At 63.4% G+C, this 45,924-nt stretch carries 46 protein-coding genes, 1 tRNA gene and 1 pseudogene; 39 read left to right on the top strand and 9 right to left on the bottom strand.

Annotated features, from left to right (window positions below):
- Positions 1-333 (top strand): annotated as a pseudogene (locus tag A9Z00_RS15905) (hypothetical protein); the annotation flags it as partial.
- Here A9Z00_RS15905 and gyrB read toward each other — a convergent pair.
- The 6 genes from gyrB to dnaA form a co-directional block, all read right to left on the bottom strand.
- A complete protein-coding gene (gyrB, locus tag A9Z00_RS15505) occupies positions 231-2,141 on the bottom strand; it encodes a DNA topoisomerase (ATP-hydrolyzing) subunit B (RefSeq protein ID WP_296979325.1) in 1,911 nt (636 codons plus the stop codon). The pseudogene A9Z00_RS15905 and the gene gyrB sit on opposite strands and share 103 nt — an antisense overlap.
- Before the next feature lie 47 nt (positions 2,142-2,188).
- On the bottom strand, positions 2,189-2,437 hold the full coding sequence (gene remB / locus A9Z00_RS15500; protein ID WP_296979323.1) for an extracellular matrix regulator RemB: 249 nt from the start codon (positions 2,435-2,437) through the stop codon (positions 2,189-2,191).
- A 28-nt stretch (positions 2,438-2,465) separates the two neighbouring features.
- Positions 2,466-3,575 carry a DNA replication/repair protein RecF gene (gene recF / locus A9Z00_RS15495; RefSeq protein ID WP_296979321.1) on the bottom strand — a complete coding sequence of 370 codons (1,110 nt, stop codon included), beginning with the start codon at positions 3,573-3,575 and terminating at the stop codon, positions 2,466-2,468.
- Positions 3,572-3,793: a S4 domain-containing protein YaaA gene (yaaA, locus tag A9Z00_RS15490; RefSeq protein ID WP_296979319.1), complete on the bottom strand. Its 222-nt coding sequence runs from the start codon at positions 3,791-3,793 to the stop codon at positions 3,572-3,574. The genes recF and yaaA overlap by 4 nt, the downstream gene beginning before the upstream one ends.
- A 13-nt stretch (positions 3,794-3,806) precedes the next feature.
- A complete protein-coding gene (gene dnaN, locus A9Z00_RS15485; RefSeq protein WP_296979317.1) occupies positions 3,807-4,952 on the bottom strand; it encodes a DNA polymerase III subunit beta in 1,146 nt (381 codons plus the stop codon).
- A gap of 170 nt (positions 4,953-5,122) precedes the next feature.
- Positions 5,123-6,475, bottom strand: coding sequence for a chromosomal replication initiator protein DnaA (gene dnaA / locus A9Z00_RS15480; protein ID WP_296979315.1), 1,353 nt, complete (start codon positions 6,473-6,475; stop codon positions 5,123-5,125).
- Positions 6,476-7,191: 716 nt separating this feature from the next.
- On the opposite strand from dnaA, the gene rpmH reads away from it, so the two are divergent.
- From rpmH to A9Z00_RS15420, 12 genes are all read left to right on the top strand, one after another.
- The gene (gene rpmH, locus A9Z00_RS15475; RefSeq protein ID WP_296979313.1) at positions 7,192-7,326 is read left to right on the top strand and encodes a 50S ribosomal protein L34; all 135 of its coding nucleotides are present in this window, start codon (positions 7,192-7,194) and stop codon (positions 7,324-7,326) included.
- A gap of 78 nt (positions 7,327-7,404) precedes the next feature.
- Positions 7,405-7,833, top strand: a complete 429-nt coding sequence (gene rnpA / locus A9Z00_RS15470) for a ribonuclease P protein component (protein ID WP_367189646.1) — start codon at positions 7,405-7,407, stop codon at positions 7,831-7,833.
- A gap of 44 nt (positions 7,834-7,877) precedes the next feature.
- The gene (locus A9Z00_RS15465; protein WP_483316332.1) at positions 7,878-8,690 is read left to right on the top strand and encodes a YidC/Oxa1 family membrane protein insertase; all 813 of its coding nucleotides are present in this window, start codon (positions 7,878-7,880) and stop codon (positions 8,688-8,690) included.
- Positions 8,687-9,493: an RNA-binding cell elongation regulator Jag/EloR gene (gene jag / locus A9Z00_RS15460; RefSeq protein WP_296979310.1), complete on the top strand. Its 807-nt coding sequence runs from the start codon at positions 8,687-8,689 to the stop codon at positions 9,491-9,493. The genes A9Z00_RS15465 and jag overlap by 4 nt, the downstream gene beginning before the upstream one ends.
- An 88-nt stretch (positions 9,494-9,581) precedes the next feature.
- Positions 9,582-10,961 (top strand): tRNA uridine-5-carboxymethylaminomethyl(34) synthesis GTPase MnmE, encoded by a 1,380-nt coding sequence (mnmE, locus tag A9Z00_RS15455; RefSeq protein WP_296979308.1) that lies wholly within the window; start codon positions 9,582-9,584, stop codon positions 10,959-10,961.
- A gap of 49 nt (positions 10,962-11,010) precedes the next feature.
- Entirely contained in the window at positions 11,011-12,900 is a 1,890-nt protein-coding gene (mnmG, locus tag A9Z00_RS15450) for a tRNA uridine-5-carboxymethylaminomethyl(34) synthesis enzyme MnmG (RefSeq protein ID WP_296979307.1), read from the top strand.
- Between the two features lie 3 nt (positions 12,901-12,903).
- Positions 12,904-13,623, top strand: a complete 720-nt coding sequence (rsmG, locus tag A9Z00_RS15445) for a 16S rRNA (guanine(527)-N(7))-methyltransferase RsmG (protein ID WP_483316331.1) — start codon at positions 12,904-12,906, stop codon at positions 13,621-13,623.
- A 437-nt stretch (positions 13,624-14,060) separates the two neighbouring features.
- Complete coding sequence (noc, locus tag A9Z00_RS15440) at positions 14,061-14,885, top strand: nucleoid occlusion protein (RefSeq protein WP_296979305.1); 825 nt, start codon at positions 14,061-14,063, stop codon at positions 14,883-14,885.
- Positions 14,886-14,998: 113 nt separating this feature from the next.
- On the top strand, positions 14,999-15,781 hold the full coding sequence (locus tag A9Z00_RS15435) for a ParA family protein (RefSeq protein WP_296979303.1): 783 nt from the start codon (positions 14,999-15,001) through the stop codon (positions 15,779-15,781).
- Positions 15,753-16,607, top strand: a complete 855-nt coding sequence (locus tag A9Z00_RS15430) for a ParB/RepB/Spo0J family partition protein (RefSeq protein WP_296979300.1) — start codon at positions 15,753-15,755, stop codon at positions 16,605-16,607. The genes A9Z00_RS15435 and A9Z00_RS15430 overlap by 29 nt, the downstream gene beginning before the upstream one ends.
- Positions 16,608-16,969: 362 nt before the next feature.
- A complete protein-coding gene (locus A9Z00_RS15425; protein ID WP_296979299.1) occupies positions 16,970-18,136 on the top strand; it encodes an aminotransferase class V-fold PLP-dependent enzyme in 1,167 nt (388 codons plus the stop codon).
- 79 nt (positions 18,137-18,215) lie between these two features.
- Positions 18,216-18,740 carry a DUF4446 family protein gene (locus tag A9Z00_RS15420; RefSeq protein WP_296979297.1) on the top strand — a complete coding sequence of 175 codons (525 nt, stop codon included), beginning with the start codon at positions 18,216-18,218 and terminating at the stop codon, positions 18,738-18,740.
- Here A9Z00_RS15420 and yyaC read toward each other — a convergent pair.
- Positions 18,658-19,275 (bottom strand): spore protease YyaC, encoded by a 618-nt coding sequence (yyaC, locus tag A9Z00_RS15415; RefSeq protein ID WP_296979295.1) that lies wholly within the window; start codon positions 19,273-19,275, stop codon positions 18,658-18,660. The genes A9Z00_RS15420 and yyaC overlap by 83 nt on opposite strands.
- Positions 19,276-19,408: 133 nt before the next feature.
- Here yyaC and A9Z00_RS15410 point away from each other — a divergent pair, with 133 nt between their 5' ends.
- The 4 genes from A9Z00_RS15410 to A9Z00_RS15395 all read left to right on the top strand — a co-directional run bounded on the left by A9Z00_RS15410 (position 19,409) and on the right by A9Z00_RS15395 (position 21,008).
- Positions 19,409-19,681, top strand: a complete 273-nt coding sequence (locus A9Z00_RS15410; protein WP_296979293.1) for a putative Se/S carrier protein — start codon at positions 19,409-19,411, stop codon at positions 19,679-19,681.
- Positions 19,678-20,493, top strand: a complete 816-nt coding sequence (locus tag A9Z00_RS15405) for a mechanosensitive ion channel family protein (protein WP_296979292.1) — start codon at positions 19,678-19,680, stop codon at positions 20,491-20,493. The genes A9Z00_RS15410 and A9Z00_RS15405 overlap by 4 nt, the downstream gene beginning before the upstream one ends.
- 59 nt (positions 20,494-20,552) lie before the next feature.
- Positions 20,553-20,786 (top strand): DUF951 domain-containing protein, encoded by a 234-nt coding sequence (locus tag A9Z00_RS15400; RefSeq protein ID WP_296979290.1) that lies wholly within the window; start codon positions 20,553-20,555, stop codon positions 20,784-20,786.
- A gap of 131 nt (positions 20,787-20,917) precedes the next feature.
- A tRNA-Ser gene (locus tag A9Z00_RS15395) sits at positions 20,918-21,008 on the top strand.
- 73 nt (positions 21,009-21,081) lie between these two features.
- Here the strand turns inward: A9Z00_RS15395 and A9Z00_RS15390 are convergent.
- Positions 21,082-21,264 (bottom strand): YjzC family protein, encoded by a 183-nt coding sequence (locus tag A9Z00_RS15390; protein ID WP_296979288.1) that lies wholly within the window; start codon positions 21,262-21,264, stop codon positions 21,082-21,084.
- Positions 21,265-21,578: 314 nt separating this feature from the next.
- Here A9Z00_RS15390 and rpsF point away from each other — a divergent pair, with 314 nt between their 5' ends.
- The 3 genes from rpsF to rpsR are packed head-to-tail and all read left to right on the top strand — an operon-like array spanning position 21,579 to position 22,795.
- Positions 21,579-21,875 carry a 30S ribosomal protein S6 gene (gene rpsF / locus A9Z00_RS15385; protein WP_296979286.1) on the top strand — a complete coding sequence of 99 codons (297 nt, stop codon included), beginning with the start codon at positions 21,579-21,581 and terminating at the stop codon, positions 21,873-21,875.
- A gap of 46 nt (positions 21,876-21,921) precedes the next feature.
- The gene (ssb, locus tag A9Z00_RS15380; protein WP_296979285.1) at positions 21,922-22,422 is read left to right on the top strand and encodes a single-stranded DNA-binding protein; all 501 of its coding nucleotides are present in this window, start codon (positions 21,922-21,924) and stop codon (positions 22,420-22,422) included.
- A gap of 46 nt (positions 22,423-22,468) precedes the next feature.
- Positions 22,469-22,795 (top strand): 30S ribosomal protein S18, encoded by a 327-nt coding sequence (rpsR, locus tag A9Z00_RS15375; RefSeq protein WP_296979283.1) that lies wholly within the window; start codon positions 22,469-22,471, stop codon positions 22,793-22,795.
- Between the two features lie 237 nt (positions 22,796-23,032).
- Here the strand turns inward: rpsR and A9Z00_RS15370 are convergent, their stop codons facing one another.
- Positions 23,033-23,377 carry a DUF4870 domain-containing protein gene (locus A9Z00_RS15370; RefSeq protein ID WP_367189640.1) on the bottom strand — a complete coding sequence of 115 codons (345 nt, stop codon included), beginning with the start codon at positions 23,375-23,377 and terminating at the stop codon, positions 23,033-23,035.
- A 120-nt stretch (positions 23,378-23,497) separates the two neighbouring features.
- Here A9Z00_RS15370 and A9Z00_RS15365 point away from each other — a divergent pair, with 120 nt between their 5' ends.
- The 19 genes from A9Z00_RS15365 to A9Z00_RS15275 all read left to right on the top strand — a co-directional run.
- Positions 23,498-24,532 (top strand): LCP family protein, encoded by a 1,035-nt coding sequence (locus A9Z00_RS15365; protein ID WP_296979279.1) that lies wholly within the window; start codon positions 23,498-23,500, stop codon positions 24,530-24,532.
- Between the two features lie 39 nt (positions 24,533-24,571).
- Positions 24,572-25,045 carry a CBS domain-containing protein gene (locus tag A9Z00_RS15360; protein ID WP_296979277.1) on the top strand — a complete coding sequence of 158 codons (474 nt, stop codon included), beginning with the start codon at positions 24,572-24,574 and terminating at the stop codon, positions 25,043-25,045.
- The gene (locus A9Z00_RS15355) at positions 25,042-27,093 is read left to right on the top strand and encodes an amidohydrolase family protein (protein ID WP_296979275.1); all 2,052 of its coding nucleotides are present in this window, start codon (positions 25,042-25,044) and stop codon (positions 27,091-27,093) included. The genes A9Z00_RS15360 and A9Z00_RS15355 overlap by 4 nt, the downstream gene beginning before the upstream one ends.
- Positions 27,094-27,234: 141 nt before the next feature.
- Complete coding sequence (locus A9Z00_RS15350; RefSeq protein WP_296979274.1) at positions 27,235-28,149, top strand: DUF2232 domain-containing protein; 915 nt, start codon at positions 27,235-27,237, stop codon at positions 28,147-28,149.
- A gap of 16 nt (positions 28,150-28,165) precedes the next feature.
- A complete protein-coding gene (locus tag A9Z00_RS15345; RefSeq protein WP_296979272.1) occupies positions 28,166-30,130 on the top strand; it encodes a DHH family phosphoesterase in 1,965 nt (654 codons plus the stop codon).
- Complete coding sequence (rplI, locus tag A9Z00_RS15340) at positions 30,127-30,570, top strand: 50S ribosomal protein L9 (protein ID WP_296979270.1); 444 nt, start codon at positions 30,127-30,129, stop codon at positions 30,568-30,570. Before A9Z00_RS15345 ends, rplI begins: the two co-directional genes overlap by 4 nt.
- Positions 30,571-30,634: 64 nt before the next feature.
- Positions 30,635-31,999, top strand: coding sequence for a replicative DNA helicase (gene dnaB / locus A9Z00_RS15335; RefSeq protein ID WP_296979268.1), 1,365 nt, complete (start codon positions 30,635-30,637; stop codon positions 31,997-31,999).
- Positions 32,000-32,284: 285 nt separating this feature from the next.
- Positions 32,285-33,568, top strand: coding sequence for an adenylosuccinate synthase (locus tag A9Z00_RS15330; RefSeq protein ID WP_296979267.1), 1,284 nt, complete (start codon positions 32,285-32,287; stop codon positions 33,566-33,568).
- 322 nt (positions 33,569-33,890) lie between these two features.
- Entirely contained in the window at positions 33,891-34,769 is an 879-nt protein-coding gene (locus A9Z00_RS15325; RefSeq protein ID WP_296979265.1) for a hypothetical protein, read from the top strand.
- A gap of 185 nt (positions 34,770-34,954) precedes the next feature.
- The gene (locus A9Z00_RS15320; protein ID WP_296979264.1) at positions 34,955-36,508 is read left to right on the top strand and encodes a M23 family metallopeptidase; all 1,554 of its coding nucleotides are present in this window, start codon (positions 34,955-34,957) and stop codon (positions 36,506-36,508) included.
- Positions 36,509-36,669: 161 nt separating this feature from the next.
- Positions 36,670-37,416 carry a response regulator YycF gene (gene yycF / locus A9Z00_RS15315; protein WP_296979262.1) on the top strand — a complete coding sequence of 249 codons (747 nt, stop codon included), beginning with the start codon at positions 36,670-36,672 and terminating at the stop codon, positions 37,414-37,416.
- On the top strand, positions 37,413-39,257 hold the full coding sequence (gene walK / locus A9Z00_RS15310; RefSeq protein ID WP_296979260.1) for a cell wall metabolism sensor histidine kinase WalK: 1,845 nt from the start codon (positions 37,413-37,415) through the stop codon (positions 39,255-39,257). The genes yycF and walK overlap by 4 nt, the downstream gene beginning before the upstream one ends.
- On the top strand, positions 39,254-40,900 hold the full coding sequence (locus A9Z00_RS15305) for a YycH family regulatory protein (RefSeq protein ID WP_296979258.1): 1,647 nt from the start codon (positions 39,254-39,256) through the stop codon (positions 40,898-40,900). Before walK ends, A9Z00_RS15305 begins: the two co-directional genes overlap by 4 nt.
- 129 nt (positions 40,901-41,029) lie before the next feature.
- A complete protein-coding gene (gene yycI / locus A9Z00_RS15300; RefSeq protein ID WP_296979257.1) occupies positions 41,030-41,785 on the top strand; it encodes a two-component system regulatory protein YycI in 756 nt (251 codons plus the stop codon).
- Between the two features lie 94 nt (positions 41,786-41,879).
- Positions 41,880-42,695 (top strand): MBL fold metallo-hydrolase, encoded by an 816-nt coding sequence (locus A9Z00_RS15295; RefSeq protein WP_296979255.1) that lies wholly within the window; start codon positions 41,880-41,882, stop codon positions 42,693-42,695.
- Between the two features lie 157 nt (positions 42,696-42,852).
- Positions 42,853-44,208: a S1C family serine protease gene (locus A9Z00_RS15290; protein WP_296979253.1), complete on the top strand. Its 1,356-nt coding sequence runs from the start codon at positions 42,853-42,855 to the stop codon at positions 44,206-44,208.
- A 68-nt stretch (positions 44,209-44,276) separates the two neighbouring features.
- Positions 44,277-44,444, top strand: a complete 168-nt coding sequence (locus A9Z00_RS15285) for a CxxH/CxxC protein (RefSeq protein ID WP_296979327.1) — start codon at positions 44,277-44,279, stop codon at positions 44,442-44,444.
- 135 nt (positions 44,445-44,579) lie between these two features.
- Positions 44,580-45,059, top strand: coding sequence for a 23S rRNA (pseudouridine(1915)-N(3))-methyltransferase RlmH (rlmH, locus tag A9Z00_RS15280; RefSeq protein WP_296979251.1), 480 nt, complete (start codon positions 44,580-44,582; stop codon positions 45,057-45,059).
- A 508-nt stretch (positions 45,060-45,567) separates the two neighbouring features.
- On the top strand, positions 45,568-45,924 hold a 357-nt coding region (locus A9Z00_RS15275), incomplete at its 3' end, for a transposase (protein ID WP_278343358.1).

Genomic DNA, 45,924 nt, shown 5'->3' with positions numbered 1-45,924 from the left:
ACGACCTTGAGGGGACTGGAGAAGGTCACCATGCAGGCGATGCTTGTTTTTGCTGCCATGAATCTGAAGAAGATGGCGACCTGGCTTTGGAAGTCAGGTCCCCATCTAAAGCAAGTTGGCTTTTTGCTGGTGATTTTGGCCAACACCATAAAACAAACTCCCACGTTCCACCTGAAACATGGGAGTTTGTCTTCAGTCTGGAGCCGCCCGGTAAATCCGGACGGCTTCGTTCAGACGTCGAGGTTCTTGACGAATTTCGCATTGGCCTGGATGAATTCGCGCCTCGGTTCGACATTGTCGCCCATGAGGATGTCGAAAATGGCATCCGCCTGAATCGCATCCTGAATCGTCACCTGCAGCATCGTGCGATTCTCGGGGTCCATCGTCGTCTCCCACAGCTGCTCGGCGTCCATCTCGCCGAGGCCCTTGTAACGCTGGATGTTGACCTTCGCGCCCTCGCCGAATTCGGCCAGAATCTGGTCGCGCTCCTTGTCGTTCAGCGCATAGCGGACGACCTTGTTCCGCTCGATCTTGTAAAGCGGCGGCTGCGCGATGTACACGTAACCCGCCTCGATGATCTGGCGCATGTACCGGTAGAAGAACGTGAGGAGCAGCGTCCGGATGTGGGCGCCGTCGACGTCCGCGTCGGTCATGATGATGATCTTGTGGTAACGCGCCTTCGACAGGTCGAAGTCCTCGCCGATTCCGGTGCCGATCGCCGTGATGATGGCGCGGATCTCCTCGTTGTTGAGAATCTTGTCCAGCCGCGCCTTCTCGACGTTCAGAATCTTGCCGCGGAGCGGCAGGATCGCCTGGAAGTGGCGGTCGCGGCCCTGCTTCGCCGAACCGCCCGCGGAATCGCCCTCGACGATGTAGAGTTCGCAGATCGAGGCGTCCTTGGATGAGCAGTCGGCCAGCTTGCCGGGCAGCGCGCTCACCTCGAGCGCGTTCTTGCGGCGCGTCAGCTCGCGGGCCTTGCGCGCCGCTTCCCGGGCCCGCGCGGCCTGCACGCTCTTCTCCGCGATGCGGCGCGCGACGGACGGGTTCTCGTCGAGGAATTCCTGGAACTTCTCGGCAAACATCGATTCGACGATGCCGCGCACCTCGCTGTTGCCGAGCTTCGTCTTCGTCTGCCCTTCGAACTGCGGCTCCGGAATCTTCACGGAGATGATCGCCGTGAGCCCTTCCCGTACGTCCTCGCCCGTCAGGTTCGAATCGCTGTCCTTGAGCAGGCCGATCCTGCGGGTGTATTCGTTGATGATGCGCGTCAGCGCGCTCTTGAACCCGGCTTCGTGCGAGCCGCCTTCGTGCGTGTGGATGTTGTTCGCGAACGAATAGATGTTCTCCGTGTAGCCGTCGTTGTACTGCAGCGCGATCTCGACCTGGATGTTGTCCTTCATGCCCTCGATGTAGATCGGCCGCTCGTGCAGCAGCTCGCGGTTGCGGTTCAGATATTGCACAAACTCGATGATGCCGCCCTCGTACCTGTAGATGTCCTCCACACCGGTCCGCTCGTCGCGCAGCACGATCTCGATGCCCTTGTTCAGGAACGCGAGCTCGCGGATCCGCGTCTGCAGCGTCTCGTAATCGAACTCGGTCGTCTCGGTGAAGATTTCCGGGTCGGGCTTGAATGTGACCGTCGTGCCCGTCTCTTCGGTCTCGCCGACGACGCGCACATCGTAAAGCGGAACGCCGCGCCTGTACTCCTGCCGATGGATGCGGCCGTCCCGCTTGACCTCGACGATGAGATGCTCGGAAAGCGCGTTTACGACGGAAACGCCGACGCCGTGCAGACCGCCGGACACCTTGTAGCCCTCGCCGCCGAACTTCCCGCCCGCGTGCAGCACCGTCAGCACGACTTCGAGCGTGGGCCGCTTCATCTTCGGATGCTCGCCGACCGGGATGCCCCGGCCGTTGTCAATCACCGTGATGGATCCGTCCTTCCGGATGATCACCTCGATGCGCGTGCAGAAGCCGGCGAGCGCCTCGTCAATGCTGTTGTCGACGACTTCCCAGACGAGATGGTGAAGCCCTCTCGAGCTGGTCGAACCGATGTACATGCCGGGCCGCTTGCGTACGGCCTCAAGCCCCTCCAGCACCTGGATCTGGCTTTCATCATAAACATGCCGGCTGTCGGTCATGCCCTGTTCACTGCTCCTCTCGACTGCTGCCTCCGATCCGCGACGGATCACGCGTCCGGCAGCTGATGCGTCCGCTTCTTCAGCGTGGAGGAAGAAATCGGAGAATAATAGATTTTCCGGGTGGTCACGACGATCGATTTCGGCTCTTCTTCGCCGATCACTTCCACGTTCTTGCTCTTCGAAGCCCAGGCGGTGAACTGTCGGGTAACCCGCGAAGACTGCTCGATCGAAATATCCAGAATCGCCACAAGCTCGCTGGCCCGTACGATCCGGTCTCCGCCCAGATGGACATACATCGTCGCTCGTGCTCCTTCCGCATCGGCTCTACGCTTTCTCCACGCGGCCGTCCTTCACCTGGAACAGGCAGGCGTCGCGCAGCTTCTCCCGATCGACGCCGTCCAGACTGGTCGTCGTAATGAACGTCTGCACCTTGTGCTGGAACGTGTCGATGAGCATCGTCTGACGGCTCCGGTCGAGCTCCGACAATACATCGTCCAGCAACAGCATCGGATATTCGCCGGTCTCCTCGCGAATCAGCTCGATCTCGGCCAGCTTGAGCGACAGCGCCGCCGTCCGCTGCTGGCCCTGCGAACCGTAGGTCTGCGCCTCCATGCCGTTGATGCGCAGCACGAGGTCGTCCCGGTGCGGACCGACCAGCGTCATGCCGCGGCGCAGCTCCTGTTCCCTCGCCTGTGATAACTTTACCATAAAACGATCGGCCAGGACAGCTTCTTCTTCCCCTTCCTCCATCTCGAACGAAGGCCGGTACTCCACCGCGAGCTCTTCCCTTCCGCCCGTGATGCCGGCATGGATCGAAGCCGCCCACCGCTGAAGGGTTACGATAAAGTGTTGCCTTTTCTTCATCAATTTAACACCCCAAGCGGCGAGCTGCTCGTCCCACACCTCGAGCAAACCGGATCTTGCGCCGGGGCCGGCGGTCTTCAGATAGCGGTTGCGCTGCATCAGCACTTTGCCGTACTGCTGCATCGCATGAAGGTAGCCGGGATGGATCTGGCCGATCTCCATATCGAGGAACCTTCTGCGCACGCCCGGAGCGCCCTTGACGATCTCGAGATCCTCGGGCGCGAACATGACGACGTTCAGCGTGCCGACGAATTCGCTGAGCCGGCGCTGCTCCAGGCCGTTCACCTTCGCGCGCTTTCCCTGCTCGGTGAACACGATCTCGAGCGTGACGCGGCCATGGCGGCGCTCCGCCTCTCCGTACGCGCGCGCCGTCGCGCTGTTCCAGCGGATCAGTTCCCGGTCCCTCGACGTCCGGTGCGAGCGCGCGAGCGCCAGCACGAAGATCGCCTCGAGCAGGTTCGTCTTGCCCTGGGCGTTCGGCCCGATGAAGATGTTGACCATGTGATCCGTCTCGAGCCGGAGCGATTCGTAATTCCGGTATTGCGACAATTCGATTTTCTTCAGCTTCACTTCTTCACGACCTCGATCGCAAACGCGCCGCATCCTTCGACCTCGATCCGGTCGCCCGCGTACAGCTTCCGCCCGCGGCGCGTTTCCGGCTCGCCGTTGACGCGCACCGCGCCTTCGGCCAGCAGGGCTTTCACCTGGCCGCCGGTGTCAACGCAGCCGGCCAGCTTCAACAATTGGCCGAGCGTGATCGGCTCGGTTGTGATCGCGATCGTTCTCATGCGGATGTTCCTTTCAGCCGGTCGTGCGGTACGGCAGGATGATGTGGAGCTGACGGTCGCTTTGGTCGGTCGGACGGATCACGATCGGGCTCATCGATCCGTTGAAGCCGATGAAGATCCGTTCGCTGTCGATGACCCGAAGCGCGTCGAGCATGTACTTCGAGTTGAACGCAATGCGCAGCTCGTCGCCTTCGAGCCGCATCGCGCGCATCCGTTCGGTGACGCGGCCGAGTTCCGTCGAACTGGACGAGATCTCGATGTCGCCTCCGTCGAGCGTCACGATGCGCACGATGTTCGTCTTTTCCTCGCGCGACATCAAATAGGCCCGCTCGATCGCGTCCGTCAGCCTCCGCGTTTCGATCTCCATTTCCGTCTTGAATTCCTGCGGGATGATCCGCGACGTGTCCGGATAGGAGCCGTCAAGCACGCGGGAGTAGAACAACACCCGGCCGATCCGGAACAGCACCTGGTTGTCGGCCGCCGCGATCTCGACGGGATCCGGCGCGTCGGGAACGATGCGGGACAGCTCGTTCAGGGTCCGCGCCGCGATGACGATGCTGTCGATGCGCTCGTCCTCCGCCGCATCGACCGCCGCGGTGCAGGTGGACAGGCGGTGCCGGTCGGTTGCCGTGAACTTCAGCTCGCCGCCTGCAAGCCGCCACTGGACGCCGGTCAGGATCGGCGTCTGCTCGTTCGTCGAAGCGGCGAAGATCGTCTGCCGGATCATGTTCTTGAGCCGGTCACCCGGTATCGTGACGGTCTTGAGGCTGCCGAGATCCGGCAGCACCGGAAATTCCTCGGCGTCCAGGCCGATCATCTGGATGTCCGTCGCGCCCGAGCGGATCGTGACGTTGAAGCTTCCCTGCTGTTCAAACTCGATTTCGTCTTCCGGCAGTTTTTTGACGATTTCCGCCATGAAACGGGCGGACAGCACGATGCTTCCCGGCCGTTCGACGCGGACGACGGGCTCGTCGCCGATGTTCGCCGGTACGAAGGTCTGGATCGAAATTTCGGTGTCGCTGGCGGTCAGCGTGAGACCGTTCGCGTCCGCTTCAAACTTGATTCCGGACAGAATCGGAATGGCCGGCTTCGAAGAGACGGCCTTCGCGGCCTGCTGGACGGCTTCGTTCAATTCGTTTTTGCGGATGGTCAGTTTCATGCGTTCCTCCCGTCGGCGGTCGTCGTAGTCTGTTCCTTAATGAAGAATATCATAACATTAATTGGCCGTATCCGTAGTAGTGCGGCTGAATTTGTGGATAAGCGCGCAGCCTTCGACAAAAACGGCCTATTCACATGTGAATAAGCCTGTGCACGGGCCTGACGGGTTGTTCACGGTTGTCCGCTGCGGATCCGTTCGGTCAGCGTCCGGATGATCTGCTGCAGCTCGCGGTCCGTCTCGAGCTGTTTCGATATTTTGTCGTGGGCGTGGATGACCGTCGTGTGGTCGCGGCCGCCGAACGCGTCGCCGATCTTCGGCAGCGAATGGTCGGTCAGCTCGCGCGCGAGATACATCGCGACCTGTCGCGGGAACGCGACGGCCTTCGTCCGCTTGCGCGCCTTGAAGTCTTCGATCCGGAGGCCGAAATATTCGCCGACCTTGGCCTGGATGTCCTGGATCGTGATCATCTTCGGGCGGTTCGAGGAGATGATGTCCTTGAGCGCTTCCGCCGCGAGATGGGTCGTGATGTCCTGGTTGGTCAGCGACGAATAGGCGACGACGCGGATGAGCGCGCCTTCGAGCTCCCGGATGTTCGTGTCGATCATGTTCGCGATGTAGACCATCGCCTCGTTCGGAATGTCGAGGTTCTCGGCCTTCGCCTTCTTGCGCAGGATCGCGATCCGGGTCTCGAGGTCGGGCGGTTGGATGTCGGTGATGAGCCCCCATTCGAACCGCGAACGGAGCCGCTCCTCCAGCGTCGGAATCTCCTTCGGCGGGCGGTCGCTCGAGATGACGATCTGTTTCCGCTCTTCGTGCAGCGCGTTGAAGGTGTGGAAAAATTCTTCCTGCGTCTGCTCCTTGCCGGCGAGGAACTGGATGTCGTCGATCAGCAGCACGTCGATGTTGCGGTATTTGTTGCGGAAGCTTTCGCCCCGGTTGTCGCGGATCGCGTTGATGAATTCGTTCGTAAACTTCTCGGACGAGATGTACAGCACCCGCATGCCCGGATTGTGTTCCAATATATAATGGCCGATCGCGTGCATGAGATGGGTCTTGCCGAGCCCGACGCCGCCGTAAATGAACAGCGGGTTGTACGCCTTCGCCGGCGCCTCGGCCACCGCGAGCGAGGCGGCGTGGGCGAACCGGTTGTTGGCGCCGATGACGAACGTTTCGAATTTGTATTTCGGATTGAGCATGCTGCCGGCGGACTCTTCATGAACGACCACGGGACGGCGCACGACCGGCGGTTCGGCCTGCGGTTCCGCCGCTTTCTGCTCTTCGAGCGCGAATTTCACGTCGACGGGATAGCCGAGGCATTCCTCGAGCGCTTCCCTGATGTACCGCGTATAGCGGCTCTCGAGCCATTCGACCGCGAACGGCTGCGGCGTGGTGATGAGCACGAGCCGGTCCGAGAGGAAGCGCATGTTCGTCTCCTTGAACCACGTGTCGAAGCTTGGCTTGCTGACCCGGGTCTGGATGATGGAAAGCGCCTGCTGCCAGATGTCACGGGGTTGGCTGTCCAATGCCTGTCACTCCTTACCGACTGTTCGTCCGCCCATTGGGGATAATCGCCCGTTCTCCAACGCGATCGCAACCGTATCCGGAAAAAAGAGCAAAAAGGAACAAGCCTCTCCTTCGGCTTGCGCATGCGTAGGCATTAACTTATGTAAGTCCGTTCACCGGATGCGGCCTGCGCCGTCCGATGCGGTTTGTGCGCCGCATCATGTCGAAAAGAAGCGAGCGCGGGACAAATTATCCACAAAATGAACGAAATCCCGCTGTGAGTCATCCAGAGGGGAGTGAATTGCTCACAAAGTTGTACACAGTCTGTTGATAAATTCGAGGATTCACGAGAGATGTCCACAGCTTGAAGCAAATCTATCATAGCAGACCGAGCCCCTGATTTCAACGCTTGTGCCGAAACTATCCACAATTCCCGCATCTGTGCACAAAATTTATGAACAACCCTCGAAATTGTTGAAAAGTTGTCGACAACCCGGGGATTTTCGACGGCGTTCGGCAATCGGTTATCAACAACCCCCGGCAACCGATACCCGGCGGACGTCCGATTGCGTCCCGCGCGCTTTGGCATGCGGGGGCAAGCTTGACTTTGAAAGAACGGTGTGGTTTAATTGTAGGGGCGTTTTTCCGGACGTATCGCAGCCGGTTCGCCGGCTTTCGGTATGGATGGATGGAAGCGTTGTTGGAACTGAATTTCGGAATCGGGAGGTGTCCGGCGATGAAACCGACGTTCAGGCCGAACGTGAGCAAACGGAAGAAAGTGCACGGCTTCCGCAAGCGGATGAGCACGAAGAACGGCCGCAAGGTGCTGAAGGCTCGCCGCAAGAAGGGCAGAAAAGTGCTGAGCGCTTGATCCGGAGGACCACGAAGCGTGGTCTTTTTTTATTCGCTCCGTCCGGTGCCGGGCGTCTTCCGGACGGAAGGTTCGGTGATGGTGATGCAGAGAAAGCTTCGCCTGCGCAGCCGCAGCGATTTCACCCGCGTATACAAGACGGGCAGCTCGTTCGCGAACAGCCAGTTCGTCGTCTATTGGCTCAAGCGTCCCGAGACCGAACGGTTCCGCGCGGGCGTGTCGGTGAGCCGGAAGCTCGGCGGCGCCGTCGTCCGCAACCGGATCCGCCGGGTCGTGAAGGAGCTGATCCGCCTGAACGCGGACAAGATCGCGGACCGGACGGATTTCATCGTGATCGTACGGCGGCCGGCGCTCGGCATGAAGACGAGGGATTTGGAGAGAAGCCTTCTGCATGTGCTGCGCAAGGCCGGTCTCCTGAAGGGGGGAAAGCCCGCCGGCGGGTCCGGACGACGGAACGGATCCGGATCCGGGGCCGGGCCGGAAACGCAGCCCCGGCGGGAGGTTTAAGCAAGTTTTCTTCGGATCATAAATTGTGATATAGTGTAAGGGGAATGTTTGTCTTCTCAAGAGGGGAGTTTTGCCCGTTGTCTCGACCAGGGAAACGATTTCTTCTTCCGGCGGCGACGGCGGCGCTTTTGCTGCTCGCGGGCTGCTCGCCGGTTGACCATACGGCCAGCACGGAGGATCTGCTCCACGGGAATTTCTGGGAGCGAAACTTCGTCTATTATTTTGCGGTCATGCTGGACACCTTCGCCGAATGGCTGGGCGGCAATTACGGACTCTCCATTCTCCTGCTGACGGTCATCGTCCGCACGCTGATCCTGCCGCTCACGCTGAAACAGTACAAGAGCTCGAAGGCGATGCAGGCGATCCAGCCGGAGATCCGGAAGCTGCAGGAGAAGTACAAGAACAACCAGCAGAAGCTCAACGAAGAGATGATGAAGCTGTTCATGCAGCACCAGATCAACCCGATGGCGGGTTGTCTGCCGCTGTTCGTCCAGATGCCGATCTTCATCGCGCTGTACAATGCGATCTACTGGAATCCGGACATCCGGGAGTATTCGTTCCTCGGCATCCAGCTCGGCCTCGCGCCGCAGGAGCAGGGCATCATCGCCTGGCTGCTGCCGATCATCGCCGCGACCACGACGTACATCCAGTCGAAGATGATGCCGCAGCAGGCGACCGGACCGATGAAGGCGATCCTGATGATCTTCCCGGTCATGATCTTCGTCATGGCGCTGTCGTTCCCGGCGGCCCTGCCGCTCTACTGGGTGTACAGCAACATTTATACGATCATCCAGAACTATTTCCTGTACGTGCGCTCGTCTGACAAGGGCAAACCGAAGGAGGCCCCCGCGAAATGAAGAAGGTCACGGCATCCGGCAAGACGATCGAGGCTGCGGTGAACAGCGGACTAGCCGAACTCGGAACGACGATCGACCGCGTGAAGGTGAACGTGCTCCAGCATCCCACGCGCGGTCTGTTCGGCCTGTTCGGCGCAAGGTCCGCCCGGGTGGAGCTCGTGCTCATCGAGGAACCGGAGGCGGAAACATTCGCCGCGCCCGAAGCGGAACCGCCCGCGGAAGAAGCAGCCGATGAAGACGCGGTCGTCTCGACGGATGCCGGCGGTTCCGGAGACGGGGAACCGTACTTTTTCGACGACGGGGAAGATTCGGAAACGGAAGAAGGGGATGTGCGCTCGGAACCGGGCAACATCGACGAAGCCGCGGAGGCGGCGGAGCGGTTCCTGCGCGAAGTCGCGGAAGCGATGGGCGTCACGGTCGAAATCCGCCGGAACATGACGCGTGACGGCCTGCTGCTGTCAATGTCGGGAGGCGATGACATGGGCCTCATCATCGGCCGCAGGGGGCAGACGCTCGACGCGCTGCAATATCTGGCGAACATTGTCGCCAGCCGCCGTACGCGCGGACGCGTGCGCATCCTGCTGGATGCGGAGAATTTCCGCGAGCGGCGCCGCAAGACGCTGGAGGAGCTGTCCGAGCGGCTTGCGCGGCGGGTGGTCAAGACCGGCAAGGAGGTCGTCCTCGAGCCGATGACCCCGCAGGAGCGCAAGGTGATCCATATGGCGTTGCAGCATCATCCGGAGGTGAAGACGTTCAGCAAGGGCGAAGAACCGAACCGGTGCGTCGTCATCACGCTCAAATAGAGCTTCCGTTCAAGCGATCATGCGACTTTACCGCGGCAATGGCTCGTCACGCGAGGCATTGCCTTTTTTTGAAGGAAGGAAGGAAGACATGCAGGACGACACGATCGCCGCGATCGCGACGGCCGTCGGCGAGAGCGGAATCGCCGTCATCCGGATCAGCGGACCCGACGCGATCGGAGCGGCGGCGCCCTACGTCCGCGCGAAGGTCGGCCTCGCGGACGCGGCTACCCATACGGTGCAATACGCGAAGATCATCGATCCGTCGACCGGCGAGACGGTCGACGAGGCGCTCGTCACGGTGATGCGGGCGCCGAAGTCGTTCACGGCCGAGGATGTCGTCGAGATCAGCGTCCACGGCGGCGTCGTGCCGGTGCGGCGGGTGCTCGATCTGCTGCTGGCCGGCGGCCGCATCCGCCTCGCGGAGCCGGGTGAATTTACGCGGCGCGCATTTCTCAACGGCCGCATCGACCTGGCGCAGGCGGAGGCGGTCATGGATCTGATCCGCTCGAAGTCGGAGCGGGCGATGAAGGTGGCGCTGAAGCAGGTCGAGGGGAAGCTCTCGCGGAAGATCCGCGAGATCCGGCAGCGGCTCGTCGAGCTGCTCGCGCATCTCGAGGTGAACATCGATTATCCCGAGCACGATGTCCCGGAGTTGACGAGCGCTTTTCTCCGCGAACGGTGCGGGGAAGCGCTGGAGGAGATCCGGCGGCTGCTAAAATCGGCGAACGAAGGCAGAATATTGCGCGAAGGGATCACGACCGCGATCGTCGGGCGTCCGAACGTTGGCAAGTCCTCGCTGCTCAATCTGCTGGCGGGCGCCGAGCGGGCGATCGTGACCGACATTCCCGGCACGACGCGCGACGTCATCGAAGAGTATGTGACGGTGAACGGCATCCCGCTCCGGCTGCTCGACACGGCCGGCATCCGGGAGACGACCGACGTCGTCGAGCGGATCGGCGTCGAGCGGTCGCGGTCGGCGCTGGCCGATGCCGATCTGCTGCTCGTCGTGCTGAACCGGTCCGAGCCGCTGCACGACGACGACCGCGATCTGCTGCGCCAGGCGGCGGGCCGTCAGGCGATCGTGATCCTGAACAAGACCGATCTGCCCGCGAAGCTCGACGAAGACGAGGTGCGGAACCTGCTGCCCGGGGCGGCCGTCGTGCCGATGTCGGCGAAGGAGGGGCGGGGCCTCGGGGAGCTCGGGCAGGCGATCGCCGCCCTGTTCTTCGGCGGCAAGCTGGAGGGCGCGGAGGAGACGGTCGTCTCGAACGCCCGTCACGCCGCGCTGCTGAGGCAGGCCGAGCGGTCGCTCGTCGACGCGATCGAGTCGACGGATGCCGGGGTGCCGATCGATATCGTGCAGATCGACGTCCGGACGGCCTGGGAACGGCTCGGCGAGATCACGGGCGACACGGCCGGGGAATCGCTGATCGATCAGATTTTCTCGCAGTTCTGTCTCGGAAAATGACGGGCCGGGGCGGCGGGTTGTTTGTTCAATCGGAAGGCGGGTGAATCACATGGGATATGAAGCGGGACATTATGATGTCATCGTCGTCGGCGCGGGGCACGCGGGCTGCGAGGCGGCGCTCGCCGCGGCGCGGATGGGCTGCGAGACGCTGCTGCTCACGATCAGCCTCGACATGGTGGCGTTCATGCCGTGCAACCCGTCGATCGGCGGGCCGGCCAAGGGCCATGTCGTGCGCGAGATCGATGCGCTCGGCGGCGAGATGGGACGAAACATCGACAAGACGTTCATCCAGATGCGGATGCTCAACACGGGCAAGGGGCCGGCGGTCCACGCGCTGCGGGCGCAGGCGGACAAAGCGCTCTATTCGCTGACGATGAAGCAGACGCTCGAGCGGACCGAGCGGCTCACGCTCCGCCAGGCGATGGTCGAGGAGCTGATCGTCGAAGGCGGCCGGTGCAAGGGCGTGCGGACGAGGACGGGTGCGGAATATTACGCGCAGGCGGTCGTCCTCACGACGGGCACCTATCTGCGCGGGAAGATCATCATCGGCGAGCTGATGTACGAGAGCGGCCCGAACAACCAGCAGCCCTCCGTGAAGCTGTCGGAATCGCTGCGCTCGCTCGGCTTCGAGCTGATTCGCTTCAAGACCGGCACGCCGCCGCGGATCCACGGGGACACGATCGATTTCTCGAAGATGGAGATCCAGCCGGGCGACGAGAAGCCGAAATATTTCTCCTACGAGACGGAATACCGCGAAGTCGAGCAGCTGCCGTGCTGGCTGACGTACACGTCGGAGGAGACGCATCGGATCATCCGCGAAAACCTTCACCGGGCGCCGATGTATTCGGGGCTGATCGAAGGAACGGGGACGCGCTACTGCCCCTCGATCGAGGACAAGATCGTCCGGTTCGCCGACAAGCCGAGGCATCAGATCTTCCTCGAGCCGGAGGGCCGGAACACGAAGGAATATTACGTGCAAGGGCTGTCGACGAGCATGCCGGAGGAGCTGCAGCTCAAGATGCTGCACTCGGTTCCTGGCCTCGAGAAGGCCGAGATGATGCGCCCCGGCTACGCGATCGAGTACGACGTGATCGTGCCGACGCAGCTCAAACCGTCGCTGGAGACGAAGCTCGTCGAGGGGCTGTTCACGGCCGGCCAGCTCAACGGCACGTCCGGCTATGAGGAGGCGGCCGCCCAGGGGATCATGGCGGGCATCAACGCCGCGCGCAAGGTGCAGGGCAAGGAGCCGGTCATCCTGTCCCGCGCCCAGGCCTATATCGGCGTGTTGATCGACGACCTCGTGACGAAGGGGACGAACGAACCCTACCGGCTGCTGACGTCGCGCGCCGAGTATCGGCTGCTCCTGCGCCACGACAACGCCGATCTGCGCCTGACGCCGATCGGCTACGAGATCGGGCTCATCAGCGAGGAGCGCTACCGCAGGTTTCTCGACAAGAAGAAGAAGGTCGAGGACGAGATCGGGCGGCTGAAGACGGTGAGGCTGAAGCCAGAGGAGGCGCAGCGGGTGCTGGAGCCGGCCGGATCCGCTCCGGTCCGGGACGTCGTCGACCTCGCGACCCTGCTCCGCCGGCCGGAGGTGACGTACGCGATGATCGAGGCGGTATCGCCGCCGCCGGTCGAGCTCACCGACGAGATGAAGGAGCAGGTCGAGATCCAGATCAAGTACGCGGGCTACATCGAAAAGCAGATGCAGCAGGTGGAGCGGCTGAACAAGATGGAATCGAAGCGGATTCCGGAAGACATCGACTATTACGCCGTCCACGGGCTGTCGACGGAGGCGAAGCAGAAGCTGACGGCGATCCGGCCGATTTCGATCGGCCAGGCATCCCGGATCTCGGGCGTCTCGCCCGCCGACCTGTCCGTGCTGCTCGTGCATCTCGAGCATTACAACCGCGTCACGGCGGCGCGGGGGTCGTGAGATTTGGGCGCCCCTTCCTGGTTCGTCAAGCTGCTTGCGGAACGGAACGTGGAGATGACGCCGGAGCGCAGCGAGCGGTTCGAGACCTACTATCGGCTCCTTACGGAATGGAACGAACGGATGAACCTGACGGCGATCACGGAGCGCGAGGCGGTGTACGAGAAGCATTTCTACGATTCGCTGACGCTCGCGTTCCATCTGGACCCGGACGGGATCGGCCGGATCGCGGACATCGGCTCCGGCGCCGGATTTCCGGGCCTGCCGCTCAAGATCTGCTTCCCGCATCTTCAGGTGCTGATCGTCGATTCGCTCGGCAAGCGGATCCGGTTCCTCGAGCATCTGACAGCGGAGCTGGGCTTGTCCGGCGTGACCTGCCTGCACGCCCGGGCCGAGGATGCGGCCCGGATACCGGAACACCGGGACGGCTATGATCTCGTGACCGCCCGCGCGGTCGCGAGGATGAACGTGCTCAGCGAACTCTGCCTTCCGTTCGCGCGTCCGGGCGGGCTGTTCGCCGCGATGAAGGGAAGCGATCCCGCCGGGGAGATCGCGGAGGCGGAGCGCGCGCTGTCCGAGCTGGGCGGCAGGATCGAGGCGGTGCACGCGCTGCGGCTTCCGTTCGAGCAGGCGAGCCGGCACATCGTGGTTGTGCGCAAGACGGGCCGGACGCCGGCGCGGTATCCGCGCAAGGCGGGCGTTCCGGCGAAGCAGCCGATCGTCTGACGGCTGCGGCAGGCGTTTTCGCGGCCGTGTTCCACGTGGAACATTTTCCGTGAACAAATGCGAAAAATCGCTCTGTCAAGCAGGAAATCGATTTTTCCTTCTCGAATCTAAAAGTTTGCAAGTGGCGATGGTTCAGCGCAGTGCGGCAACAACGGATCAAATCGCGTCACGCCGATGGAACATCGGCGTTTTGTTTCGGGGCGCGCCGCGTCCGGCATTGTTTGCCGCGCTGCCCTGTTGCTTTGGCGGATAGGCTTTGCACAAGCGAGCTTGTGGTCGGGCTTGTCTTTGTCGGTATCCGAGACGGTAGGTGCATCCGATGATGCACCATCCGTTTTGCTTGCCACGGACGCATGCGGTGCCGTCCGGGCGCGGCGAGCGGAGCTCCGCCCGGGCGAACCTGCGGCGGCATACTGAATGGGGTAGGGAAGGACATGATGAAGGAGCAAATTTCCCGGCTGTTCGGTCTGGGCGACCGTGCAAATCAGGATGAAGTGAAGCAAATCCCCGTCGACGAGATCGACCCGAGCCCCTATCAGCCCCGGACCGTGTTCGATGACGAGAAGATCGACGAGCTGTGCCAGACGATCCGCACGCACGGCGTCATCCAGCCGATCGTCGTGCGCGTCCGCAACGGCCGCTACGAGCTCATCGCGGGAGAACGCCGTCTGCGCGCCGTCAAGAAGCTGGGACTCGCGACCATTCCGGCGATCATCCGCGAATTCAACGACTCCCAGGCGGCGTCGATCGCGCTGATCGAAAACCTGCAGCGGGAAGGGCTCACGGCGATCGAAGAGGCGATGGCCTACCAGAAGCTGCTGGAACTGCACAATCTGACGCAGGAAAGCCTGGCGCAGCGGCTCGGCAAGAGCCAGTCGACGATTGCGAACAAGCTGCGCCTGCTGCACCTCAGCGAACCGGTAAAGAAGGCGCTCATGGAGCGCAAGATCACGGAACGGCACGCCCGGGCGCTGCTCACGCTCGATTCGGAAGAGCTCCAGGTGAAGGTGCTGGAAGACATCATCACAAAAGAACTGAATGTGAAACAGACGGAAGCCCGCGCCGCGTTCTACAAAGAAGCCGCTTCCAAGCCGAAAAAATCATCAAAGCGGATCTCGTTCGCGAAGGACGTCCGCCTCGCGCTCAACACGATCCGCCAGTCCGTCGAGATGGTGGCGGGAACCGGCATCGACATCCGGACGGACGAACGCGATTGCGGCGAACATTATGAAATCGTGATCCGCATTCCGAAGAAAAGGTAGCCTTGCGACGGGAACCGTCCCACGCGGTGTCGCCCGCGGCACGCTCTTCCGCCGGCGGCCGGCACAGGAACCGACGGACGCAAGACAACTCAGCTGGTGAGAGGTGAACCGGTTTGTCGAAAATCATTGCGATCGCGAATCAGAAGGGCGGGGTCGGCAAGACGACGACCTCCGTCAATCTGGGCGCATCGCTGGCATCGCTGGGAAGAAAGGTGCTGCTCGTCGACATCGATCCGCAGGGCAACACGACCAGCGGCATCGGGATCAACAAGGCGGATGTCGAAAACTGCATCTACGACGTGCTGATCAATGATGTCCATCCGCGCGATGCCATGATGGACACCAGCATTCCGGGACTCAAGGTGATACCCGCCACGATTCAGCTGGCCGGAGCGGAAATCGAGCTTGTGCCTGTCATCTCGCGGGAGATTCGGCTGAAGAAGTCATTGTCGCTGGTGCGGGACCTGTTCGATTACATCCTGATCGATTGCCCGCCTTCGCTCGGCATTCTCACGATCAATTCCCTGACGGCCGCCGATTCGGTGCTCATCCCGATCCAGTGCGAGTACTATGCGCTGGAGGGGCTCAGCCAGCTTCTCAACACGGTGCGCCTTGTCCAGAAGCATCTGAACAAATCGCTGAAGATCGAGGGCGTGCTGCTCACGATGTTCGATGCGCGCACGAACCTCGGGATCCAGGTGATCGAGGAAGTCAAGAAATACTTCCAGCAGAAGGTGTATCAGACGATCATCCCGCGCAACGTCCGCCTGAGCGAAGCGCCGTCGCACGGGCAGTCGATCATCACGTACGATCCGAAATCGAGGGGCGCGGAAGTCTACCTCGAATTGGCGAAGGAAGTGATTACCCATGAGCAGACGGCTGGGGAAAGGGCTTGACGCGCTGATATCTTCTCTGGAGGTAGGCGACGACGACAAGGTCGTCGAGATTCCGCTCGCCCAGATCCGTCCGAACCCGTATCAGCCGCGCAAGACGTTTGACGAGGAATCGATCCGGGAGCTGGCGGAATCGATCCGGCAGCACGGCGTGATCCAGCCGATCATCGTGCGCAACGCGGTGAAGGGCTACGAGATCATCGCGGGCGAACGCCGCTTCCGGGCGTCGCAGCTCGTCGGCAATGCGACGATTCCGGCGGTCGTGCGCGATTTCTCCGATCAGCAGGTGATGGAGATCGCGCTGATCGAGAACCTGCAGCGGGAAGACCTGAACGCGATCGAGCTGGCCCAGGCTTACCAGTCGATCATGGAGAAATTTCAGCTTACCCAGGAGGAACTGTCGCTCAGGGTGGGAAAATCGCGTTCCCACATCGCGAACTTCCTCCGTCTGCTTACGCTTCCCGCTGAAGTGAAGGAACATGTTTCACGTGGAACATTGTCGATGGGACATGCGCGGGCGCTCGCCGGCCTGAAGGATGAAAAGCAACTGAAGGAGCTGGCGCGCCAGACGATCGAGAACGAATGGAGCGTGCGGCAGCTGGAAGAGGCGATCCAGCAGCTCGGGCGCAAAAACGCCGCCGCGAAGAAGCCGCAGGCCAGGGCGAAGAAACGCGATCCGTACATCGAGCAGATCGAGGAGACGCTGCGCGAGCGGTTCAAGACGACGGTCCGCATCCGCCATCAGAAGGACAGGGGCCGGATCGAATTGCTGTATTACGGCCGGCAGGATTTGGAACGGCTGCTGGAAATGCTGGAGCGGCTGGCCTGAAGGCGTTGGACTTCCGGCGAACGGAACCGGACGGCGGAGAAACCGAAGCGCGCGGGGCTGTTCCGCGTTCCTGATCAGAAAAAGTTGGCGACGGGGCGCCATCCGGCAATGCCGATCCGGAGGCGCCCTTCCTGCTGGACCGGGGGCGGATGCCTCCGGCGGGAACGGCGCGTTCGGGGCCGGATGTCCGACGGCGCAGGCGCGGCGCCGGTCCGAAGGAAGGCCGAAATCCGCCGCCGTTCGGCGCCTCGACGCCCGAATCCGTGAACATGATCGGCGGAACCGGTTGTTTTCGCGGAGCGGAACGTTTACACTAAGGTATGCCATTTTCAGATGAACGGCGGAAATGCGGGGTGGCCGGAATGGACAACCATTCGGATCGGATCATCTATCTGGATCATGCGGCGACGTCCTGGCCGAAGCCGCCGGAAGTGATCGAAGCGGTGCGCGATGCGATGCTGCTCCACGGAGCGAATCCCGGCAGGGGAAGCCACCGGATGGCGGTCGACGCGGGCCGGATCGTGTTCGAGGCGCGCCAGGCGCTGGCGGAACTGTTCCGGATCGCGAACCCGAACGATATCGCGCTGACGTTCAATACCACGATCGGGTTGAACATGGCGATCAAGGGGCTGCTCAAGCCCGGCGACCATGTCGTCGCCACGGCCGTGGAGCACAACGCGGTGCGGCGCCCGCTCGAATATCTGAAGCGGACGATCGGCGTGAAGGTGACCTACGTGGAGACGGATGAGCGCGGCCGCCTCGATCCGTCCCGGGTCCGCGAAGCGCTCCTTCCGGACACGAAGCTGGTCATCGTCAACCACAGCTCGAATCTGCTCGGCTCGATCCTTCCGGTCGCGGAGATCGGGGAGATGACCCGCAGGCGGGGCATCCGTCTGCTGGTCGACGCGGCCCAGAGCGCGGGCGTGCTGCCGATCGACGTGGAGGCGATGGGCATCGATATGCTGGCGTTCCCGGGGCACAAAGGGCTGCTCGGCCCCCAGGGGACCGGCGGGCTGTACATTCATCCGGAGATCGAGCTCGAACCGATCCTGCACGGCGGCACCGGCAGCCAGTCGGAGTCGGCGGATCAGCCGGACGTGCGGCCCGACCGCTTCGAATCCGGCACCGTCAACACGCCGGGCCTGGCGGGGCTGGCAGCCGGCGTCCGGTACGTCCTGCATGAGACGGTCGGGAAAATCTATAATAAGGAATGGTTGCTGGCGCAGCGGCTCATGGAAGGCCTGGCGTCGATCGACGGCGTGCGCGTGCTCGGACCGGAGGCGGGCGAGCCGAGAACCGGCATCGTATCGTTCATCGTCGGCAGCGCCGATCCGTCGGAGACGGCGTTCATTCTGGACAGGCATTACGGCATCGCCGTGCGCGCGGGGTATCATTGCACGCCGCTCGCGCACGGAGCGGCGGGCACCGGGGACACCGGCGCGGTGCGTGCCAGCGTCGGCTGGTCCACGACCGAGGCGGACGTCGACGCGCTCATCGAAGCGGTGAAGGAGATCAGCCGGTACTATTGAACGGCCGGCTGTCGGCGCCGGAGAAACATCAACAGAGAGAAACGGCAACTTCGGAGATCGGAATCGCGGGGGAACGTCAATGAAAGTAGAAGAAACCGAAATCCTGTATGCGGCGGCCGCGGCGGTCGGCCTGCTGACGGTGGTGCTGCTCGTCTGGATTGCCGTGCTGAGCCGCCGGCTGAGCCGGCTTTCCCGGCAATACCGGGCGATGATCGGCGGAACGGGCGTAGCCGACCTGGAAACGGTGATCGGCGGCCTGCAGCAGCGGACGGTCGACGCCGAGCGGGAGATCGGACGGCTGTCCGAAGCGCTCGGCCGGCTCGAGGAGAAGGTCAGGCTGTCGGCCGGCCGGGTCGGAGTCTTGCGTTACAATGCATTCAATGAGCAGGGAAGCGATCTCAGCTTCGCGGTCGCGATCGTGAACGACGAGCGGAGCGGCGTCGTGCTGAGCGGCATTTACAGCCGGGACCAGACGTATGTATATGCGAAACCGGTGACCGGCGGAGAGTCGCCCTACCCGCTTACACCCGAGGAACGGCAGGCGATTGCGCAGGCCGGACCGCAGCCAGCGGCCGTTCCCGCCGCACGGCATGAACGGCGTTGATGAGGCTCTGCGCGATCAGATCGGCCATGCGCATGACGAGGTGCAGCCTCGTGTTCTGCAGAACGAAATATTCCATGAAACCGCCGACGTTGACGATGCCGGTCATGTGAATGTCGCCGACCGGCGGCAGTTCCTTGTTGACGCCGGCACCCGGACGGACCGGCCCTTCGCCGAGCTGGATGCAGCCGACGCTGGCGGCCTGTCCGAGACAGGCGTCGACGCCGATGATGAACGGCCGGGGTGTCTTCCGTTCGATCGCGTGAAGCGTCTCTTCCAGATTCATCGCGTGGACCGGATGCTCGAGCGTGCCGTACAGATCGAAATGCGGGCTGCGGTACCTGGACAGCTTCGTGCCGACCAGGGGGCCGAGCGAATCGCCGGTCGAACGGTCCGTGCCGACGCACACGATGACGATCCGGCGATCCTCCGCCATCGTCGTCATGTAACGGGTCAGACGTTCGGTGAGCAGTGCGCATGCGTTCGCGTCCGCATACGCGACCTTGAGCGGCGGCTCTCTTCGAACGGCCGGTTTCATGGCATCCCCTCCGCAAACAGCGTGTTACTAGTATATGGACATCGTTCCCGGTTTATACTGGAGGGACCCAAAACGGGACCGAGGGGCTAAGGGGCGGTACTTCGGCATCACTTTCGGGAAAGGGGGCGCCGCGATGTTGGCCGCATTCGATTCCACCCAGCAGGCGCTGCGGGCGGAATTGCTGTTCGAATACGCCGGGATCGAGATCGATATCCGTCCGACACCGAAGGAGATTACGGCCGGCTGCGCGCTCTCGATCGAATTTCCCGACGCGTGTCTTCCGGAAATTTTGCGCATCATCCGGCAGGAACGCGTGGAAATCCGCGGAATATACATCTTGACGGATCGCGGCTATGTGCCCGCGGCGGCGGAAATGCTTGCGGATGCGGGGGAAATGGACGAATGACGGCGGCGAATCGCTTTTTTCCGATCGATCCGGCGGATGAGGGGATGTGGATCGGCCTCGGCGTATCGGCGCTGCGCATCGCGCTCATCCTGCTGGCCACCTGGATCGCGGCCAAGCTGCTGCACCGCGCGATCGGGCGCCTGCTGATCGAGCGGCATCCGGAGCGGTTCCGGCTGCAGCCGCGGCGCGTCCAGACGGTCGGCAGGCTGTTGAACAACACGGTGTCCTACTGCATCTATTTCGTCGCCTTCCTGCTCATCCTGGGCGAGTTCGACATCAGCCTCGCGCCGCTGCTGGCGGGCGCCGGCATCGCCGGCCTCGCGATCGGGTTCGGCGCACAGAGCCTGGTCAAGGATGTCATCTCCGGGTTGTTCATCCTCCTGGAGGATCCGTTCGGCGTCGGCGACGAGGTGAAGATCGGTTCGTACAAGGGCAAGGTCGAGATGATCGGCCTGCGCACCACGCGCATCCGAAGCTGGACGGGCGAGGTGCACATCATCCCGAACGGACAGATCAACGACGTGACGAACTATTCGCTGCACAATTCGCTGGCCGTGGTCGACGTCGAGGTGGAGGGCGACGTGAACCTCGAGCGGGCAATGGCCGTCATCGGCGAGACGGCGCGGCAATTGAGAAGCGACCATGTGGTGCGCGAACCCGAAGTGCTCGGGGTCGTGGCGGCAAGCGCGTCCAGCGCGACGGTGCGGGTCGTCGCGGAATGCAAGCCGAACACGCACGAGGAGGTTGCCCGGTCGCTCAACGTGCTGATCCGTCGGGCGCTCAACGAGCTGCGGACCTTGCCGGAGGGCTGAGCCGGGGTTCTACGCCGGCGGACCGGGCAACATCCTGAACACGGACGGGAGGGGAGAGCGTGGAGCGGAAGCAGTTCGGTCTGGGAGACATCGTGCAGATGAAGAAACCGCATCCCTGCGGCACGAACGAGATGGAGATCATCCGGATGGGGATGGACATCCGGATCAAATGCGTAGGCTGCAAGCACAGCGTCCTGATCCCGCGCGCGAAATTCGAGAAATATATGAAGAAAGTGATTCGTCCGGCCCAGCCGAAGGCGGAAACCGGCGCGGATCCGGGTTCTTCCGGCTGAACGGCGGGCGCGGTCGGGTGCGGATGAATCGTCCGAATGTTCGGTCAATTATCCGTGCATCCGCATGGCCGAGATTTCTTCTTGCAACGGCAAGCCCCCTGTGATAATATAAATCCTGCTTGTGCCGACACGGAGAGGTACCCAAGAGGTCCAAGGGGGTTGACTCGAAATCAACTAGGCGGTGCAAGCCGCGCGTGGGTTCGAATCCCACCCTCTCCGCCATTTGCGCAAGAAGACGAATGCGACTCCGAATCGGAGTCGCATTTTTCGTCTCCGGAAATCCGTCACGTGCGGATCAGTGTTTCACGCGCTTCCATTTCCGGCGGTGATTCGAGGGTTCCGGAAACTTCTCGCCCTTGCGCAGATAGATCTTGCGCGGATGGTTGATGCCCGTCGGAAAGTCGTCGTCGCCGACCTCCATGTACCACCCGTCGTTCGGCGCGGTGTGGCCGGCGTCGAATTCGGTCCATTCGCCCATCGTATGCAACTCCTCCGTTTCCCGGCCGGCGGCTGCGCCGGCGCGCGGTTCGCTTCCCTATTGTTCGCCGCCGGCCCGGCGGACATGTCCGGGATCGTCCGGCGCAGGAGGGACAGATCGGCAGGGTTGGACCCGGCCGGCCGGGGGCGTCGGTCGACGTGCACGAAACCGATGCCGTTTTATCGCAAATGCTTGCAGAAAACCACGATTTTCTGGTATAGTATACAGGTATGCGAGTCATTGTTGTCTCGGACAATGACGATCGCTCCTTGCTCCCTTGCGGGGGCCTTCAGTCCACAAGGAGGTGAACGGAGATGCGCAAGTACGAAGTGCTGTACATCGTCCGTCCGGATGTTGAACAGGAGGCGCTCCAATCGGTCGTCGAAAAGTTCAACGCGATCATCTCGAACGGCGGCCAGGTCATCAAGTCCGAAATCATGGGCAAGCGCCGCCTGGCTTACGAGATCAAGAAATTCCGCGACGGCATCTACGTGGTGGTCAACTTCAGCGCGCCGCCCGAGGTCGTGAAGGAACTGGACCGCGTGATGCGGATCTCGGACGAAGTCATCCGCCATCTGATCGTGCGCGACGAACGCGACGACGTCGCGTAATCGGGCGAAGCCGGCGTACGCACATACCGATTGGGAGGTTCAGGCCATGTTGAACCGGGTCATTTTGATCGGGAGGTTGACGCGGGACCCCGAGATGCGCTATACGCCTTCCGGCGTTGCCGTCACGCAGTTCACGCTCGCGGTGGACCGGCCGTTCACGAACAGCGCCGGGGAGCGCGAGGCGGATTTCATACCGATCGTCGTCTGGCGCCAGCTGGCCGAGACCTGCGCGAACTATCTGCGCAAGGGCCGCCTCGCGGCGGTCGAAGGCCGGATCCAGGTGCGCCATTACGACAACAACGAAGGCCGCAGGGTGTATGTGACCGAAGTGGTGGCCGACAACGTGCGGTTCCTCGAACCGCCGAACCGGGAAGGCCGCGACGACGCCGGCGGTTTCGGACTCGGCCAGGCGGGCGGTTACGGCGGCCCGGGCGGCTACGGCGGCACGGCCGGAGGTTATGGCGGCGGCCGCGGCAATGTCCGCGACGATGACCCGTTTGACGACGGACGCCCGATCGACATATCGGAAGACGATCTTCCCTTCTGATGCCGGCTTGTGACCGGATCAATCCCGAAGCAAAGGAGGACGGACCATGAGCGAGCAACAACAGGCGCAGCAGCAACAGCAGGCGCAACAAGCGCAACAACAGCCGCAACAACAACAACAGCGGCAGGAGCGCGAGCGCCGTTACAGCGGACGCAAGGGCCGGAACAAGCGCCGCAAGGTCTGCTATTTTACGGTGAACAAGATCACGTACATCGACTACAAGGACACCGAGCTGCTCCGCAAGTTCATCAGCGAGCGCGGCAAGATTCTGCCCCGCCGCGTGACGGGCACGAGCGCGAAGTATCAGCGGATGCTGACGACGGCCATCAAGCGGGCCCGTCAAATGGCGCTGCTGCCGTATACGACGGACTGAGCGGCACAGGAAAATCCCGGACCTTTGTCAAGGTCCGGGATTTTTGTATGCCCGGCACGGGCGTCCTCTCTGCGGTGGCACGGACAGGCGTTCTTTCGCCCTGACGCGCAACGCGGAATCCGCCAGCGCAAGCGGGGCGCTCTTTTTTGCCGCCGATCGCGAAACCTTGCGGGCCGTTCCTTCGTCCAATACGCAGACGGGAGATGCGGCCGCATCGGGGGAATCGCTCCGGCTCGTTCAGAAGCGGGCGCTTTCCCGGTCGGCGATCGGCCCGATGAACGGCACCATGAACTTCCGCTCCTGAAGCGCCAGCAGCATGCAGGCGATCCAGCAGACGAACGAGAGCGGAACGAGCAGCAGGTTCAGGAGCCATCCGATCAGCGGGATGAAGGAGAAGGCGACGTTTATAATAAACAGCGAACCGAACAGCAGCGTGGACTGCAGCGCATGGAACTTGACGAAGCGGCTGTTCTTCTCGACGGCGAGAAAAATCAGCCCGGAGACGAAGCCGAGCGCATAGCACAGCATGGCGGCGATGCGGACTTCCAGACCGGTGGAAGAGCGGCCGTTCAAGGCGATCACCTCACGCCGGGCAAGGCGGAAGCACGGGACCGCTTGCCCCTGTATTCTGTTGCATACGTATTCGGACGCCGCCGGGGATAGAACGGCCCACGGGCGGCAAAGATCGGGAGGACGGGAAGAATGAGGCTGACGCGCGGAAAGGTCTGGGCGGCCGGCATCGCCGCGGGCATCGCGCTTCTGGGGCTGGCCGGGTACTGGTTTCGGACACAGATCGCGCTGGCGGCGTTCGAGCTTTTGTTCGCGGACAAGGTGAAGGCGAAGCTGGAGCAGTCCTACCAGCCGATCGCCCGCACGGCGCCGGAGGGCGGGAGGGCCTCGATCGGGACGGGCGGGGAGCCGGAGGTTGCGGCGGCGGCCGCCGACCGGCCGTTCACCCTGCTGCTGCTGGGCATCGACAGCCGTAAGGGAGAGCGGGGGCGGTCCGATGCGCTGATCGTGACGGTCGTCCGGCCGCGCGACGCCGCGCTGCTCATCGTCTCGATTCCGCGCGACACCCGGGTGGAGATTCCGGGACGGAAGAAGCCCGACAAGATCGCGCACGCCTACGCCTACGGCGGAGCCGCGCTCGCGGTCGAGACGGTGGAGAAATTCCTCGGCCTTCGCATCGACCATTACGCGTCGATCAATTTCCGGGGGTTCCGCGAGGCGATCGACGCCATCGGCGGCATCCGGCTGCCGGTCGAGAAGGATCTCGTGAACGACGACCCGGGTCACGAGCATTTCGTTGTCAAAGCCGGACAGCCGTTTTACAATGGAGAGGATGCGCTGAACTACGTCCGGTTCCGCGAGGACGCCGGCGGCGACGCGAGCCGCGCGAGGCGCCAGCAGATCTTCCTGCGGGCGATCCTCGACAGGGCGTCGGAGATCGGGGAATGGCGCAGGATTCCCGAGCTGATCGACATCATGGGGAACAACTTCGCGACGGACATCCCGCCGGACGAGATGGTGCGGCTGGCGGAGCGGATGATTGCCGCCGGTCCGCATCCGGTCCACAGCCACACGCTGAAGGGCGCGGGCCGGATGGAGGACGGAATCTGGTACTTCTTCGCGGACGAGCGCGACGCGGAGCGGGCGAAAGCGTGGATCCGCGCCTGGCTGGATGCCGACGCGGCCTATCAGGAATTGCCGAAGCCGGATCCGTCCGGGCCGGCGTGAATCGGCTCCCGGACCGGTCCGCGGGAACGGGGGAACGGCATGAACATCGCGTTTTTTCTGCTTCCGAAGCGGGAAGTCGTCTATGTGACGCAGGATTCGACGCTCAGGCAGACGCTCGAGCGGATGGAGTATCATCGCTATTCGGCCGTTCCGATTCTCGATGCGGAAGGCCGCTACGCGGGAACGGTAACGGAGGGCGATCTGCTCTGGTTCATGAAAAACCGGCCGGAGCTCAGCTTCGCGGAGACACACCGCGTGCCGCTCCGGGAAGTGCCGCTCCGGTTTGACCACAAGGCGGTCCGCATCGATGCCCAGATGGCGGATCTGATCGCGCTGGCCAAGCTGCAGAATTTCGTGCCGGTGACCGACGACATGAACCGTTTCATCGGCATCGTGCGGCGCAGCGACATCATTGATTATTGCACGAGTGTCATGATGGAGAAAGGGCTGCTGCCGGGCCGCGGACGTGCCGCGAATCCGGCGGCGGAAGAAGCGGACGGGAGGCGGACATGACGGGACAACAGGGCGGCACAGGCCGGCGCGTCCGGCTGTTTGCGATTGCGGTGCTCGTGCTCACCGTCCTCGTGGCGGCGGCCGCGGCGGCATGGTGGCTCACGCGGAGCGGCGACGGCGGCGAGGCGGGGGAGCCGGATCACATCGCCGGGCAGCCGGACGACCGGACGGAGGAAGATCACGGCGCGGGCGGCGAAGCGGCGGAGGAACCGGACGACGGGGCCGCCGGGGAAGACGCGGCATCGGAGGAACCGGCGGAATCCGGCGGGGAGAAACCGTATGATCCGGATGATGAGGTGACGCCGGAGGATCTGGACGCGGTTTACGACATCGTCATCGCGAACGGCCGCGTCATCAATCCGGAGACGGGGCTCGACCGCGAAGGGCTCAACATCGGCATCATCGGCAAGACGATCGCCGTCGTCACCTCGCATCCGCTCAAGGGCGAGCGGATCATCGATGCGACGGGGCTCGTCGTCGCGCCGGGCTTCATCGACAACCTGTCCTACGATCCGAACGCGCTCGGCGTCTGGACGAAAATCGCCGACGGCGTCACGACGAACATCGCGATGCACGGCGGCACGACGAATCCGAAGGTGTGGCTTGACCATTACGAGCGGGAGAAGCCGCCGGTCCATTTCGGCGCGTCCTTCTTCGTCATGCAGGCGCGGAACTCGCTGGGGATCGGCCGCTACAGCGCCGCGACGCCCGCCCAGATCGGGAAACTCCGGCAGATGGCGGAGAAGGCGTTGAACGAAGGTGCGCTCGGCATCTCGTTCAGCCTCGAGTACGCGCCGGGCACCGATGCGAACGAGGTGCTCGCGCTGGCGGAGCTCGCCGCCGAGTACAACGTGCCGGTCTATTTCCATGCCCGTTACTCCGATCCCGAGGAACCGGGCACGGAGATCGAGGCGGTCGAGGAGGTCATCGGCTACGCGCGGGCGACGGGCGCGGCCGTCCACATCGACCACATCAACAGCACGGGCGGCACGTTCGACATGAAGCGGGCGCTTGCGCTCATCGAACAGGCGCGCGCCGAGGGGCTCGACATCACCGCCTGCACGTACGCCTACGATTTCTGGGGCACCTATCTGAACTCCGCCCGGTTCGACAAGGGCTGGCAGGAGCGGTTCCGGATCGATTACGGCGACCTGCAGATCGCGGGCACGTCGGAGCGGCTGACGGCGGAGACGTTCGCGAAGTACCGTGCCGAAGGGAAGCTGGCCGTCGCCTACGCGATCCCGCCGGAATCCGTGGTCGAGGCGTTCAAATCGCCGTTCGTCATGATCGGCTCCGACGCGATCCTCGAGCCGGGCCACAACAACCATCCGCGGGCTTCGGGCAACTTCGCGCGGGCGATCGGGAAGTACGTGCGCGAGCTCGAAGTCGTGCCGCTCATCGACATGATCGACAAGCTGAGCACGATGCCGGCCAAGCGGCTGGAGAAGCAGGTGCCTGCGCTGCGGAAGAAGGGCCGGATCGCGAAGGGCATGGACGCGGACATCGTCATCTTCGATTTCGATACGATCATCGACCGGGCGACGGTCGAGCGGCCGGATCTGCCCTCGGAGGGCATCGAATACGTGCTGGTCGAGGGGCAGGTCGTGCTCGAGAACGGGACCGTGAACAAAAAGGTCCGCCCGGGCCGGGCCATTCGCAGCGAGTTCGTCCGGGTGTCGGAACCGGCGGGGACGCTCCTCTGGGACGGCGCCGAATATCCGCTCGTCGCGTTCCGGGAAGGCCGCTACGTCGACCTGGCCGCCCTCGCGAAGCACGGGTTCGGCCTGAAATGGGACGGCGTGTCGCGCACGTACACGGTGACGGCGGGCGGGGCCGGTGTGGACGGACCGGCGGCGGATGCCGATCCGCGGGAATTTCCGGAGCAGGGGACGCTGATGCTCGAACGGGGATTCGTCGCGAAGGGGCCCGGCGGCGCGGAGGCGGAGCTGATCTCGATCGGCCGCCGCGTCTTCGCGCCGGTCTCGTTCCTGGACGGGCTCGGGCTCCGCGTGTCGGACGAGGGCGACGTGATCGCGGTCGAGCGGTGAACGAAAAATACGGATTCGGGAACTACGGGGACTTCCCGCCGCGGGAAGTCCCTTTTTCCTTGTACGATTCCATTCGTGCGTCAGGCAGTTTATGCTATAATGAAGCGTAAAGCTCATGCGAACCGGGGAGTGAACGATGACTTGAAATCGCGCATCCGGCCGCTGGCATGGAGCGCCGCGGCGCTCATCCTGCTCCTGATGACGGCGGTGCCCGCCCTGAATGTGCCGGCCGTGTTCCTGCTCGCGGTTCCGTTCACGGTTCTCTGCGTTACGCTCAAACCGATGCTGTTTGCCGCACACGCGGCGGTCATATTATTCCTGGCGAGTCTGCTGGTCGGGCCGGCAATCCTGCTTGTCGGCCTGTTCTTCCTGATACCGGCCGTGGCGATGGGCTACTTCTACCGGCGGCGCGCACCGGCGCGCACCGTCATGACGGCCGGAGGCGCGGCGATGCTGGCGCTGTTCCTGCTCGAGCTGCTGTTCCTCTCGACCTTCCTGGACGTCAACCTGACGGAGGTGCTGGCCGAGGTGATCCGCGGCAACGCGGAGCGGCTCGAGGCCCAGGGGATGCTTGCCCCCGGCTGGGATGACGAAATGACCGAAGCGCTCACCGCTTCGGTGATCCAGTCGCTGCCCCGGATGCTCATTCTGGCGGCCTTCACGTTCGCGGTCGTCACCCACTGGCTGTCGCGCCGGGCGCTGGCGCGCGCGGGGCTGGACGTGCCGGCGTTCCGCCGGGCGCGGGAATGGATGCTGCCCCGGGCGCTCGTGTACGTCTATCTTGCGGTTCTCGTGCTCTACATGATCCAGCTGACCGCCGGATCGCCCGCGGACCGGTCGTATTTCGCCATGATCATCGTCAATCTGTACCATCTCATCTGGTTCGCGTTCGCGTGCCAGACGATCGGCTTTTTCTTCTATCTGGCCCATCAGAAAGGGTGGCACCGCATCGTGCCGCTTCTGCTCTCGGTGCCGGTGCTTCTGTTCCAGCCTCTCAGCCTGATCGGCGTGTTCGACACGGCGTTTCCGCTCCGCAAGTCGATCGGCAAATCGTAAGGAGGAGTCGTTCCGGATGCCGAAAAATTTGATCAAGCGCTGGTACGGGCTGCATCATGTCTGGACGCTCATCCTGATGACGCTGATGACGCTCGCGCTGGCCTGGTACAAATGGTGGCTCGGCTTGGCCGGATTCGCGCTGACCGGCGCGATGGCGGTTTACGCGATGCTCGCGGAGCGCGCGTTCCGGCGCGAGCTGAAGCGGTATCTCGGATCGCTCCGGTACCGGATCGGCAAAATCGGAAGCGAAGTGATCCACGAGCTGCCGTTCGGCGTCCTGCTGTTCAACGACGAACAGATCGTGGAATGGCACAACCCCTATGTGGCGGACATCCTGAAACGGGATTCGGCCGTCGGCCAGCCGCTGACCGAGCTGTTCCCCGTCCTGGGCGGGAAGGACCGGGACAGGGATGGCGAGTTCGAGGCGACGCTCGGGGATCGGATCTACAGGCTGCAATACCGGCCGTCACAGCGGCTCGTCTACGTGTTCGACATCACGGAATACTGGAATCTCGCGCGGAAATACGAGGACGAACAGCTCGCGCTCGGCGTCGTCATGATGGACAACCTGGAGGAAGTGACCCAGGGGATGGACGACCAGCACCGGTCGGCGCTGCTGTCGAAGGTGACGGCCGAGATCACGGAATGGTCCCAGCGCTACCAGATGTATCTGCGCCGGCTGAGCTCGGACCGGTTCCTTATCGTGACCGACATGAAGACGCTCAAGCAGCTGGAGGCGTCGCGTTTCGTCATCCTGGACGAGGTGCGCGAAATGACGATGGACCAGAAGATTCCGATGACGCTCAGCATCGGCATGGCCTCCGGCGGTTCGAGCGTCATCGAGGTCGGCCAGTGGGTGCAGGCGGCGCTCGACATCGCGCTCGGCCGCGGCGGTGACCAGGCGGCGGTCCGGGTCGGCCAGCGTCAGACGTTCTACGGCGGCAAGACGAACGCGGTCGAGAAGCGGACCCGCGTCCGCGCCCGCGTCGTCGCCCATGCGCTGCGCGATCTGATGAAGGACAGCGCGAATATCATCATCATGGGCCACAAGATACCGGACATGGACTCGATCGGCGCGGCGATCGGCGTGCTGAAGGCGGCCCGGGTGCTGAACCGGGAAGCGTACATCGTGCTCGAGGGCGTCAACCCGTCGATCCAGAAGCTGATGGACCTGATCCGCGAAGAGCCGGAGCTCCACGAGCGGTTCATCTCGCCGGAGCACGCGCTGGCGCTGATCGGCCCGCGCTCGCTCGTGGTCGTCGTCGACACGCACCGGGAATCGCTGCTCAAGGAGCCGCGGCTGCTCGCCGGGACCGAGCGGATCGTCATCATCGACCATCATCGCCGCAGCGAGGAATTCATCGCCAATCCGGTCCTGGTCTACCTGGAGCCGTACGCGTCCTCGACCTGCGAGCTCGTGGCGGAGCTCCTGCAATACATCCACGACCGGATCTCATTCGACACGCTTGAGGCGACCGCGCTCATGGCCGGCATGACGGTGGACACGAAGAACTTTACGCTCCGCACCGGCGCCCGCACGTTCGAGGCGGCGTCGTACCTGCGGCGCAACGGGGCGGATCTCGCGCTCATCCAGCAGATGTTGAAGGAAGATTTGGAGGAATACAACAAGAAGGCGGAGATCATCCGGCACACGGTCATCCATTACGATCACGTCGCGATCGCGACCGCCGAGCCGGGCAAGCAATATCCGCAGCTCCTGATCGCGCAGGCGGCGGATAAGCTGCTCAACATGAACGGCATCTACGCCTCGTTCGTCATCGCCGAACGGCCGGACGGCATGATCGGCATCAGCGCCCGGTCGCTCGGCAACATGAACGTGCAGGTGGTCATGGAGCGGATGGGCGGAGGCGGCCATTTGACGAACGCGGCCGCGCAGATGGAGGGTACCGTGCAGGAGGCGGCGTCCCGCCTCATCGCGATACTGGATGAAATCCACAGGGAAGAGGGGTTGTTCGAATGAAGGTCATTTTCCTGCAGGACGTGAAGGGACAGGGCAAGAAGGGCGAAGTGAAGGAAGTCTCGGAAGGATACGCCCGCAACTATCTCTTTCCGCGCGGCCTGGCCACGGAAGCGACGAAGGGCAATCTGAAGACGCTCGAGGTGCGGAAACAATCGGAGGAGCGGCGGAAGCAGCAGGAGAAGGAAGAGGCCGAACAGCTCGGCAAGCGGCTGGAGCAGATGACGGTCGTCATCCGCGCGAAGGCCGGCGAGGGCGGGCGGCTGTTCGGCGCGATCACGAGCAAGCAGGTCGCGGAGGCGCTCGCGAAGGAAGGCATCGAGATCGACAAGCGGAAGATTGAGCTGGAGGAGCCGATCCGCGCGCTCGGCGTGACGAAGGTGCCGGTCCGGCTGCATCCGCAGGTGCGGGCGACGCTCAGCGTCCAGGTGATAGAGGAATAAGCTCCGCCGGGATCCGGATGGCCGCCGCGGGACGAAAGGCGCGGCGGCGTGCGGGAGGATGCATATGACGGACACGGAGTTCGGATTCGACCGGGTGCCGCCGCAGAACATCGAAGCCGAGCAGGCGGTGCTCGGTTCCATATTGCTGGATTCGGACGCGCTGGTCACGGCGATGGAGCGGTTGCGGCCCGAGGATTTCTACCAGCCGGTCCACCGCATGATCTACGAGACGATGATCGAGCTCGGCGAAGCGGGCCGTCCGATCGATCTCGTGACGCTCACCGCCGCGCTGCAGGACAAGCAGCGGCTGGAGGAAGCGGGCGGGGTCGATTATCTGTCGAAGCTGCTGGGAGTCGTGCCGACGGCGGCAAACGTCGACTACTACGCGCGGATCGTCGAGGAGAAGGCGCTCCTCCGCCGGCTGATCCGGACGGCGACGGAGATCGTCCGGGAAGGCTATGAGGGCGCGGATGACGTCGGCCGGCTGCTGAACGAAGCGGAGCAGCGCATCTTCGAGATCTCGAGCCGCCGGACGGACAGCGGGTTCGTCTCGATCCGCGACGTGCTGATGGACGTGTTCGAGCGGATCGAGCATCTGTACCAGCACAGGGGCGGCGTGACGGGGATCCCGTCCGGTTTCCCCGATCTTGACCGGCTGACGTCCGGCTTTCAGCGCAGCGACCTGATCATCGTGGCCGCCCGGCCGTCGGTCGGGAAGACGGCGTTCGCCCTCAACATCGCGCAGAACGTCGGCGTCCGGGCGCGCGAGACGGTGGCGATCTTCAGCCTCGAGATGTCCGCGCAGCAGCTCGTGCAGCGGATGATCTGCGCGGAATCGAACGTCGACGCGGGCCGGCTCCGGACGGGTCGGCTGGAGGGCGACGACTGGGAAAAGCTGACGATGGCGATCGGCGCGCTGTCCGAAGCGGAGATCTACATCGACGACACGCCGGGCCTGACGGTGATGGAAATCCGCGCGAAGCTCCGCCGGCTGAAGAAGGAGCGCGGCCTCGGCCTCGTCATCATCGATTATCTGCAGCTGATCCAGGGGAGGGGCCGGCCCGGGGAGAACCGGCAGCAGGAGGTGTCGGAGATCTCCCGCACCCTGAAGCAGATCGCGCGCGAGCTGGAAGTGCCGGTCATCGCGCTCTCGCAGCTCAGCCGCGGCGTCGAGCAGCGGCAGAACAAGCGGCCGATGCTCTCCGACCTGCGCGAATCCGGTTCGATCGAGCAGGACGCGGATCTCGTCGCGTTCCTGTACCGGGACGACTATTACGACCGGGAAACGGAGAAGAAGAACATCATCGAGGTCATCATCGCGAAGCAGCGGAACGGTCCGGTCGGCACGGTCGAGCTCGTCTTCCTGAAGAATTACAACAAGTTCGTCAGCCTCGACCGCCATCACGGAGATGCCGACATGGCCTCCTGATATACCCCCGCCGGCGCGTGCCGGGGAATGTGCCGCGGAGCGCCGGGACGGGCTCCGAATGCGCCGGGGACGCGCCGCGGTCAAACCGGGCGTTCGCCGCCGAAAAAAACCGAACGTTCGCAATTGGATGCTTGCAAATGTTCGTTTTCGTTCGTTGACAGGGCCGATGCGGACTGATACACTGTTCTTGCTGCCTTTCCGCGCTCCGCCATCCGCCGGCCGGCAAGGCGGCAAAATTCGGCGTGCCTTCCTTTGCGCAGGAGGCTCGCCACGGGAGGAATGCGCATGTCCACGGTCGTTGTCGTCGGTACGCAATGGGGCGACGAAGGCAAGGGGAAGATCACCGATTTTCTGGCGGAGGGCGCGGACGTCGTCGCGCGTTATCAGGGCGGCAACAACGCGGGCCATACCATCCTCATCGAGGGCAGGAAATACAAGCTGACCATGATCCCTTCGGGGATCTTTTACCGTGACAAGATTTGCGTCATCGGCAACGGGACGGTGCTCAATCCGAAGGCGCTCGTCGAGGAGATCGACTACATCCATGAGAACGGTTTCACGGCCGAGAACCTGCGGATCAGCGACCGGGCCCATGTCATCATGCCGTATCACATCGTGCTGGACGGCCTCGAGGAAGAGCGCAAGGGCGACGGCAAGATCGGCACGACGCGCAAGGGCATCGGCCCCTGCTACATGGACAAGATGGCGCGGGCCGGCATCCGCATGGTCGACCTGATGGATCCGGAGGAATTCACGGCGAAGGCCCGCCGTCTCGTGGAAGAGAAGAACCGGATGATCCAGAGCGTCTATGGCGGAGAGCCGCTGGACGCCGAAGCGATCATCGAGGAATATCTGGGCTACGCCGAGCGGCTGCGGCCGTACGTGACGGACACGTCGATCGTGCTGAACGAGGCGATCGACGCCGGCAAGAACGTGCTGTTCGAGGGCGCGCAGGGCGTCATGCTCGACATCGACCAGGGGACGTATCCGTTCGTCACGTCGTCGAACCCGACCGCGGGCGGCGTCTGCATCGGTTCCGGCGTCGGCCCGTCGAAGATCGATCAGGTGATCGGCGTCGCGAAGGCTTACACGACGCGCGTCGGCGACGGCCCGTTCCCGACGGAACTGCACGACGAGATCGCCGACCTGATCCGCGAGAAGGGCAACGAATACGGCACCGTGACCGGCCGGCCGCGTCGCGTCGGCTGGTTCGACAGCGTCGTCGTCCGCCACGCCCGCCGCGTGAGCGGCATCACGGGGCTGTCGCTCAATTCGCTCGACGTGCTGACCGGGCTGGACACGGTGAAGATCTGCACGGCCTACACGTACCGGGGAGAGAGGATCGAGCATTATCCGGCCAGCCTCAAGGTGCTGTCGGAATGCGAGGCGGTGTACGAGGAGCTGCCGGGCTGGCACGAGGACATCTCCGGCGCGAGGTCGCTGGACGATCTGCCGCCGAACGCGCGGCGCTACGTCGAGCGGGTGTCGGAGCTGACGGGCATTCCGATCGCGATCTTCTCGGTCGGCCGCAACCGCGACCAGACCGTGCAGGTGATGAAGATTTACTGAAGCCGGGTGAACGGCACACGTTCGGCAAACGGCCGGTTCGGGGATTCACGCCCCGGACCGGCCGTTTTCGTATGCCGGTGCGGTCGCCGATCCGGACGGGCATGGCGGCGCCGCGATGACGTCCCGCGCCGGCGTGCGCGCCGCGGCGGCCGCGGGGATGCCGGTCCGCGCCGCACCGTCCGCGCCGGTCGCACCATCCGCGCGGGCCGGAGATCGATCGGGACGGCCTTCTGCGGAGAAGCGGCGAATGCGCGTCCGACTTCCCGTCCATAATGGTAAAAATAGCCTGAAACGCACTTCGGGACAGGAAGGAAGATGCAGCATGTGGAAAATGTTCGACTGGCTGTGGAAGGCGGCAGCGGCCGCGTTGCTCGCCAGTTTTCTCGCGATCTGGACGACCGGCTATATCGTAAACAGCTATGTGGAGGCGCTGCTCGAGGAATACGGGATTCCGCTGGAGAAGCCGCCGTTCGCGCTCTCCGGCCTGTGGGGCAGGCTGTGGGGCGTGGACGGAGCCGGGGCCGGGCTGACCGCGGACCGGGAGCCGATCGGTGGCTTCGAAGACGCGCGGAATTGGTCCGGCGGCCGGAACTCGGACGCCGGGCGCACGGACGGCGTCCGGACCCCGTCGGACCGCGGCGGCGAGACGCAGGAGCCGGCAGGCGGCGACGGCGGCAACCGGCCGGACGGCGCGGGCCCGTCGGTCGGTTCGGACCTGCAGGACGGCCAGGGGCCGCGGGAAGGCACGGATCTGACGGGCGGCAGCCTGCGGGACGGTGCGATCCTGCCGGTCGGAACCGGGGCTTCGGATGAAGGGGCCGTCCATCTGCCGGATGCGGAGAGCGGCGCCGGAGAATCGGCGAAAGACGGCGCAAGCCGGGAAGGCGCCGGAGACGATTTCTCCGCCGGAGGCGGGGAGACCGGTTACGGCAGAGGGCCCGAGGCCCGCGGCGGGGCGGGTGAAACGGTCGTCTCGACGGAGGAGCTCCTCGAGGCGAAGTCGCGGCTCACCGAAGACGAGCGGAACCGGCTGTTCGCGATTCTGGTCGGCAAGGTTCCGCAGGAGGAGTGGCAGCGCATTTCCGAATATGCGGAAGGGGGATTTACGGCCGACGAGCTGCTCCGGGTGCAGCAGATCGTCGCGGCGCACCTCGACCGCGAAGAATATGAAGAATTGATGGGGATTTTGAACAAATTCTGAGGAAATTCTTAAAAAAATCTGAGGAAATATTAATCGATCTCGGGCGATCTGCGCATTGCCCGCTTTTGGAAGCCTGTGCTACAGTATTAGGCGTGACGGCCGGAATGGGTCGTCGCGCCTATGTTTTTTTCGGAATTTTGACAAAACGTTCCGAATTCGTCGGACGCATCGCAAGGGAGACAACCATGACCGATTACAGGGCAATGATCCGGGCGATGAGGGCGAAGGCCCGCGCCGCATGCGCGCGCTTCGCGCCCCGGATCACGGACTGGAAAGGTAAGATCCGGAGAACGGCGGGATCGGTTGAACGTGCGTTCTCCGGCCCCCGCGCGAAACGGCTGCTCGCAGCCGGCTGCGCCGCGATTCTGCTGATCGGAGGCATCGTCTACGGTCAGGCTTACGTGAAGGCGAACACCGTGACTTATTTCGAGCTGTACCGGGACGGCGAGCTGATCGGCACGGTCGAATCGAAGGAAGCCGTCGAAGCGTTCCTGAATGCGAAGCGGGAGGAGCTTGAGGCGGCGAACCCGGGCGTCACGATGGAGCTGAAGACCGGCGAACTGACCTACGTGGAGCGCAGCGGGTACAAGGCGCAGCCGGAGACGGAGGCGGCGCTCGCGATGCTCGAGGGACTGCTGGACAGCCACGCCGTCGGCGTCGAGGTGCGGGTGAACGGAAAGCTGATCGCCGTCGTGCCGGACGAAAAGACGGCCCGACAGGTGCTCGAGCAGATCAAGTCGGAGTTCGGCGGCGATCCCGCGGACGACGCGGCGGTCAGGCCGCCGGCCGTGCAGGCGCTGGCCCATGACACAGGCGCGGAGGCGTCGGCGCAGGCGCCGAAGACGGAGGTGGAGTCGGTCCGGATCGTGGAGCAGGTGGACATGCGCCGGATCCCGATCGACCCCGGGCGCATCTCCGACGGCGAGACGCTCTACCAGCGGCTCGTGGAAGGCACGACGAAGAAGAGGACCTACGTCGTGCAGAAGGGCGACTGCATCGTCTGCATCGCAAGCAAGTTCGACATTTCGCCCGAGGTCATCTACAAGAACAACCCGTGGATCGAGGATGACCTGATCCGGGTCGGCGACGAGTTGGACCTTACGGTGCTGCAGCCGTTCGTGACCGTCGAGACGGTCGAGCTGGTGTCGGAGATCGAGGAGATCGAGCCCGAGGTGATCGTCCGGAAGGACGACGAGATGCGGGCCGGCCTGCAGAAGACGATCCAGGCCGGCGTGCCGGGATCGAAGCGCGTGACCTACCGCCTCGTGAAGCACAACGGCTGGCTGATGAGCGAGGAAATCGTGGACGAGCAGGTGCTCGAGCCGGCGGTGCCGGAGATCGTCGTGAAGGGCACGAAGGTCATCCGCGGGGTCGGCACGGGCAAATTCGCCTGGCCGGTCACCGGCGCGAAGATCACGAGCAAGTTCGGCAAGCGCTGGGGCCGGCAGCACAAGGGCATCGACATCGTCGGCAACCGATCGATCCTCGCGGCGGACAACGGGGTTGTCACGTTCGCGGGCCGGAAGAACGGGCTGGGCAACGCCATCATCATCAACCACCAGAACGGTTACCAGACGGTGTACGGCCACCTCAGCAAGATCAACGTGAAGAAGGGCCAAGTCGTCGAGAAGGGCGAGAAGATCGGCGTCATGGGCAGCACCGGCAACTCGACGGGCACGCATCTGCATTTCGAGATCCACAAGAACGGCACGCCGAAGAATCCGCTCAATTATCTGTGATCGGCCATCATGCATCCGTCATTCCGAACGTCAGGAAGCATCGCTCCCCGCGGAGCGGTGCTTCTTTGCGTTGAAGCGGCGCCGCACATTCGGCGGGACTCGGCCGTCCGGATATGGTACACTGTAAGCAGGGCACTTCACTTCATACGGCGGTGATTCGCATGCAGGGCAAAATTCTCGTCGTGGACGACGAGCAGCCGATTGCGGACATTCTGAAGTTCAATCTCGAGAAGGAAGGGTACGAGGTCATTCTCGCCTTCGACGGAGAACAGGCCGTCGAGCTGGCGTTCCGCGAGAAGCCGGATCTCATCCTGCTCGATCTGATGCTGCCGGTGAAGGACGGCATGGACGTCTGCCGCGAAGTGCGCGCGCGCATGCAGACGCCGATCATCATGCTGACGGCGAAGGATACCGAACTGGACAAGGTGCTCGGCCTCGAGCTCGGCGCGGACGACTACGTGACGAAACCGTTCAGCACGCGCGAGCTGCTGGCGCGGGTGAAGGCACACCTCCGGCGCCAGCGGAAGCTGCAGGAAGCCGCGGCGGGCGCTTCGGAAGCGTCGGAGCGGCAGCCCGAACGGCAGGGCATCCGGATCTTCAACCTGTTCATCGATACGGACATGTACGTCGTCTACAAGAACGGCGAGCCGCTCGATCTGACGCACCGCGAGTTCGAGCTCGTCCACTATCTCGCGCGCAACTGCGGCAAGGTCATGACGCGCGAGCATCTGCTGCAGGCGGTGTGGGGATACGAGTATTTCGGGGACGTGCGTACGGTCGACGTGACGATCCGCCGTCTCCGCGAGAAGATCGAGGATGATCCGAGCAAGCCGGAGTATATCCTGACCCGGCGCGGGCTCGGTTACATGATGCGCAACCCGAAGGCGGGAGGCTTCGGGGGCGCATGAAGCGGATTCGCTTCTTCCACACGATCCAGGTCAAGCTGATCATCATCTACGTGCTGCTGATCCTGATCGCGATGCAGCTCATCGGGGTCTACTTCGTCAGCACGACGAAGAATTCGCTGACGCGGTCGTTCTCGGACAATCTGAACGACCAGGTCAACATGCTCACCGTGCTGGTGGAGGACGTGCTGACCTCGGATCGTACGGAAGCGGGAGAGGCGGCCGAAGCGGAGGTGGCCGAGGATCTCGGCAACCTGGTCAGCTCGCTGTTCAACATCAGCCAGGCCGAGATTCAGGTGCTGGATGCGAGCGGACGGGTGATCGCGACGTCGGAGCCCGAGCGGCGGGACATCATCGGCCGCAAGAACACGACGCTCGCCGTCAGCCGCGCGCTGCAGGGCATCCGGGACAACGAGGAGGAGATCATCGACACGGACAATATCCGGAAAAAGGTGATCGCCCGCCCCGCCTTCGATACGTCGCGCGGCCAGAGCCGGGTCGTCGGGGTCGTCTACGTCGTCGCCTCGATGGAGGATCTGTACGCGACGCTCAGGGGGATCAACCGGATTTTCGTCACGGGGATGCTCATCGCCCTGGGGCTTACCGGCGTGCTTGGCGTCCTGCTCGCCCACACGATCACCAATCCGATCAAGGCGCTGACCCGCCAGGCGACGGCCGTGGCGGAGGGCCGGTTCGACGAGCGGGTGCCGGTCTACGGCAACGACGAGATCGGGCGGCTGAGCGAGGCGTTCAACTACATGACGGGACGCCTGCAGGAAGCGCTCTCCGCAAACGAGGAGGAGAAGGAGAAGCTTGCGTCGATCCTCGCGAACATGAGCGACGGCGTCGTCGCGGCGGACGAGAACGGCCACGTCATCGTCACAAACCGGCGCGCCCGCGAGATGCTCGGCGTGAAGAACGCGCTCGGCATGCCGATGGACGAGCTGCTCGGCATTCCGAAGGACCGGCTGAACGAGCTGCAGACGGGAGTCGAGCATTCGACCATCGTCACGCGGCCGCTTGCGGACGGCGGCGGCGAGTGGCTGATGCGCGTGACGCTGACGCCGATCTACCGCCGGGACCGGTCCATCTCCGGCGCGATCGCGGTGCTGCACGACGTCACGGAACAGGAAAAGCTCGAGCGCGCGCGACGGGAATTCGTCGCGAATGTCTCGCATGAACTGCGCACGCCGCTTACGACGATCAAGAGCTACGTCGAAGCGCTGGAAGAAGGCGCGCTCGAGGAACCGGAGCTCGCGAAGCGGTTCGTCGGCGTCATCCGCGCCGAATCGAACCGGATGATCCGGCTCGTGAACGATCTCCTGCACCTCTCCCGGCTCGACTCGAACCAGGAGCGGCTCAGGCCGACCGAGGTCAACGTCCGCGAGATGCTGGAAGAGGTGTCGGACCGCTTTTCTTTCCAGATGAAGCAGAAGGGGATCGGCGGCTCGGTGCTGATCGAGGACGGCATCGAGACCGCGTGGTTCGACCGGGACCAGATCGACCAGGTGCTCGACAACCTGATGTCCAACGCGATCAAGTACACGCAGGACGGAGGCCACATCGAGATTTCGGCGCGGAAGCCCACGCCGGATACGGTGTCGATCAGCGTGAAGGACAACGGCATGGGCATACCGGAGAAGGATCAGGCCCGCATCTTCGAGCGGTTCTACCGGGTCGACAAGGCGCGCTCGCGCAACATGGGCGGCACCGGACTGGGCCTGTCCATTGCCCGGGAAATCATCAAGGCGCACGGAGGCACGATCGAGCTGGAGTCGGAATTGGGCCGCGGCACGACGGTGACGTTCACGCTGCCGCTCCGCCGGGGAGGTGACGCGGGTTGATCGAGAAGCTGAAGTCCGCGCTTCTGACCGTCCTGGTCGCGCTCAGCCTCGTGCAGAGCTATCTGCTCATCTACAGCTACCCCGAGATCGGCGCGACGGTCCGCACGGAGCAGGAGTACATCTCTCCCGAGCGGATGGGCGACCCGCTGCGCATCGACGAGGTGCTGTATCCCGAGGATATCGTCCTGCACATGGGCGGCGACCGGCACACGGTCCTCTATCCGGAGACGGCCCATTATATCCGGATCTATGACCAGGTAACGGCCGGCGAGTATCGCGGCTTCCAGCGGCTCGCCGTCTCGATGCGCAACTGGGACGAGCTCAGGCGGAACACGCAGGGCGTCGAGCTCCGATTCGGCGGCGCCGTTCCCGTCGCGCTGCTTCAGAAAACGATGCAGCTCGACGGCGACATCCTGTTCCTGAACGATTCGATCGAGCGCATCTGGATGGTGAGGCGGAATTACCCCGGCAGAACGACGGCGGAGATCTATTTCTTCAGCGCGGACGGGCAGACGGTATACACGGCCTCGCGCTCGCCGCTGACCGCCGACGATATCTCGGACCTCGCCGGACTGGGCGCCCGCCAGCCGTCCTACACGCTGTGGCGCGGGGATATTTATCTTCCGACGGAGCCGCTCGAGGCGGTCGCGTACACGTTCGGCTACACGGCCTTCTCGCCGCAGCAGATGCAGCGGAGCCTGTTCTTCGATCCGAACAGGACCCGGTATCTCGAGGACCGCAACGGGCAGGTCATCTATACGGACGGCAAGCGGGGCTTGCAGCTCGAGTCCGGCGACACCTGGATGGTGTTCACCGACCCGGTGCCGACCCAGGACAGCGCAGAAAATCTCGCCGACAACGTCATGGCCGCGGTACAGTTCGTGAACCGGCACGGCGGCTGGGACGGCCGCTACCGGTTCATGCCCCGCGCGGTGAACGGGAGCGGGCGGAACATCGTGTTCCAGCAATACCATGAGCGGTATCCGCTGATCGGCGGCAACGTCCGGTTCGGGCAGATCCGGCTCATGATGCAACAGGGAACGACCGTCGTCTACGAGCGGTCGCTGCTCAATCTCGGCGAACGGCAGCAACACGCCGAGATCCGCTGGCTGCAGGGCGGGGCGCGGCTGCGGGCGACGCTGGAAACGTATTCACGGCTGCGCGAAATCGAGGCGGTGTTCCCGGCGCTGTTCGTCACGCTCACGGAAGATCGGACGCTCGTCATGGAGCCGGTGTGGGCGGTGCGGCTTGCCGACGGGACAATCCAGTCGGTGATGAAGGCCGCGGCGCAGCGTACGCCGTCCTCTCCGTCCGGAGGAGAAGCGCCGTACGGCGAACCGGCCTCCGGTTCCGGGGAAGCCTGGCCGGGAGAAGGGGCCGGGCCGGATGACGCGGCCGGAGAACGGTCGGCCGATCCGTCCGGCGCGCAGGGAGATGCGGAAGGCGTCGCAGGCACGGACGGGGAGGCCGGACCGGAAGCATCCGGCGGGCAGGCCGAAGGCGGGGAAGGAACCGCGGCAGGCTCGCCCGACGGAGGAGCGGGCGCGGAGCCGGAGGGCGGAGCGGCGAAAGCGGGAGCCGGGCTGCCGGGCGCGGAAGGGGAGCCGGAGGATGCGCGGCCGGACGAAGATGCCGCGGCATGACCGCTCCGCTGCCGCACCGGAGCCTTCGCACCGGAACCGCGGGATTCGCATCTTCGGCAGGCGGGTACGGAGGTGCCGGCGCGGGCGGAAACGGGCAAGACGGCTGAAGGGCGCGGGAGGTGAAGCGCGATGGATTGGGGCCGGGCGAAAAGCGTGCTGATTTTCTCGTTCCTGGTGCTCAACCTGCTGCTCGGATACCAGCTCTGGCTCAATGTTCGCGATCAGGTCGATGCGAACGTCGGCCTGTCCGCGCTGCCCGAGGACACGCGGCGGATCATGCAGGAGAAGGGCATCACGATCACGGCCAACGTGCCCGGTGACACGCCGAGGATGGGCGGACTGCAATTCCGCTATGACGGGAGCCGGGCCGCCGGCAAAATTCCGCTCGATCCGCAGGTCGACAGCAGGATTGTGTTCTCCGAACGCGAATTGATAGAAGGATTGGGCGACACGATCGCCGATCTGAAGCTGTACCGGCTGGATCCGTCGCTCGGGACGGACGGGGCGTTCGTCTTCACCCGCATCGCCGACGACGGCCTGCCGATCTTCGACGTGAAGCTCGAGCTGTATTACAGCAACCAGAAGATCGTCGCCTACCGGCAGGACCGGATCGAGACGGTGCCCGTCGACGAGGCCGACAAGCAGAAGGTGCTGCCCGCCTCCAAGGCGCTGGCGCCGCTGATCGACAACTACCTGCAGCCGGGGGCGGTCATCCGGGAAATCCGGCTCGGCTATCACGGGCAGCTCTTCAACACGGACGACATCCAGGCGGCCGAACCGTCGTGGCGGGTGCTGCTCGAGGACGGATCGGTCTATTATATCAATGCCATCAGCGGTGACGTGGCGACCGAACAGGACGCGGCCGGAGAAGCGGACGGCGTCTGACCTTCCCCGCCGGACGGACGGACGACGGAAGGGATCGCGCCCCGCGGCATCAGGGCACAAGACGCACGAACGGATACGGGAGAGGACGGAACGGATGGGGCTTCGGTTTACGATTTTGGCAAGCGGCTCGACGGGCAACGCGGCGATCGTCCGGACGGACGAGGCGACGCTGCTGATTGACGCGGGGCTGAGCGCGAGGAAGCTGGAGGAACGGATGCGGGAACGCGGCATCCAACCCGCCGACATCGACGCGGTGCTCGTAACCCACGAACATGCCGACCATGTGAGCGGACTCGGCGCCTTCGCCCGGAAATACAACCTGCCCGTCTACGCGAACGAAGCGACGTGGGCGGCGATGGAGCGGCAGACCGCCGGCATCGCGGACGCGAACCGCAAGACGTTCGCGACGGGCGGGGAGATCGAGTTCGGCGGGCTTATCGTCCGTTCGTACCCGGTCTCGCACGACGCGGCGGAACCGGTCGGCTATTGCTTCATCGCGGACGGTTACAAGCTCAGCTTCGTGACGGATCTCGGCTATTTCAGCGGCAAGGTGAAGGAAGCGGTCATCGATTCGGATGTGGTCGTGCTCGAGGCGAATCACGACGTCGAGATGCTGCGCATGGGACGCTATCCGTGGAATGTCAAACGCCGCATCCTGAGCGACGTCGGCCATCTGTCGAACGAGGCGGCGGGCGAGGCGCTGGCCGAGCTGATGACGGACCGGACGAAGCGCGTCTATCTCGCCCACCTGAGCCTGGACCACAACATGCAGGAACTGGCGCGGATGACGGTGGAGTCTGTTCTGGAAAACCGCGGCATAATTTTGAAGAAGGAAAGCAATCTTCTGCAGCCGACCTGGCACGACCGGGCGACGCCCTGGGACGACGTGACGAAGCGCGTGATCGGTTGACGCGGTCGGCTGCGGGAAATTTCCGGAAGCCGGATGCCGGACGCCCGAAAATCGTTTATGCTTATATATAAAGGGCAATTAGATAGATAAAGATAAAAAACAACGCCTTTCACAATGCCGGATGCACGCCTCGGCCATCGGGAGGAGCGACGGACCCATGAGCTTGTTCGACGACGATTTCGATTTTTATTCAACCCGCGTATCCCGGCGCACGCGGGATGGCGCCAGACGGGACTGGCATTTCGGCGGCCGAAGCGGCTGGCGCAGATGGCGCGGCGACGGAGGAGGCGGATTCCGCCAGATTTATCTGGCATTCATCTCCTCGTCGGTGAGCGCCCTCGTCGCGGTGCTGCTTTTCGGTCTGATCTTCGGATTCGGCGGCCGAGGCGGGGAAGGTTCGGCGACCGCCGTCAGCGGGCCCGTCATGATGACCGTCGATACGGCGGAAAGGATCGTGCAGGCGTCGCACATCGGCAAAATGTCGGCGGTCAGCATCATCAACGAGCAGCTGTTGCCGAAGGGCGGGCGCTGGTTCCGCCAAGGCGATGGGCGCGATCCGGAGGCGGAGCTGACGCTGCAGCAGGCGAGCCTCGGTTCGGGGGTCATCTTCCGCAAGGAGAAAGGGAAGGCGTACATCATCACGAACCACCATGTCATCGAAAACGCCGACCAGGTGAAGGCGGTGCTTTCGAACGGCGAAGCCCGCGAAGCGAGGATCGTCGGCAAGGACCAGATCTCGGATCTCGCGGTGCTGGAGATCGACGGTTCGGGCGTCGAGACGGTGGCGGCAATCGGCGATTCGCGCAAGATCCGGGACGGGGACATCGTGATCGCGATCGGCAATCCGCTCGGGCTCAGCGATTCGCTGACGATGGGCATCGTGAGCAAAAACGTGCGGGTCATTCCGGTATCGCTCGGCCAGAACGGCGTCTACGACTGGGAGCAGGAAGTCATCCAGATCAGCGCCCAGATCAATCAGGGCAACAGCGGCGGTGCTCTTGTCAATCTGAACGGGGAAGTCGTCGGCATCAACAGCATGAAGGTGGCCGATTACGGCGTGGAAGGCGTCGGTTTTGCGATTCCGATGCACAACGTGATGCCGGTCGTCGAACAGCTGCTCAAGCTCGGCTATGTGCCGCGGCCGTATCTCGGCGTATATACGATGGATCTTGAACAATACTGGGAACAACAGCTGTACGAAGAGTGGCTGAGAGAGGACGAAGCGGACGAAGAGGACGGCGGGAACGAGGACGACCTGAAGCTTCCGGACGATGTGGAGCGGGGCGTGGTCGTGCTCGAGGCGGTCGGCCCGGCGAAGAAGGCGGGGCTCATGTCCAACGACGTCATCGTCAAGCTGGACGACACGCCGATCGGCAGCACGATGGAGCTGCGCAAGTATCTGTACGGGCAGAAGAAGATCGGCGAGAAGGTGAAGGTGTACTTTTACCGGGACGGCAAGCTGGAGACGGTCGAGCTGGTGCTGGCCGATCGGATCGAGGAGGAAGACGAATGACCGGCCGGCCCGGCGCTCCGCGGCATCGGACCAGCGCATGAAGCGGAAGAAAGGCGTTGAATCTGCGGATGTATTGCGTATGCAAGGAACACGTGGAGCTGGCCATTGACCGGTTCGTCGACGAGTACGAGGACGCGCCGGACCTGGTCGATTTGAGGACGACGAAATTCGCCGCGTGGGAGCCGCCCGCGACGTGCGACATGTGCGACCGGCCGCCGGAGATTCTGGTGGTGTAACAGCAGGATCATCGGGGGAGACCCGCGAGCTTCCGTTGGATACGGGGCCGCGGGTTTCGTCTGTGTGCGGATCGGCGGGCGGACGGATACCCGGCCGGGACAGGGACAAGCCGGCCGGATCGGGGGTGACTTCTCATGCACATTCAGATCGCGGCGGTCGGGAAGATCAAGGAGAAATATCTCGCGGACGGCATCGCGGAGTATGCAAAGCGGCTTCGGCCTTACGTGAAGTTCGAAATTCTCGAGGTGCCGGACGAGAAGGTACCGGAGACGATGAGCCCGGCGGAGGAGGCGCAGGCGCGGGAGCGCGAAGGAGAGCGGCTGCTCGCGCTGATCCGTCCGGACGCGCTCGTCATCGCGCTCGCGATCGACGGCGAGCTCTGGACGAGCGAGCAGCTCGCGGCGAAGCTGCGCGAGACGGCCGTGTACGGCGGCGGGCACGCGGTGTTCGTGATCGGTGGCTCGACCGGCCTCTCCCCCGCCGTGCTGAAGCGCGCGCAGCACAAACTCAGCTTCGGGCGCATGACGCTGCCCCACCAGCTCATGCGGCTCGTGCTCGCGGAGCAGATTTACCGGGCGATCAAGATCAACCGGGGGGAACCGTATCATCGCTAAAGGTAAAATATTAAGGGACTTCATCAAGTCCCCGAGTTTCTCTTCCGTTATGTTGTTCATGCTATCCAGCACGGTATGTTCCAGCGGCGCGATGAAGTCGTTTTGTTGTATAGACGCAATGCGGGAAAGGAGGATAACCGAATCTTTTTGGAGTGTGTCGACAGTAAAGTCGAAATGCAAATTGATTTTGGTAATGCGCCGTCCGACTCGCCTGGGCGCTTCTTTTGTAATGTGGATGCTTTCCACCATTAACCGAAGCAAAGCTTTTTGTTCATCCGCATCTGCTTGCATAAGCGCCTTCTGAATCTGGGTTAATAAATTGTGCAGGGCGGCATAGTCAACCGGCTTTTGGTTTTGTTTCTCCATTTCAGCTTCAAGAGCCTCCAATTGCTTTTGTTATAGTCCCTAGTAGTGGTGTAAAAACGATGGGGAACACTTGACAAAATGAAAGCCATCGTGTGGATTCTGCTATAGAGACGCCAATCACCACAGCAGGAGGTCTCACACGATGGCTTCTACAAATAGAATGACACTTTTGGAGCTTTTGCGCAAGTGTGGTGTTGATGGCGACGTCGACTTCCTGAAAGAAGCCCTCCAGGTGTTGGTCCAATCCCTTATGGAAGCCGAAGTCTCCGCCCAAATCGGCGCCGAACGCTATGAACGAAGCGAAGACCGGACCACTTATCGCAACGGCTACCGGGAGCGGCTATGGGATACCCGCGTCGGCACGCTGAAGCTGAAAATCCCCAAACTCAGGCAGGGCAGCTACTTTCCCAGCTTGCTTGAACCTCGCCGGCGGGCGGAAAAAGCCCTCCTTGCCGTGGTTCAGGAGGCGTATGTCCATGGCGTAAGTACCCGCAAAGTG

This window comes from Thermobacillus sp. ZCTH02-B1, from assembly GCF_002159085.1.
In the GTDB taxonomy this organism is placed as follows: domain Bacteria; phylum Bacillota; class Bacilli; order Paenibacillales; family Paenibacillaceae; genus Thermobacillus.
Note: the sequence above shows the minus strand (reverse complement) of the source record. Positions and strands in the feature narration are given on the sequence as shown.

What these genes read in the sequence shown, in the direction of transcription:
- gyrB (WP_296979325.1), bottom strand. Translation starts at nt 2,141, where the DNA reads ATGACCGACAGCCGGCATGTTTATGATGAAAGCCAGATCCAGGTGCTG.
- remB (WP_296979323.1), bottom strand. Translation starts at nt 2,437, where the DNA reads ATGTATGTCCATCTGGGCGGAGACCGGATCGTACGGGCCAGCGAGCTT.
- yaaA (WP_296979319.1), bottom strand. Translation starts at nt 3,793, where the DNA reads ATGAGAACGATCGCGATCACAACCGAGCCGATCACGCTCGGCCAATTG.
- dnaN (WP_296979317.1), bottom strand. Translation starts at nt 4,952, where the DNA reads ATGAAACTGACCATCCGCAAAAACGAATTGAACGAAGCCGTCCAGCAG.
- rpmH (WP_296979313.1), top strand. Translation starts at nt 7,192, where the DNA reads ATGAAACCGACGTTCAGGCCGAACGTGAGCAAACGGAAGAAAGTGCAC.
- rnpA (WP_367189646.1), top strand. Translation starts at nt 7,405, where the DNA reads ATGGTGATGCAGAGAAAGCTTCGCCTGCGCAGCCGCAGCGATTTCACC.
- A9Z00_RS15465 (WP_483316332.1), top strand. Translation starts at nt 7,878, where the DNA reads ATGTTTGTCTTCTCAAGAGGGGAGTTTTGCCCGTTGTCTCGACCAGGG.
- jag (WP_296979310.1), top strand. Translation starts at nt 8,687, where the DNA reads ATGAAGAAGGTCACGGCATCCGGCAAGACGATCGAGGCTGCGGTGAAC.
- mnmE (WP_296979308.1), top strand. Translation starts at nt 9,582, where the DNA reads ATGCAGGACGACACGATCGCCGCGATCGCGACGGCCGTCGGCGAGAGC.
- mnmG (WP_296979307.1), top strand. Translation starts at nt 11,011, where the DNA reads ATGGGATATGAAGCGGGACATTATGATGTCATCGTCGTCGGCGCGGGG.
- noc (WP_296979305.1), top strand. Translation starts at nt 14,061, where the DNA reads ATGAAGGAGCAAATTTCCCGGCTGTTCGGTCTGGGCGACCGTGCAAAT.
- A9Z00_RS15430 (WP_296979300.1), top strand. Translation starts at nt 15,753, where the DNA reads ATGAGCAGACGGCTGGGGAAAGGGCTTGACGCGCTGATATCTTCTCTG.
- A9Z00_RS15425 (WP_296979299.1), top strand. Translation starts at nt 16,970, where the DNA reads ATGGACAACCATTCGGATCGGATCATCTATCTGGATCATGCGGCGACG.
- A9Z00_RS15420 (WP_296979297.1), top strand. Translation starts at nt 18,216, where the DNA reads ATGAAAGTAGAAGAAACCGAAATCCTGTATGCGGCGGCCGCGGCGGTC.
- yyaC (WP_296979295.1), bottom strand. Translation starts at nt 19,275, where the DNA reads ATGAAACCGGCCGTTCGAAGAGAGCCGCCGCTCAAGGTCGCGTATGCG.
- A9Z00_RS15410 (WP_296979293.1), top strand. Translation starts at nt 19,409, where the DNA reads ATGTTGGCCGCATTCGATTCCACCCAGCAGGCGCTGCGGGCGGAATTG.
- A9Z00_RS15405 (WP_296979292.1), top strand. Translation starts at nt 19,678, where the DNA reads ATGACGGCGGCGAATCGCTTTTTTCCGATCGATCCGGCGGATGAGGGG.
- A9Z00_RS15390 (WP_296979288.1), bottom strand. Translation starts at nt 21,264, where the DNA reads ATGGGCGAATGGACCGAATTCGACGCCGGCCACACCGCGCCGAACGAC.
- rpsF (WP_296979286.1), top strand. Translation starts at nt 21,579, where the DNA reads ATGCGCAAGTACGAAGTGCTGTACATCGTCCGTCCGGATGTTGAACAG.
- ssb (WP_296979285.1), top strand. Translation starts at nt 21,922, where the DNA reads ATGTTGAACCGGGTCATTTTGATCGGGAGGTTGACGCGGGACCCCGAG.
- rpsR (WP_296979283.1), top strand. Translation starts at nt 22,469, where the DNA reads ATGAGCGAGCAACAACAGGCGCAGCAGCAACAGCAGGCGCAACAAGCG.
- A9Z00_RS15365 (WP_296979279.1), top strand. Translation starts at nt 23,498, where the DNA reads ATGAGGCTGACGCGCGGAAAGGTCTGGGCGGCCGGCATCGCCGCGGGC.
- A9Z00_RS15360 (WP_296979277.1), top strand. Translation starts at nt 24,572, where the DNA reads ATGAACATCGCGTTTTTTCTGCTTCCGAAGCGGGAAGTCGTCTATGTG.
- A9Z00_RS15355 (WP_296979275.1), top strand. Translation starts at nt 25,042, where the DNA reads ATGACGGGACAACAGGGCGGCACAGGCCGGCGCGTCCGGCTGTTTGCG.
- A9Z00_RS15345 (WP_296979272.1), top strand. Translation starts at nt 28,166, where the DNA reads ATGCCGAAAAATTTGATCAAGCGCTGGTACGGGCTGCATCATGTCTGG.
- rplI (WP_296979270.1), top strand. Translation starts at nt 30,127, where the DNA reads ATGAAGGTCATTTTCCTGCAGGACGTGAAGGGACAGGGCAAGAAGGGC.
- dnaB (WP_296979268.1), top strand. Translation starts at nt 30,635, where the DNA reads ATGACGGACACGGAGTTCGGATTCGACCGGGTGCCGCCGCAGAACATC.
- A9Z00_RS15330 (WP_296979267.1), top strand. Translation starts at nt 32,285, where the DNA reads ATGTCCACGGTCGTTGTCGTCGGTACGCAATGGGGCGACGAAGGCAAG.
- A9Z00_RS15325 (WP_296979265.1), top strand. Translation starts at nt 33,891, where the DNA reads ATGTGGAAAATGTTCGACTGGCTGTGGAAGGCGGCAGCGGCCGCGTTG.
- A9Z00_RS15320 (WP_296979264.1), top strand. Translation starts at nt 34,955, where the DNA reads ATGACCGATTACAGGGCAATGATCCGGGCGATGAGGGCGAAGGCCCGC.
- yycF (WP_296979262.1), top strand. Translation starts at nt 36,670, where the DNA reads ATGCAGGGCAAAATTCTCGTCGTGGACGACGAGCAGCCGATTGCGGAC.
- walK (WP_296979260.1), top strand. Translation starts at nt 37,413, where the DNA reads ATGAAGCGGATTCGCTTCTTCCACACGATCCAGGTCAAGCTGATCATC.
- yycI (WP_296979257.1), top strand. Translation starts at nt 41,030, where the DNA reads ATGGATTGGGGCCGGGCGAAAAGCGTGCTGATTTTCTCGTTCCTGGTG.
- A9Z00_RS15295 (WP_296979255.1), top strand. Translation starts at nt 41,880, where the DNA reads ATGGGGCTTCGGTTTACGATTTTGGCAAGCGGCTCGACGGGCAACGCG.
- A9Z00_RS15290 (WP_296979253.1), top strand. Translation starts at nt 42,853, where the DNA reads ATGAGCTTGTTCGACGACGATTTCGATTTTTATTCAACCCGCGTATCC.
- A9Z00_RS15285 (WP_296979327.1), top strand. Translation starts at nt 44,277, where the DNA reads ATGTATTGCGTATGCAAGGAACACGTGGAGCTGGCCATTGACCGGTTC.
- rlmH (WP_296979251.1), top strand. Translation starts at nt 44,580, where the DNA reads ATGCACATTCAGATCGCGGCGGTCGGGAAGATCAAGGAGAAATATCTC.